The organism is Actinopolymorpha sp. B11F2 (genome assembly GCF_040195635.1).
Lineage (GTDB): Bacteria > Actinomycetota > Actinomycetes > Propionibacteriales > Actinopolymorphaceae > Thermasporomyces.
In genome coordinates, this window is the sequence record NZ_JBEFTX010000016.1 from 1 (window position 1) to 57,671 (window position 57,671).

Genomic DNA, 57,671 nt, shown 5'->3' on the forward strand with positions numbered 1-57,671 from the left:
CCTGGAGCGCGACCGGCGCTCCCACCAACCCCATCACCAACCACCGCTACCGCCTTCGCGCCGACCCGGACCGCGGTGGCGGACTGACCTCGCTCGTCGACGTCGACACCGGCCGGGAGCTGCTGCGTGGTGTCGGCAACGAGTTGCTGCTCTACGACGAGTACGCCACCCACCCCGACTTCGGCGAAGGCCCGCGCCACCTCATCCCGCGCGGTCCGGTGGTCGGGTCGGCGACCACGCCCGCCACGGTCCGCCGGGAGATCGGGCCGTTGGGTGAGCGCCTCGTGACGACCGGAACGCTGGACGTGCTGTCCTTCGAGCAGACCGTGACCCTGTGGCACGGGGTGGATCGCGTCGACTTCCGGACAAGGGTGCTCGACCATCGCGGTGCGGACAAGCTGTTGCGGGTGAGGTTCCCGGTCGACCTGCCGGGGGCGTTGCCGATGTCGGGAGTCGCGGCGGCGGTCGTGGGACGCGGTTTCGGCATGCCCGACGTCGACGCGGCCGAGGCGCCGTGGACGCTCGACAATCCCGCGCACACGTGGTTCGGACTGGGTTCGACCGCACGGGTCTCGCTGGTCGACCCCGACGGCAACCGGCTCGGCGACCGGGCGCTCGGCGTCGCCGAGGTGGTCGTCGGTCAGGTCGGTGCCGCCGCCAGCGCCCGCGACCTGGTCGTCGCTCTCGCCCGCGTCGGCGTCACCGCGACCACATCCGGTGCGCAGTGGGCGAGGTACGGATGGCTGTCGGTCGACTCCAACCTGCCTGACTTCCGGATCGTCCTCGGCGGCCCCGACGAGAACGCCATCGCACGGGAGCTGCTGGCCCGATGCGACGCGAAGTACACCGCCGAGTTCGACCGGCAGCTCGAGGCGACCGGACGGGTGCTGCTGTGGGTACCGCCCGAGCAACCGCTGCGGGCGGTGTGGCGGCCGAACGCCGACCTGCGCGACGTCCGGGCCCTGCCCGCACTGCTCGCCGTCGGCCCGGTCGACTGTCTCGTCGCCGACCTCGACGACGCGGCGATCGAGGCGGTCGGGCTCGACGTCCCCCTGGAACCGCTCACCGATGCCACCGTCGCCCTGATGACCTACGGGCTGCCCGGGTTCGCCGTCGACCCGGCGGGGGCGCTGCACCTGTCGTTGCTCCGGTCCTGCACCGGTTGGCCGTCCGGTGTCTGGGTCGATCCGCCGCGCCGGGCGGCACCGGACGGGTCGGCGTTCCAGCTGCAGCGGTGGACGCACGAGTTCTGCTACGCCCTCGTGGCCGGTGACGGCGACTGGCGCGCGTTGGCGCTGCCGTCGCGCGGCCAGGAGTACTGCACACCACTGCACGCCCGCGCCCTGCCCCGCGGGGCGCCGCGCACCGTTCCCCACTCGGTTCCTCGTGCTGAGCGGCTGCCGGGGCGGCATTCACTCGTCCGTATCGACCCGGCGCGGGAGGTCCTGTTGAGCGCGGTGAAGCCGACCGGCAACCCGATCGCGACCGGCAGCGCGGGCGGTTCGGATCCGGCGCGTGGGATCACCCTGCGGCTGGCCGAGAGCACCGGGCTCGGGCGCCGCGCCACGATCGGCGGTGCCCTCGGGCTCGCCGACGCGCGGCGGGCCAACCTGCTCGAACGCCCACTCGAGCCGACCGATCTCAGCCTCGACCTCGCCGGCTTCGAGGTGGCGACCATCGTGGCCACACCGGTGGACGCCGCCACACCGGACACACCTGACAGACCTGACACACCTGGCACACCCGACGCAGAGATGCTGGGGCCGTCGGCCGAACGACCACATCCCGAGTACGCCCGCTACTGGCTGCACAACCGCGGTCCGGCGCCGATGGGATACCTCCCGGTGACCGTTGCCGTGTCGCCACGCTCACTGCCCTGGACCGACGGTGGTCCGCTGGAGATCGAGGTCGTGCTCGCGAGCCAGCTGCGCGACGCGGCCCATGAGAGTGCCGTACGGATGCGAGTGCCCGCGGGATGGACGGTCGATCCGGCGGAACAGGCTTACGAGCTCCCCGCCGGTGGGCACCTGCGATTCGCGGCGACGGTGACGCCGGCTGCGGATGCGGAGGAGGGAACGTACTTCGTGGCCGCCCAGATCTCCTACGCCGGTACGCCTGTCGAGGACATCGCCACGGTCGTTGTCGCGGCCGAGCGGGGGCGTCGGCGCGACTCCGTCGTCCCCATCCCCGAACCGAGGTCGGAGTCCGCACCCGCTTCCCGCGTGCCGGCGTCGGCAGGCACGTCCGTAGCCGCGTCCGGCTCCTCAACCGGTGAGGCGGTGGACGCCATGCCGACCGACGAGACCGAGGTTCTGGCAGACCGGGTTGCGGCGCCGGTGGACGGGAGTGGATCGGCTTCCCAGCCAATGGCCGGCCGTGAGACCGGACTGGTCGTCGATGTCGTGGACCGTGAGGTCGTGGTCAGTCCCGGCGCCCGCGCAACGATCGCCGTGACGCTGACCAACCAGACGCGCGACGAGATCCGCGGTGAGGTCCAGCTCGTCTCGCCGTGGGGCACCTGGCACGCGATTCCCCAGTCGCTGACGGGTTTCAGCCTGCCGGCGCGGGCGCGGACGATCGTCGACTTCCCGGTCGTCGTACCCCCTGACGCAGAACTTGGTCATGCGTGGGCGATGGCGAAGGTGATGTGGTTCGGCCGGTGCCAGTACGCGCCGACGGTGCGGTTCGTGATCGCCTGACGCGCGGCTGTTCGCCGCTGAACTTCTGCCGACGCCGACGGATGCTCGGGTCGTCACAGTCCTCGTCGTCCACGCCCGCCAACCCGTGCGTGGGCGCCGCCACGCCGCCTCGGACTGGGCCGTCGGCGTTGGAGCATCCTGCTGGCGGGAATGCAGAGGAGCACCGCGGCGTACCACCAGAACGCGGTGTCCAGCCCCATCTTGACCACGTCGATCTGCTTGGCCAGCTGTTCAGGATTCGCCTGTATTTCTTCGACTTCGGCCCGGGTCGCGACGGTGACGCCGCTGTCCAACCAGCCCCACGGAAAGCCCAGCCCGCGATGGTAGGCGTACATGCAACAGACGTCCTCGCGGACGACCAACAGGCTCAGGAACAACCCTGTAACAGCGAGCACAACCGTTGCCAGCCACGCGATCCGGCCCACCCGGCGAGACGTGAGACCCACCCAGGTCAGCAGGACGCCGCCCGCGCACAGCATGAGGCCGAATGCGAGGTCGTGAGGTGGTGTCGGTGGAATCAGTGCGAGTGCGCCGAAGCTCGCCCCCGAGACGCCGACGAGGACGAGGACGACGGTTAGCAGGACGGCGGTCGGAGGCATGCGGGTCAGCCTGCCAGGTGGTCGCACCCGCGGCCACGGGTGAGTGCGCACGCCCACACCACCAGCTCGGACCGCGGGGCTGCGGGTGTCAGTGGTGCAGCACTCGAGGCGAACGGCTCAGAAGTGCGGCCTGAAGTGGTGGTGTCTCGGCCGCTGCTCCGGTGCCGGATCACGGAGCAGCAGGATGCAGATGAGGCCGCCGACCAGGGCGGCTGCGGTGAGGACGACGAAGGCCGTCTGGTACGGCGGAGCCGTCGGGACCCTTGCGGACTCGCTGCCCGTATGGATGATGACCCCGAGCACCATCGTCCCGGCGGCCGCCCCGATCCACCGCACGGTGAGGACGAGCGCGTTGGCGTCGCCGCGCTCCTCGGCCGCGACCGCGTTGCTGAGCCCGGTGAGCAGGGACGTGAACATCGGGGAGAACGACGTGCTGAGGAGCAGGAGCCCTGGCAGCAACAGGATGTAGCGCCTCTCGTCGAGGAAGGCCGCCAGCCATCCGAACGCGACCGCGGTCGCGAAGTACCCGAGGATCGCCGGCAGGCGGGCCCCAAATCGGTCCGTCGCCCGGCCGGCGATGACGTTGAACGCTGGGGCAGCGAGCATCGAGGGAGCGATCGCGAGGGCAGCAAGCAGCGGCCCATATCCCAGAACGTGCTGGAAGTAGGTGGCGACGTAGATGATGTAGCCGGTGATGACGAACTGGGCGGTGAACATCGCGAGCACGATCCCGCCCAGCACGCGGCGCCGCAGCAGACCGACGTCGAGCAGCGGATGCGGCGTACGCAACTCGAGAAGGCAGAACGCGCCGAGCACCACGACGCCGCACCCGGCGAGGGCGAGCGTCGCCGCCGAGTCCCAGCCCCAGGTGAGTGCCTGCATCAGAGCGACCAGCAGGGCGGTGAGCCCGGACATCACGACGACGAGCCCGCGGACGTCGAAGCGCTCCGGCTCCCCGACCGGCTCGTCCTCGACCTTCTGCCAACCCATCAGCACCAGACCGATGCCGACCGCGGCCTGGACGCCGAACAGGGCCCGCCAGCTGACCACCTCGGTCAATGCGCCGGCCAGCAGCGGCCCGACCACGAAGACCGACACGCCGATCGCCGAGTACTTCCCGAGGGCGTCGCCGCGGCTCTGGAGGGGGACCCGGTTGGCGATCATCGCCGCACTCGCCGGGTAGAGCGTCGAGGCGCCGATGCCGGCGACGGCAATGCTGGATACCAGCCAGAAGAAGCCCTGGGAGACCGCGGCGGAGAACGAGCCCAGGGCGAACACCGACAGGGCGACCAGCAGCACGCTCCGGTGCCCGTAGTAGTCACTGAGGCGCCCCCCAGCGGGCGCGAACAGCGCCAGGGTCAAGAAGAAGGAGTTGACGACCCACTGGGCTTCGGCCGACGACAGGCGTAGTTCCGCCGCGATCGTCGGCTGAACGACGCCGAGCACCGTCTGCCCGAGGTAGCAGCTGAAGAACGCGAGACCGCCGAACCAGAGGGTCCAGCGATTCAGCTGCACCCCTGCAGCGTCCCCCGTCACTCACAGACCGCCTGATGGTCCAGATGTGCCGGAGGGGCCCGGCGGCGGCACTGCCTGGCCCGGTCCGGCGTCATCACCGGGGTCGGTCGAGTGGTCGCTGCCCTGTGCCGATGCGGCCTTGACGACGGCTTCCAGTTTGGACCGGGCGTGGAGCTTTTCCAGCACCCTGCGGACGTGGCTGCGTACCGTCGGATAGGCGATGCTCAGCTGGGCCGCGATCTCGCGGTTGGTGAGGCCCTTCGACATCAGGTCGAGGATCTCGCGTTCGCGGGCGGTGAGACTTCCCAGCTGCTGCGCCCGGTCGGCTTCCCGTCGTACTGACTCCCGGCTGCGCGCCAGGAGTTCGGCGAGCCGGGGCGCAGGGATGAGCATCTCGCCGTCGGCGGCCCGCCGTACCGCCTGGACGATCTCCTGCCCGGTGGCGGTCTTGATGAGGTAGCCGGACGCGCCGGCCTCGACCGCCGCCATCATGGCCTGGTCGCTGTCGTCTGCGCTGACGAAGATCACGACCGCATCCGGGCGGGACGTACGAATGCCTGCCGCCGCGTCGACCCCGGTGCCGTCCGGAAGCCAGAAGTCGACGACCGCGACGTCGACAGGAGACTCGGCGGCGAGCCGGGTCGCCTCGGCGACAGTAGGTGCCCAGCCGAGGACCCGAAGGTCGGGATGCTCGGCCAAGAGCGCCACCAGGCCCTCGGCCACCACTGCGTGGTCCTCGACGATGAGGACCGAGATGGTGGCGTCTGGCGACCGGGCGTCAGGCGGCGACTCGGCGTCAGGCGGCGACTCGGCGTCAGGCGGCGGCCCAGGTGCGGGTGGCTGCCCAGGTTCGGGCGATGTGCTCACGTGGCGCCTCCGGCGAGCCCCGACTCGCGTGGGACCCAGAACTCCACCGTAGTACCGGCTCCGGGTGCGCTCTCGATCCGGCACCAGCCACCCACGATCTCGGCCCGGTCGCGCATCAGGGTGAGGCCGAGATGACCGGGCTCGGTCTCGGCCTCCAACGGGTCGTAGCCGACGCCGTCGTCGATGATCTCGACCAGGCAACCATCGTCCACGCCGCTCAGCCGCGCCAGAACATGGGACGCCTGGGCGTGCAGGCGGACGTTCATCAGGGCGTCCTGGGCGATCCGGTAGATCAGCACCCGGGTCTGGGTCGGCGGCTCCTCCTCGAGTCGGTTGTCCAGTTCGTACGCCACCCCGGTCTCGGCGCGGAGCTGCTCGAGATAGGCGCGGAGGGCCGCGACCAGCCCCTCGTGCTCCAGCGCTGGAGGGCGGAAGTCGAAGATCATCCGGCGGAGACGGTCGGCCGCGAGCCGGATCGTCTCCTCCAGCTTCGTGAGCACCCGCAGGTCGTCCGGGTCACTGAGCCGGCGGCGCAACTGCTGCAGCCGAAGGGCCGCCGCGGTGATGACCTGCAGGCTGTCGTCGTGGATGCCGGCGGCGATCCGGAGCCGCTCGCGTTCCTGCGCGCCCACCAGGTCGACGAGAACGTTGCGGTGGTCCTGCCCGGCCGCTCGCAACACCTCCACGCTGTGTTCGAGGACGGCCCGCGACCCCGCGGTCTCGGTCATGTCGCGGATCGACAGGACGACCTGGACGCCTTCCTCGGTACGGATCCGGCCGATGCTGACGTCGACCGGGACCTCGGTGCCGTCGCGCCGCCGGCCGACCAGCTCGAATCCCAGCGGGGCCGCCACGCCACCGTCCTCGGCCGGCACTTCGTCGCTCTCCTTCCGGTAGATCGTGACCGGATGGTCGGGGAGCAACGTGTCGACGGTGCGTTCGAGCAGGTCCTCGCGTGGATAGCCGAACAGCCGTTCCGCGGCGGCGCTGACCAGCTTGATGGTGCCGGAGTCGTCGACGATCACCGTGGCATCCGGCGAGGCCTCGAACAGCTGCTGGTACCTCGCCTCCGCAAGGCTCAGCTCGCTCAGGTCGCGGAGGATGACGGCGACGCCGCGCTGTCCGTGGGGCATCAGGCTCGCCGAGACCTCGACGGGGAACGTCCCGCCGTCCTTGCGACGCCCGGTGGCGGTGAAATGCGCCTCCGGTCCGTACTCCCCTGGAGGTTCACGGCTCAGCAGCCGGTAGATCAGCTCGTCGACGGGCTCGCCGCCCCGGGACAGCGGCACCAGGTTGGTGATCGGTTCGCCGATCAGCTCCGCCCGGCGGTAACCGAACAGCTGCTGGACCGGCGCGTTGATCATCTCGATCGCGCCGTTGGCTCCGACCAGGACGGACGCGGCGCGGATCCGGTCGAGGAGCTGGCGTAGGACGTTGGCGCTCTGCAGGGTCGCAGCGCTCGCCCGGCGCTCGGTCTCCAGGTCGCGGCGGAGCAGGTTCAGACACTCCTTCGCGAGCGGCAGGGAGATGCTGACCTGGCCCCGGGCGGCGCGGGCGATCCCCTCGATGATCTCCTCGTCTGCGATGCCCTTGACCAGGTAGCCGGTCGCTCCGGCAGCCAGTACCTCGACCGCAGCACTCGGATCTTCGTACGCGGAAAGCACGAGAACCGACGTGGTCGGCGTACGGTCCTGGATGGAACGGATCGTCGCGGGCGCATCGCCCCCTGGCATCCGCGCGTCGAGGACCACGACCCGCGGATGGTCCCTCGCCGACAGCCGGACGACATCCGGATGGCTCACCGCCTCGCCGACAAGCTCGAGGCCGGGCTGCCCGGTGATCAGGTCGGCGAGGGCGTCGCGGACGGCGCGGTCGTCGTCGGCGATCAGGACCCGCGTCGAAGGTTCAGTCATCGGGCCCCTCCGCTGTCTTCGGATCGGCCGACCTCGGCCGATCCGCCGACCTCACCGGATCCGCCCGAGCCCTGGGGGACGCCGTACCGCGTGATGGCTGCCTGCAGTCCGGAGACCTCCATGCGGTCCGGTTGCCGTGACGCAAGCCACGGCAGGCCGCTCGCGACGGGGCCGATCAGGGTCTGGTAGTGGTGCTCGTCTACCCGGTCGCTGGCGGCCACACCGGCCGCGGCATCCCAGACAGCCGCCCAGAAAGCCCAGTCGGTCGAGCCGTGCCGGCGGGCCACGTCCATCGCCTCCCTCCGGGCGAGCCCTGCCGCGTCGAGGATCGCCCGCCGTTCCGTGAGCGTCGTCGCGGCACCGATCGCCGCCCAGGCGGCCGCCCGATCCTCACGCGGCCGCCGCTTCCACAGATCGACCACACCGTCGATCTCCCGACTGCCGAGCTCGCCCAGGTGGGAGATCAGGTGGATCACCCCCCGCGTGTTGGGTCCGAAGACATCGGTCATCGCCGCGCTCCCTCCGGCCGTGCCAGTCAGCTTGCGTACGCAGGTGCGGCGAGGTCACCGCCGGAGGTCCTTCGGCAGCTTGTACTTCGGCTGCTTCGGGATCTGCACCATGCCTTCGGACTTGTCGACCTTGACCGAAAGCTTCCCGACGCCGCCGCTGCGGGCGCCGATCATCTGGAACTCGACCGACTTCTCGACGTCGGACGGGATCATGTACTTGCCGGCCGCGACCGCCTTGCCCTTCGAGTCCACGCGGAACGCGGAGACCAGCTCGTCACCGACGTAGACGTGGACCGCCTCGTTGGGCGCGAACCCCTTGGCATAGAAGTTCATGACGGTGCCCGGCAGGCCACCCCACGTGCTGCCCCGGACGACCGGCATGTACTGCTGGGCCAGGAAGCCCGCCTTCGCCGAGGCCCGGCTCTGTTCACCGGTGAAGATCAGCGTCTGCCGGCCCTTCAGGTCGAACGGCACCTTGAAGGCGATGTTGCCGATCGACCCGTCCTCGTCGGCCCGGACCGTCATGACCGGCATGCCACCGGCTTGACCGAGGTAGCCGAGGACCCGCTCATTCGGGGCGAAGCCCTTGCCGGTCACGTGGATCGTCTCCGTCGCGCGGGCGCTGAACGGCTTGGTCAGCACCATGGGGTACTGCCTGAGCAGCTGGAACGGCGCCATCGCCGTGGTCTTGCTCTTCGCACCCATCAGGATGACGGTGTTGTCGCCGACGGCACCGACGCCGACGCGGAGCGACTCGTGTTGCAGCTTGCCGTCCGGGTCGGCGCGCAGAACCTGCGACGGCGTGCCGGTGAGGCGTCCCCAGAAGACGTTGATCTTCTCGTTGGGCAGGAAGCCGTCCGCGTCGACCGTGAGCGGTGTGCCGGGCTTGCCCACCTGGTCGCTGAGCTCCACCAGGCCGACGCCGGCCTGTGCCACCAGTTCGGCCTTGGCGACCTTCTTGGTGCTGCCGACCTGGGCCAACGTGACCGACTGCTTCTTGCCGGAGTTGCCGGCTCCGACGGGGTAGGTGAACTCGGCGTCGATGACGCCGTACTTGTTCGCCTTCTTGGTCGCCATGATGGTCGCCCGGCCCTTACCGCTGGACAGCATCACGTTGACGCGGGCACCCGGGTCGAACCCGGAGCCGTTCACCCCGACCTTTCCGCCGGGCCGTGCAAGTCCGGGATTGAGGACCGCGACCGGCCCTTCCCCGATCGGCACCTTCTTGCCGTTGAACTGGACGATCTTGGTCGGCTGTTGGGCCGGAGGCTCCTTCGTGGTCGTCCCCTCGCGGCCACCCCCAGTGATGTTCAGCGGGCTGGGACCAGAACCGCCGAGCGGGATCAGCGATCGCCCGAGAGAGATGACGACCAGCGCTGCGACCACCACGATCAAGGCGCGCTTCCAGGACCGTTGCGGGCCTTTGGATTTCTGCGGCCTCTTCGACGTCGTCGTTTTCATGTCGTTTACTCCCTACCAGGTTTGGTCGCCCGTGAAGACGCACCCGGTTGTTTCCTACTGAATCTCGTAAACCTCTAGGTGGATGTCGCCGCGATGCAACTCCCAAACCACCCGGCCGTGGTTGTCGATCGCGTCGAGCATGTATTCTTCGACTCCGCCGGCGTTGTTACGTTCCATCGCCGCACGCATCTTGTTGGACATCACCACGTAGTCGATGTTCTGCCACTTGCCGCCGAACACCTCGCCCCGCACATCAGGGTCGGTCGCCGCCTTGAAGTGCGAGTGTGCGTACTTGTAGTAGGGCTTGCGGTCGTGCAGCGCCGTCCACATCTCGTCGTCGATGATGATGCGGGAGTTCGGCGGGATGTTCGCCCGCACCCATTCGTACTGCGCCTGCTGGAGAGGCGTCACCGAGAGCTCGTAGAGGTCGTGTGGTTTCAGGTTGCCCTCGGTGTTCCGGACGACGAAGTACCCACCTGGCACAACCAGTGCGAACGCGATGATGATGCTCGTCAGGCCGATCCGGAAACCACGTGGTACGGAGCGCATGAACGTGCCGTACAGCACCCCCGCATTCATGGCGAAGGCCATGACCAGCGGCACCACGTAGAAGTCCAGGATCACGCTGCCGCGTGCCATGTAGAAGCCGTAGCCCAGCGTCATCAGGGCGCTGACCAGATATCCGGGACGGCGATCGCGGTCGCGCGACCACAGCCACAGCACGATGAACGTCGAGATCAGCCCGACGAGGGGGAGGATCGGATCGCGGGGGAGCCAGGTGTTCTCGAGCAGCTCGTAGAACAGGCTCCGGCCGCTCGGGCCCACCCGGTTGACCTGCCACCACATCGTGTAGAGGAGCGAGACGTGGTCGGTCGGCTGGCTTTCGAGATCGAAGTTGAAACCGGTCGGCAGAAGCTCGTTCTTGAGTTGGGCGAACAGGAAGTACCACGTCACCGGAATCACCGAGGCGAACCACCAGAACGACATGAGGAAGCGCCGGTTTCGCCGCCCGCTGGCGCGCCGGTAGACGAGATAACCGATCGCCGGTGCGAAGAAGATCGCGTTCTCCTTGGTGATCATCGCGATCCCGAACGCCAGACCCGCCGCCATGGCCGGCACCAGCCGGTCGCTCGCGCGAACCAGGAGGAACGTCGCCAGCAGCAGCCAGAAGACCATCAGGTTGTCCAGCAGCACCTGCCGCTGGTAGTAGACAGCGAGCGGAGAGACGTTGAACAGGAAGCACGCCATGAAGGCGCCCGAAGCACTGCCGGAGAATCGCCGGACGATCTCGAACAGGAAACCCACGCTGGCGACGTGCGCGACGAGCATGAGGACCCGGATCGTGTCGATCTCGTTTCCGAACGCCTGGAACTGTCCGGGCAGGACGTTCGCCCACGCCGCCATCGTCAACCAGCCCGCGGGCGCGTGGTCGTAGAAGTAGGTGTACGGCGAGAGCGCGCCCTGGCGCAACACCGACCAGGCCTGTTGGACATAGATGCCTTCGTCGGTGATGTGCAACGGATACTCGAAGAGGTGGTATCCGTGCGAGATTGCCCCCATGACCAGCGACATGACGAGCAGGAGCGTGCTCGGCCGCCGCAGGTCGAAGGCCCGCTTAGGCGCCACTGCTCACCTCCTTCTCGACCACGTCGTCGATGGGCGTGCGGTGCGCGCCGATGTGCTGGGTCTTCTCCCAGTCGCGACGTCCGGCAAGGTGTCGGCGAAGTGCACGGATGGAGGCGTAGGCGAGTACCAGCTGATAGGGAAGCCAGGTGAAAGCCATCTTCACGACCGTCCACGGCGTCGCCTTCAGGCCGTGCGCCTCGGTGAACTCATAGAGTCCCACCACGGCGGTGATGAAGTGTGCCGTGAGCAGGAGAACCGGGACGAAGGTCAGCAACGCCACCGGAACCGGGGTGTGCACGATGAAGATCGTAAGAAACGCCAGCGGCATGTAGAGACCGAGAAAGGCCTGCACGTACGGAAAGGACAATGTGTAGAACGCGAGTGCTCGCTGGTGGAAGGTCGGCATCTCCCGCCAGGAGCCCTGGCTCAACGTCTGCATGAAGCCCTGGTTCCACCGGGTCCGTTGCTTGATGAACTGTTGCAGCGTCGGCGGCGTTTCCTCCTTGGTGACGTACTCGTCGTCGTAGATCACCCGGATCCGCTCACCGAGGCTGCTCATCCGCAACCCGATCTCGGCGTCCTCGGTGAGGTTCGACTCGTCCCAGCCGCCGATGCGTTCGAGGAGTGCGCGCTTGAAGAAGACGGTGTTGCCGCCAAGGGGTATCGATCCATGCCGCGCGTGGTAGTGCAGCCTGGACTTGAACCAGAAGAAGTACTCGAGGACGTTGAACGTCGAGTACCAGTTGGACTCGTAGTTCATCAGCTGAACGCCGGACTGCACGACGTTCACCTCTTCGGTCACCATCAGGGTGTTGACGACGGCGAAGATGTCGGGGTGCATCTCGTCCTCGGCGTCGAAGATCGTGATGACGTCGCCGGTCGCCTCGCGCAGCGCGCAGTTCAGCCCGTGCGGTTTGTTGATGGGCTCGTCCTCGAAGACGACCATGGCCGCGTTCACGATGCCGTCGTACCGCAGCTCATCGATTTTCTGACTCGCCTGCTCGATGGTCCCTGTGTCGTCGGCGGAACAGACGACCAGAACCTGCAGCAGGGTTGCGGGGTAGTTGCAGTGGACGACGCGATCGATCGTCCGGGCGATGACCGCCTCCTCGTGGCGGGCCGGCAGGATCGCTGTGAACGAAAGGTGCGGTTCGACCAGCTCTTCTGGTCCCTTCGCCAGCCGCTCGGCCTCCGGCTGATCCCAGGTGTAGATCATCATGTAGAGAATGTGCCCTGCCTGGAGGGAAAGAAGGATCGAGACCACTACCAGGCCGGCGAACACCAGCGATTCCATCGGACTTGCGCCCCCATATCCATGTCGTACTGACGGTGAGATTGATGGCCATCGCCGCACCGATGCCGAACAGATTCCCCACCAGGTAGAGCACTCCCATGCTCGCCATCACCCACACGACCGCGACGTTGACCAGGAGCGCGACCAATGCGGTGAGGTTGAACTTCGCGAAGCGGCCGAGTGACGGGCGTCGAGAACTGAATGTCCATATCTCGTTGAGCATGTAGTTGTTGACGATGGCGAACTCGACCGCCAACGCCGAGGCGAGCACCAGCGGCACCCCGAAGCGGCCGTGCAGGACGTACAGCGCCAGGCTGTTGATCGCGACGCCGGTGACCCCCACAACGGAGAAACGCCACACGCGCCCGTCCCGCAGCAGTCCGAGCGGACGGCTGTACCAGTGCGGATACAACCGAGTTACCTTGTGTATCTGGGCGCACATGAGGCGCCGCCCCCCAATGACCCACCCCGCGTGGTCGTGTCGACCAGCTCCACGATGTCGGCGGACCGGACCGGTTCGATTTCCCTCCCTGCACTCCCCATCCTCTGTTCCGGCGGGGTAGCGCAGACTCCCTCACTCATCACGGATGAATGCGTGCGTTCGGGGGGGCCGCGCCCCCCTACCGGCGGGGGAGCCGCTCCACACCCAGGCGGTGGCGGACAAGCCGTACTTGTCCGGGCCGAGGCTCTGCGGACATGACGATTCGGACCCGTGAAGTGCCGCGGCCGCTGCGGTTTCTGGTTCTGCTGCCGAACTCGCCGAATGTGTCGGACACTGCGAAGTAGGCTGTCGAGCGAGTGGACCACCCCACGGGAAGTTGTATCCGAATTGGGCCGTGGCTGGGGATTTGTCGAGACGGCAGCGCGGGGGGAGGGGTCCGACATGACTGTCCGCCTGTTGATTGCCGAAGATCACGCGGTGGTTCGGCAGGGTTTGATGATGTTTCTCAAGCTCGACAACGATGTCGAGGTCGTCGGCGAGGCCCGCAACGGCCGCGAGGCTGTCGAGCTCGCACATGAGCTGCGGCCCGCGGTCATCCTGATGGATCTGTTGATGCCCGTCATGGACGGCATCAGCGCCACCGCGGCGATTCGCCGGGAACTTCCGGATGTGGAGGTCGTGGCGCTCACCAGCTTCCTCGAGGACCACCTGGTGACCGACGCGCTGCGGGCCGGCGCGATCGGCTATCTGCTCAAGGACACCGACGCCGAAGGCCTGCGTCGTGCCATCCGATCTGCCGCTGCCGGTCAGGTGCACCTGTCGCCGGCTGCCGCGGCCCGACTGGTCCGGGAGATGCGGGTGCCGAGCACACCCGATCCGCTGACCCGGCGGGAGGTGGAGGTGCTGATCCTGCTGGCCCGTGGGCGTTCGAACAAGGAGGTCGCCCGCGAGCTGTCGATCGGCCAGCAGACCGTCAAGACCTACGTCAGCAGCATTCTCAAGAAGCTCAACGTGTCCAGCCGGACTCAGGCGGCGTTGTATGCCGTGCAGAGCGGCCTGGTCTCGACGTACGAGCTCGCACAGCCATGACCGACACCAGTCCACACGTGTCGGCGCGGCGCGTCCCCACCCAGCGTGGTGGCGACGCCCGCCTGCCGAGGGATCCGCTGCGCGCGGTCGCCGACGTCAACGACGCCGTACGCGGCGGCCTCGACCGCGACGCCGTGCTGGGTCTGGTCGCCCGTAAGGTCCGCAACCTTCTCGGTGCCGCGGCCTGCACCATCATGACGCTGGAGGACGGCGACGTCCTGCTGATCCGCTCGACCGATGGTGAGGCGGTACGGGACCTGGCCGGCACGTGGATCCGGACCGCAGACACGGTGGAAGGGCAGGTCGTCCGACGGCAGCAGTCGGTGATCGTCCCGGACGCGACGGACAGCACGCACGGCAGGGTCGGATTGCCCGCCGTACTCGCCGTCCCCGTACCTGGATACGAGCGGCCGGGTGGTCTCATCGAGGTCGCCGACGGTCCAGGCCGCCGGTTCACCCCGGAGGATGCGCGGACGGTCGGTCTGTTCGCGGCGAGTGTCGGCATGGAGATCGAGCATGACCGTGCCCGTACCGACCTCGAACGGTTGGCGATCACGACCACCCCGGGCACGATGTCGCTGCAACAGACACTTGACACCTTGACCAGCGGTGTCGTCGCGGCGACCGGTGCGCTCGCGTGTGCTGTGCACGTCATCGACGACGACTTGTCGCTGCGGCGGGCATCATCCTTCGACCCCGATCATGTCGTGGACGCCGGCATGGGTGCCGCGGGCCCGAGCGTGGCGCAGGCCGCGATCGCGGCGCGTACCGCGATCGTGCACGAACGCGTGTTGGCGGACGAACCCGATGGACCGCGCCAGCGGAATGGCCCCGCCGCCAGCGACCCGCCGCGAGCGACCGCGCTGGTCTGCGTACCGCTGTTGTCCCGGGGGCTGGTGCTCGGCGTCCTGTGCTGCCACTGTCCGGCGGGTTCGCCTCCGAGCAAGCTCGAGCTCGCCTACCTCACGGTGGTGGCGGGCAAGGCGGCAACGGCGGTCGACAGTTCCCAGCTGGTGGCGGCGGCGCAGGAGAAGGCCGCGCTCGAGGAGCGGCAGCGCCTCGCGAGGGAGCTGCACGACTCGGTGTCGCAGGCGTTGTACGGCATCGCCCTTGGCGCGCGCACAGCTTTGCGGACGCTCGACGGCGACCCTCGCCAGGTCGAAGCGCCGATCGGCTACATCCTGGCGCTGGCCGAGGCCGGGCTGGCCGACATGCGGGCACTGATCTTCGAGCTGCGGCCGCAGGCGCTGGCCGAGGAGGGACTGGTGGCCGCCCTCCGCAAGCAGCTCGCCGCCCTCCAGGCGCGGCACGGCGTCGCGACACACGCCGAGCTCGGCGCAGAACCGTCAGGTGCCCTGAAGGTCAAGCAGACCTTGTACCGCATCGCCCAGGAAGCCATGCAGAACATCGCCCGCCATGCGCAGGCCAACCGGGTCACCATCCGGCTGACCGAGACGCCGGCGGCGCTGGCCCTGGAGATCGGTGACGACGGGATCGGCTTCGACCCGAACGCGTCGTTCCCCGGGCACCTGGGCCTGCGATCGATGCGGGAACGGATCACGGAGATCGGTGGCGTCCTCGACCTCACGAGTTCTCCTGGGCAGGGGACTCAGGTGCGGGCGCGCGCGCCCACGGGCATCTGGCGCTGACGTCGCACGCATGAGGGATCGCGTGCACCAGGCCGATGGACTTGACTCGGTCCGCGTGAGGGGACCCCTGCTCCAGAAGGTACGCATGAGGGGACCCCTCATCCAACAGGCCTTTGGATGAGGGGTCCCCTCTCGCAACGGAACAGCCGCTCCGTCGCCGACCTGCGGCGGTCCTAGCTCTTGTCGGCCAGGTCCTCCGGATCTTCGGGCGCCTGGACCTGCGGCGCCTGGTAGGTCTTCAACAGGTCCAGCTTGTCCTTGTGGACGGACTTCCAGTTGTCCTTCAGAACACCACCTGTGTCACCGGAGTTCGGGTTCCAGGTCCAGTAGGTGTAGCTGATCCCGTTCTCCTTCATGAAGGCGACCAGGTTGCGCTGCCAGACACCTTCTGTCGTCTTCGGGCTCACGGACCGGCCACCGAACTCACCGATCAGGACCGGCGCCTTGCCCTCCATCGGGAGGTATGCCCACTGCTTCTTCCAGATCGCCGGCAGGTTGTCGGGGAAGTTCGGCGCGTCGAACCACTTCTGCTTCCACACGCCCGGACCGTAGTCATGCGCGGAGTAGACGAGCTTGCTCTGGTCCTTCAGGCGTACCGGGTGGTCCTTGGCGCCCTGCAGGTTGCCGCCCCACCAGTAGTAGTCCTTGTTGTAGGACTCGATGCCCTCGACCACGATCAGCCAGTTGGGGTTGGCGTCCAGCACGGCGTTTCCGGCCCGCTCGGCGGCCTGCTGCCAGTCGGTCTTGGCGTCGCCGCTTCCCCAGGTCGCGGTGATCTTCGGCTCGTTGTGCAGGTCGGCACCGATGACCAGCGGGTTGTCGGCGAAGTGGCGGGCCAGCATGGTCCAGTCCTCGATCCACTTCTGCTCGCTGACCTGCTCGGTGTACCACAGGTCGCTCTGCGCCTGCGCCGTCGGACGGTGCCGGTCGAGCAGAACCATCAGGCCACGGTCGGTCGCGGCGTCGACGATGCGGTCCATCAACTCCAGGCCGTGGAGCCCCTTGAGGTCGGGGTTCTTGCGGTAGTTGATCTCGGTCGCCTTGCTGTCCGCGAGGAACATCTCGTTGGTGTACGGAAGGCGCAGCGTGTTGAATCCGCTGTCCCTCATCTGGTCGAGCATGTCCTCATAGTTGCGTGACCACAGGCCGTGGGGAGAGAAGGTCTCGGTTTCGAAACCGAACCAGTTCACGCCTGTCAGGGCGACGGTGTTGCCGTTGGCGTCGACGATCTTCCCGCCGTCAGCCTTCAACGGAACGGTCGGCGTGACCGCGGCCGCGGCATCCGGTTGGCTCTGCGAGTTCGGGCCGAAGACACCGGTGGACAGCAAAGCGATGATGGTGATGGCGACAGGCGCCAGGATGACAGCGGCGCGAACGGACTTCGTGGAGTTTCGGTATCGAGAACTAAGCCAGTTAAACATGCTCCTCCAGCACAATCTTTGCCAGATCCTCATCGCCAGAGATCTTGCTGACGTGGCGATGGAAACCGGCACCGAGAATCCGGCGTACGGCAGCGTCGTCGTCGTAGCTTGACAACGCGATGAGGCGTATCCGGGGCTCGTGATGGCTAAGGTGATAGATGACCGACGCCAATTCGGCGCCCGCCGTGGTTGCTTCCAGGTCGAAAAGAACGACATCCAGCTCGGCGGTGCGAGCTAACGCAATTGCCTCCGCGCCATTGCGGGCGACCCCGACCAGTTCGATGTCGGCTTCTTCAGAAATCAGATCCACAAGTGCGTCGACTAGTTGTGGATGGTCGCCAACGACGACAACGCGACTCTTTCGAATAGCTCCTCCAGGTACTAGCGATCTGGATTCCGAACAACCTAGTAAGCCGAGGAGGGTGAGTTCGCCGTACGAGCGGCTGAAATTTCGCTATGTCAACTGCGTCAGGCCGAGGTAGTGCAATTGGATGACGGCCAATCGGATGAGTCGTGGTTCGTGCGCTCGACCCGGCGGGCACAGGGCACGGTGGCCCGGATGCCACCGGTTCCGGCGGGAGGCGTTGACCGACCCCGTCGTCGTAGGTAGGTTCCGGACACGGGGGCAGAACGTGTAGGAAGTTTACGGTCGATCGCGCCTCTCGGCCGTCGACCGACTCCGCTCCGAGTGGGAGGACCCCAGATGGTGACCATCCCTACGCCGCCGTCGCGTGCCCCGCGGCGTCGTACCGTCGTCGCCGCCGCGGCTGCAGGAGCGGTCGCCGGCTTCGGGGTCACAGGCCCGGCGGCCGCGGCCGCCGGGACGACGAGCGTCGGCCCGCCACGCCGATTGGGACCGGCCGCGGAGGCGCGGATCGCCAGTGTGGTTCGCCGGATGTCGCTGGAGGAGAAGGTCGGCCAGCTCCTCGTGACGCACGTCTACGGCGCCACGCCCGATACACCCGACGCGCGCAACACGAGCACGTACGGCGTCGCCACACCGGCCGAAATCGTGGCGAAGTACCACCTCGGGGGCATCTGTTACTTCACCTGGTCGGGCAACATCAGCGAGCCGCGCCAGGTCGCCGGACTTTCCAACGGCCTCCAGCGGGCCGCCGTCGAGAGCGGTGCGGGCGTACCGTTGCTCATCTCCACCGATCAGGAGCAGGGCACGATCGTGCGGGTCGGTCCGCCGGCGACGCAGTTCCCCGGCAACATGGCTCTGGGCGCGAGCAGGGATGCCGCCGCCGCACGCGAAGCGGCCGCCATCACCGGCAAGGAGCTCGCCGCGCTCGGCATCAACCAGGACTACGCGCCCGTCGCCGACGTCAACGTCGACCCCGCCAACCCGGTGATCGGCGTACGGTCGTTCGGCGCCGACCCCACGCTCGCCCGCACCCTCACCGCCGCCCAGGTGAAGGGGTACGAACGCGACGCCGGCATCATCGCCACCGCCAAGCACTTCCCCGGCCACGGCGACACCGAGCTGGACAGTCACACCGAGATCCCGGTGATCAGGCATACGAAGGAGCAGTGGGAGCAGATCGACGCGCCCCCGTTCGAGGCGGCGATCGAGGCCGGCATCGGGTCGATCATGACGGGCCACCTGGTGTTTCCCGAGCTGGACCCGAGCGAGGACCCGGCCACGCTGTCGTACCCGATCATGACCGGCATCCTGCGCGAGCAGCTCGGCTACGACGGAGTGGTCTGCACGGACTCGCTCGGCATGCAGGGCGTCCGCGACAAGTACGGCGATGACCGGGTGGTCGTCCTCGCGGTCAACGCCGGCGTCGACATGCTCCTGCGCCCGCCCGCGTTCGACCTCGCGCACCAGGCGCTGCTCGAGGCGGTCCGCGCGCAGGAGATCAGCCGGCGCCGGCTCGACGAGGCCGTGACCCGCATCCTCCGGCTGAAGCTTGCCAAGGGCATCGTGCACGAGCCATACGTCGACGTCGACGAGGTGGACGAGATCGTCGGTACGCCCGACCACCTCGTGCGCGCCGACCGGATCACGGAGAGGACAACGACGTTCGTCAAGAACGACGCCGACCTGCTTCCGCTGGCACCTGGCGCGCGTAGCGTCCTCGTCACGGGTAGCGGCGTCGCGGCGACCGCCACCCTGGCCGAGGCGATGACCGACCGCGGTGCGACGGCGGAGTCCTACGCCACCGGCACCCGGCCGACCGACACCGCGATCGCGACCGCGGTGGAGCGGGCGGCCGCGTGCGACCTCACGATCGTGTTGACCCAGAAGGCGTGGGACACCAAGGAGACCGACCCGCAGGCCCGGCAGCAGCGGCTCGTGCACGCCCTCGTCGCGACCGGACGGCCCGTCGTCGTGGTGGCCGTCAACGATCCGTACGACATCGCCCACTTCACCGAGGCGCAGACCTACCTGGTGACCTACGCCGGCAACGCCGTGGCCCTGCGCGCCTGCGCCCGGGTGCTGTTCGGCGAGGTCAGCCCGCGAGGGAAACTGCCCGTCGCCATCCCCAGCGTCACCGACCCCGCGACCCCGCTTTATCCGTACGGCCACGGCCTGACGTGGTGACCCCGGACACAGACGAGAAGGAGGGACGGCCCCATGGCGTCCAGCTCGCACCCCCACCCCACCCGCCGGACCCTTCTCGGTGGCGTCGCCGCGTCGGGGGCGGCGGTGGCCGCCGGCTTGACCCTCAGCGGTGATGCCGCACCCGCCTGGGCGGCGACCGGGGCGTCCGGGTCGACCCAGGGCGGCGGCCGGTTGCGTACCGGCGCCGAGGTCGCCGCCGCGGACGACTGGTCGATGCTGCGCGGCACCAAGCTCGGCATCTTCAGCAACCCGACCGGCATCCTCCGGGACACGCGCCACATCGTGGACGACCTGGCGACCCATGACGACCTCGACATCGTGGGGGTGTTCGGCCCCGAACACGGATTCCGCGGCAGTGCCCAGGCCGGCGGGTCCGAAGGCGACACGATGGATCCGCGGACCGGCCTACCGGTCTACGACGCGTACGGCGCCAACCAGGACAAGCTCGCCCAGCTGTTCACCAAGGCCGGCGTCGAGACGATGGTCTTCGACATCCAGGACGTGGGTGCGCGGTTCTACACCTACATCTGGACCCTCTACAACTCGATGGTCGTGGCCGCCAGGCTGGGCCTTTCCTACGTCGTCCTCGACCGCCCCAACCCGATCGGGGGACGGGCCGACGGTGCGCTGATGACCGCCGGCTACACGTCCGGCGTCGGGCTCAAGGAGATCGTGCAGCAGCACGGCATGACGGTCGGCGAGCTGGCGCGGTTCTACAACGGCGAGTTCCTGCCGGAGGCGGCGGGCAGCCAGCTCGACCTCGAGGTCGTGAAGGTCCAGGGCTGGCAGCCCGACTCCCGCGCCCAGGAGCACGGCCTGCCCTGGCCGCCGCCCTCGCCTAACATGCCGACGGCCGACACGGCGCTTGCCTACGTCGGCACCTGCTTCTTCGAGGGCACCAACATCTCCGAGGGCCGCGGGACCACCCGGCCGTTCGAGCTGATCGGCGCTCCGTACCTCGACTACCAGTGGGGCGACCGGCTCAATGCGCGGAACCTGCCGGGCGTGGAGTTCCGCGAGGCGTACTTCGTCCCGACGTTCTCGAAGTACGTCGACGAGACATGTGCGGGGGTGCAGGTCCACGTCACCGACCAGCGGGCGTACCACCCGATCCGGACCGCGGTCGCGATGCTGGTCGAGGCGACGCGGTACGACGAGTTCGCCTGGCGGCAGGACTCGTGGGACCTCGAGCGGCCGTTCTGGATCGACAAGCTGTCCGGCTCACCCAGGCTGCGGACGATGATCGACGCCGGAGCAGACGCCGACGAGGTGGTGGGCGCCTGGGCGGACGAGGTGGCCGCGTTCGAGGCACAGCGCGAGCCCTATCTGCTCTATCCCGGGCGGCGAGGCTGACATGCGGGCGCGTCGGGCGGGTCGAGCGGGTCGAGCGGGTCGAGGCTGGCTCGTGGCGCGTATGGTGCCCGTCGTTCTCGCGACGGCGTTCCTCGCGTCGTCGGCGCAGCCGGCGCTGGCGCACGGACACCAGGCGGATCGAGGCTTCGACGAGCCGTACTCCGGGTTCGCGCCCCCGTCGACCCGGCTGCGGACCACCACACCGAAGGAGGCTGGCCTGAACACCGCCGAGATCGACGCGATGCTCGCCGAGCTGGCGGGCTACCTGTTGCCGCAGCCGTCGGGCCGACCGCTGTTTTCGGGCGCGGTCGTGCTCGCCTCCCACGACGGGAAGGTTGCCGTGCACGAGGCGATGGGCCATGCGGTGAAGTACGCCGACGCCGAAGGCACCGAGCTTCCGCCGCACCAGCAGGTGCCGGTGGCCCCCGACACGATCTTCGACATGGCGAGCATCTCCAAGCTGTTCACCTCGATCGTGGTGATGCAGCAGGTGGAACGAGCCCGGATCGACCTGGACGCCACGGTGGCGTCGTACCTCCCGGCGTTCGCGGCGAACGGCAAGGAGGCCGTCACCGTCCGGCAGCTGCTCACTCACACCTCGGGCCTGCCGTCGTGGATGCGGCTCTGGCGCCCCTATCCGGACAGGGAGTCGCGGATCCAGGCGGTGCTGGCCGTCGCCCCCAAGGCGCCGCCGGAGACGCTGTACGAATACTCCGACCTCAACCTCATCACCCTCGGCGTCCTCGTCGAACGGGTCGGCGGCGAGCCGCTCGACGTGCTCGTCCGTGAGGGCATCACCGAGCCGTTGCGGATGGTCGACACCGGCTACAACCCGCCGGCGTCGAAGCTGGACCGGATCGCCGCGACCGAGTTCCAGACCGACCCGGCGCGGGGCATGGTGCGGGGGAGTGTCCACGACGAGAACGCCTGGTCGCTCGGCGGCGTCGCGGGCCACGCCGGCATCTTCTCCACCGCGCACGACATGTCGGTGCTCGCGCAGGCGATGCTGAACGGCGGGACGTACGACGGACGCACGATCCTGTCCAGGCATACGACCGAACAGATGCTCACCGACTACAACGCCGGCTTCCCCGGGCACGCGCACGGGTTGGGATTCGAGCTCAACCAGCGCTTCTACATGGGCGCCCTGGCATCGCCGTCGACCGCCGGGCACACCGGGTTCACCGGCACGTCGCTGGTGATCGACCCGCTGTCCCGATCGTTCGTGATCCTGCTGAGCAACCGCGTGCATCCGCGGCGGGAGTGGAGCAATGTCAACGCCGCCCGGCGGGCGGTGGTGGGGCGGGTCGCGCACGCGCTCGCGGTGACGCCGCGTCAGGGTGGCACGGCGTGGTTCGCCGGCCGCCAGGACGGCACCACGGCGACGCTCACCCTGCCCGTGACCCTGCGGGCGGACTCGACCCGGCTCGGGTTCCACCTCTTCGTCGACTCCGAGGAGACCGACCTGCTGACGCTCGAGGTGTCGCGGGACGGTGAAGCGAGTTGGGAGCCGCAGCCGTTCGTCGTCTCGAGCCGGGGACGGATCAGCCCGCACGACGGCACGATCTCGGGGTTCACCGGACGGCACTGGCAACAGGCCGCGGCCGAGATCGAGGGACCGGCCGGGGAGGTCCAGATCCGCTGGCGATACGTCACCGACGCGCTCTACCAGGGCCGTGGCGTCTACGTCGACGGGATCAGGCTGGGCGATGCCGACGGCCTGCTGCTGGACGGCGAGCGTTCTCCGGAGAGGTTCGTCACCGACGGCTGGACCGAAGCTTCGCGCTGATCTCCCTGGTCAACGATGTATAACGCGTCGCTGAGTGGGCAGATACGAGGCGAAACCGTACGTTCTCGCCGAATTCGGGCATCGGCGAGGGGTACATGATGCGCAGGCGAGGGTAAGTTACTTTCCACTATGGCCAAGAGTTCGAAGGTTCCTGAAGCCGATCCGGTCGCCGAGGGTGTGGTGATCCGGATCCGCGCGCTGGCGCCCTCCCTGTCCCCAGCCGAGCAACGGGTCGCCGGCCTGGTCCTCGAGGATCCCTCGCGAGCGTCGTCGCGCACGATCACGGAGCTCGCGCGGGCTGCCGGAACCTCCGAGACGACCGTCATCCGCTTCTGCAAGGTCCTCGGGCTCCCCGGCTATCCGGAGCTGCGCCTGCGGCTCGCGGCGGAGTCGGCCCGCGAGTCCGCGCGCGAAGGCGATCGCGGCCGTGCGGTCGGCAGCGACATCGGGCCCGGCGACACCATGGAGCAGATCGTGGAGAAGGTCGCGTTCGCCGACGCGAGAGCGGTCGAGGAGACCGCGAGTCAACTCGATGTCGGCGTCCTCGACACCGTGAGCGAGGCGCTGGCGAAGGCGGGCCGGGTGGAGATCTTCGGCGTCGGCGCCAGCGCGTTCGTCGCCCAGGACTTCCAGGCCAAGCTGCACCGGATCGGGCGGCTGGCGTTCGCGTGGATGGACACCCACGCCGCCCTCGCGAGCGCCGCCCTGCTCGGCAAGGGCGACGTCGCCGTCGGCATCTCCCACACCGGCGCCACGGGCGACACCATCGAAGTCCTCACCCAGGCCCGCGACCACGGCGCCACCACCGTCGCGCTCACCAACTTCCCGCGCTCGCCCATCGCCGCCGTCGCCGACCATGTGCTCACCACTGCCGCCCGCGAGACGACGTTCAGATCGGGTGCGACCGCGAGCCGGATCGCCCAGCTCACGGTCGTCGACTGCCTGTTCGTGGGCATCGCCCGGCGGCACTACCGGGAGACCCTGGGTGCGCTCGAGGCCACCTTCGACGCGATCAGCAGCCGGCGGGTGCCGCCGTCGCGGGGGCGCCGGTGATGACCGGCCCGGGCCCCGACGCGGCAGGCGCGGAGTCCGGCCAGCCGGCCCTCAAGCCGGTCGTTCACGTCACCTCGCCGACAGAGGCCCGCAACCCCCGCACCACCGACATCGACCGGGTGTCGACACTCGATGTGCTCCGCCTCATCAACGACGAGGACCGGCAGGTGGCAGAGGCGGTCCGCGCCGCGCTTCCCCAGGTGGCGAGTGCCGTCGATCTGGCAGTCGAGGCCCTCCGGCGCGGCCGGCGGGTCCACTACGTAGGCGCCGGCACGTCCGGGCGGCTCGGGGTGCTGGACGCGGCAGAGCTGCCGCCGACGTTCGCCGTACCTCCCGAGTGGTTCGTCACCCACGCCGCCGGCGGCCCGGCGGCGTTGTTACGTGCGATCGAGGGTGCCGAGGACGACGAGGAAGCTGGCCACCAGGAGATCGCCGACTCCGTGACCGCAGGCGACGTCGTCGTCGGCCTCGCCGCGAGTGGCCGTACGCCCTATGTCGCCGGTGCCCTGCGCTCGGCGCGCGAACGCGGTGCCGCGACGGTCCTCGTCACCGCCAACCCCGACGCTCCGCTCTCGGCGGAGGTGGACGTGTTCGTCGCCGTCGACACCGGGCCCGAGGTGGTGGCGGGGTCGACTCGGATGAAGGCCGGTACGGGGCAGAAGCTGGTCCTCAACGCCTTCTCGACCGCGGTGATGATCCGCCTCGGTCGTACTTACTCCAATCTCATGGTCGACCTGGTGGCCACCAACGCGAAGCTGCGCGGGCGGATGCTCGACATCCTCGGCGAAGCGACCGGTCTGGACGAACCGACCTGCGCCGCGGCGCTGACCGAGGCCGGCGGCGAACTCAAGACCGCGCTGGTGGCCGTCCTCGGCGACGTGGAACCCGGACGCGCACGTGCCGCGCTCGCCGACTCCGGTGGGCACGTCCACGCCGCGCTCGCCCAACTCGGGAGACCGTAGAAACCGTCGGGGACTTCGCGGCCCGGCCGCCGGGAAAGGCCGTTTGCACACTCATCGACGAGATTGCCCCGGATCGGCCGAGTTTGGAGAGAGGCTGGAGGCCGCCCGTCCTCATCAGCCCAAGGTTCGTGCGACGGGTACTCTCACCCCATCCCACCGAGGCTAGGGCGCTGATGGGGGGCACTCCCTCGAACGCATGACCGGTTGTGGGCTTGCACGCAGGGTAGGAACGGCTCAGGGTGGAGGTGCGAGGTGCGCCTCTCCGGAGTCGGCGCGCCCACGAACCGTGGCGGAGGTCCGCATGCCGCAGGCAATCTGGAAGGGCTCAGTCTCCTTCGGGTTGGTGACGATCCCGGTGAAGGTCTATGCCGCCACCCAGGAGAAGGACATCGCGTTCCGGCAGGTCCATGCCGCCGACGGCGGGCGGATCCGTTACCGGCGGGTCTGTGAGGTCGACGGGCAGGAGGTGCCGTACGCCGACATCGCCAAGGGGTACGAACTTCCCGACGGCAACATGGTCGTTCTCGACGCCGACGAGCTGAGCGACCTTCCGCTGCCGACCCGCAAGGTCGTCGAAGTGCTGGAGTTCGTGCCTGCGGAGGACATCGACCCGATCTATGTCTCCCGCAGCTACTACCTCCAGGCGGAGGGCCCGGCGGCCAAGCCTTATGTCCTGTTGCGTGACGCACTCCGGCGCACCGGCCAGACGGCGGTTGTCAAGGTCGCCTTGCGCAACCGGGAGGCTCTGGCGCTGCTCCGGCCCAAGGACGACATCCTGATCCTGCAGACGATGCTGTGGCCCGACGAGGTGCGTGATGCGTCCTTCGCCGCACCGGACGAGGACGTCGAGGTGCGGTCCCAGGAGATCGCCATGGCCGAGTCCTACATCCAGACCTTGGAGACCAGCTTCGATCCCGCGCGCTACCACGACGACTACCGCGAGGCGCTCGAGCAGCTGATCGAGGCGAAGACGGCCGGGCTCGAGGTCGAGGCACCGGCCGAGGCCGCACCCGCCGCGGGCGATGTCGTGGACCTGATGGCCGCACTCCAGGCCAGCGTCGACGAGGCCCGCAAGCAGCGCGGCGCGTCGGCTGAGAAGCCGTCCGGCAAGCGAGCGGCAGCGGGGCAGCCGGGCGACAAGAAGGCCACCGGCAAGCAGGCGGCGAGCAAGCAACCGGCGAAGACCGACAAGCAGGCCGCGAAGAAGACCGCCAAGAAGGCGTCCTCGCGTACGACGAAGAAGGCTGCGAAGGCACCCGCCCGCAAGTCGGCCTGACCGGCTCCGCCCTCGGGAGGCCGGCCGCCCGGGCGCCCTCTCGACACACCGGGACGGAGATCGCGGAAGCTGTTTCACCGGCGGCCGGCGCGGTGGCACGATGGCGGTAGGGGCGTTCCCCGACCGGGATGCGTCCTGCACAACGGTCCGCAGCCACCACCAATGCGGGAGCGACCTCATGGATGCCGTCACCCAGGTACCCCCACCGCGGAACGAACCGGTGAAGACGTACGCACCAGGCAACCCTGAACGGGCGAGCCTCGAGCGCAGGCTGGCGGAGCTCGCGGCCGAGCAGACCGACCTCACGCTCACGATCGGCGGTGTCCAGCGACCAGGCGGTGGCGACGCCATACCGGTCGTCATGCCGCACGATCACCGGCACGTCCTGGGGGTCATGCACAACGCGACCGAGCAGGACGCCGAGGACGCGATCAAGGCGGCGCACGACGCGGCCGCCGACTGGCGTGAGATGTCCCTCGACGACCGGGCGGCGATCTTCTGCAAGGCCGCCGACCTCGCGGCCGGTCCGTGGCGCGAGACCCTCAACGCCGCCACGATGCTCGGCCAGAGCAAGACGATCCAGCAGGCCGAGATCGACGCCGCCTGCGAGTTGATCGACTTCCTGCGGTTCAACGTCGCCTATGCCCGGCAGATCTACGCAGAACAGCCGGTCTCCTCACCCGGCGTGTGGAACCGGGTGGAGTACCGGCCGCTGGAGGGTTTCGTCTACGCGGTCACCCCGTTCAACTTCACCGCCATCGCGACCAACCTGCCGACCGCTCCCGCACTGATGGGCAACGTCGTGCTGTGGAAGCCGTCTCCCACGCAGACCCTCGCGGCCCACCACACGATGCGGATGCTGGAGGCGGCGGGACTCCCGCCCGGCGTCATCAACCTGCTCACCGGTGACGGCTTCGCCGTCTCCCGCGTCGCCCTGCGGCACCCGGAACTCGCCGGCATCCACTTCACCGGGTCCACCACGACGTTCCGGCGGTTGTGGCGCGGGGTCGCCGAGGGCCTGGACGGGTTCCACAACTACCCGCGGATCGTGGGGGAGACCGGTGGCAAGGACTTCATCGTGGCCCATGCGTCGGCCGACCCGGCGGTGCTGAGGACGGCCCTTGTGAGAGGTGCGTTCGAGTACCAGGGGCAGAAGTGCTCGGCGGCGTCCCGGGCGTACATTCCGCGGTCGATCTGGGACCGCCACGGCGACGAGATCATCGCCGAGACCGAAAGGCTCGAGGTCGGTGACGTCGCCGACCTGTCCAACTTCATGGGCGGTGTCATCGACGCCCGTGCCTACGCCAAGCACGCCGCGGCCCTCGAACGCGCCCGGACAAGTTCGTCGGTCACCGTCGTGGCGGGCGGCACCTGCGACGACACCACCGGCTACTTCGTCCGGCCGACCATCCTGAGAAGCGACGACCCGACCGACGAGATCTTCACGACCGAGTACTTCGGCCCGATTCTCGGGATCTACGTGTACGACGACAACGCCTATGCGGAGGTCCTGCGCCAGATCGACTCCGCCGCGGCGTACGGCCTCACCGGCGCGGTCATCGCGCAGGACCGGGCGGCCGTCACAACGGCTGCCGAGAAGTTGCGCTACGCCGCCGGCAACTTCTATGTCAACGACAAGCCGACGGGCGCGGTCGTCGGGCAGCAGCCGTTCGGCGGCGCGCGGGCGAGCGGGACGAACGACAAGGCCGGTTCGGTGTGGAACCTCATCCGCTGGGTGAGCCCACGCACTCTCAAGGAGACGTTCGTCCCACCGACCGACTACCGCTACCCCCACATGGCGTAGGAAAGCCCGCCCTCTTGGGTAGGCCTCGACGGTGACAAGCTTCAGGCGAACAAAGCCGGGCCAGAAGGTCGTACGGCGGCGACGGGTGGTTCAGGCGACCTGGGTCAGGTGAGGTCGAACTCCGACCGCATCGGCGGACAGATCCACCCACAGGGCGATTCCGCAGACGACGCAGGTCCACTCCGGGCAGCCCTCGCCGTGTCCGTCGTTGCAGGGTGGTTGCTCGAACGCCTGGCGACGGCGGCAGCTGGGGCAGTCGTAGGTGGCTTCCGTCACGGTCGGGACCTCCCCTTGTCCGGATCACCACTACCTCACCGATCACCGTCCCAGGAACCGCCGACAATCGCGGTCCGACACGCCGAGACACGCACGACCGACACATGCCGGCCTCACTGGCGTTCGGAGGCGTACCAGCGGAGAGTGATGCCCAGCGTGTCGAGCCAGGCGTCGAGGTGGAACCCGTGGGCGGCGAGGCCGGTGAGCGTGCGGTAGCTGACCTCCAGGGCACGCTGCGCGTCGGCGGCGCCGAGGTGGCCGGCCAGCACGGCGGCGACGAACTCGTCCGCGTCTTCCACCCGCGCCTCCCGCCCCGTCCGCACGATGATGTCGAGGTAGTGGTCGACCGACTTCCACCGTGTGCCGTCGACGGTCACGTCGCAGACGTCGATGTAGTAGTCGTAGTCGCGTTCCAGCTGTGGGCGCCACGCGAAGGCCGTGATGCGCAGCCCCCGGTCCGGAAGCAGCCACGACTGCAGGCTCTGGACCCGCGGATGCTCGGGCACAGTCACGGCGACGTAGAGGCCGACCTCGGTGACCCTCCAGTCGTCCAACCGACGCTCGACACCCTGGCGGTCGACATTCCTGCCGTCCGCGACGTCCCAGCACGTGACGTGCGGAGGATGGATCACGTGTTCTCGGCCAACCAGCTGCGGCCGAGCTCCTCCATGCCGTCGAGGCCGGCGAGAACGGCGGGCGCGGCGGCCTCCTCGATCTTGCGGCCGATGAGGGGTACGGAGGCCTTCAGCTCGGCGTCGACGACCTGACGGGTCGCCATACCTCCGGACTCGGGAACCAGCCGGATGGTGCCGCGCAACGTGACCGGCGCGCCCTGGATGTCGACGTGCAGCGCCCCGCTGCGTGAACCGTCCGGGCTCGCCTCGCCCCAGGTGATCGTCTCGTCGAGCTCGATGTGCTGGCCGACGAGCTTGCGGACGAAGTCAGGCACGTCTGCCGGCAGCGTCTGATGGGTCCGCGTCCTCCGTCCGGAACCGGCGGATTCGATCGCCACGTCGTGGCGGACGGCATGCGCAGCCCGTGCCCGCATCTGGATGAAGCTCTCGCTGGTCAGCATCGTGTACACGGTCGTGGGGTCGGCCGCGTACTTGGTTTCCCGGTGAAGGTCCATGGGGAGATCCAACACGATGATCGCGGCGATTGCCCGGATCTCGCCCCGGGCGCACCGCACCCGCCGCTGGGCCACCGACCACCGATGCCCGCACGGGGGGTGTCCACCACCCCGTCGGTGCTGGCTCGCACAATTCACCGGATGCCGGTACGCACCTCCCACCGGAACGGCGAACGGGGGATCCCAGTGCCGGGGTGAAGGACTAAGGTCGGAAAGGTCCGTACAACGTCGTACGACCTCGACGCCTGGACGGCGGCGAGAGATCTGGGCAGGGACGTGCAGATGACCGAACGTAGTGAGGTCATAGGCCAGCAGAGCACCGTGGTCATGGGTCCGACGAAGGAGGTCCCATGACCGAACGTAGTGAGGTCATAGGCCAGCACGGCACCGTCGCCGGCGGTACCCGGACCGACGAGAAGGACGCCATTCTCGCCGACGCCGCGAAGGTCGCCGAGTACAGCCGGTCAGCGGGAGCGCTGTCGATGTCCCAGGTCGAGGCCCTGCTGGCCGCCTATTACCGGCACGTGGCGACCGAGGATCTGGTGCACCGCGATCCGGTCGACGTCTACGGTGCCGCCCGCAGCCATTACCGGCTGGCGGGAAACCGGCCGCAGGGTTCGGTGGCGGTCAACGTCTTCACGCCCACCGTCGAGGAGCACGGCTGGTCGTGTACGCACACGGTGGTCGAGGTGGTCACCGACGACATGCCCTTCCTGGTGGACTCGGTGACGATGGAGTTGTCGCGCCAGGACCGCGGAATCCACCTGGTGGTGCACCCGCAGCTGAGGGTCCGCCGCGACCTGACCGGGCGGTTGTTGGAGATCGTCGGTGCGCACGACGGTCGGCCGACGGCGAGGGCTGACGGCCGGGAGTCCCGCCCCGAGGGGTTGCTGGAGTCGTGGATCCACGTCGAGATCGACCGGGAGACCGACTCGGGCGATCTTGCCCAGATCGAGGCCGACCTCCGTCGGGTCCTGAGTGATGTACGGGAGTCGGTCGAGGACTGGCCGAAGCTTCGGGCCCGGGCGCTGGAGGTGGTGGACGAGCTGGCGAGCTCGCCGCCGAAGGACCTGCCGGCGCAGGAGATCGCCGACACCAGGGAGCTCTTGAGCTGGCTCGCCGATGATCATTTCACGTTCCTCGGCTACCGCGAGTACACGCTGGTCGAGGAGGATGACGACACGATCCTGCGGGCGGTGCCGGGGACCGGCCTGGGCATCCTGCGGTCGGATCCGCGCACGGCGACGGCGTTCTCCCAGATGCCGCCGGAGGTGCGGGCGAAGGCCCGGGAGAAGAAGTTGCTCATCCTCACCAAGGCCAACTCCCGATCGACTGTGCACCGACCGGCCTATCTCGACTACATCGGGGTCAAGACCTTCGACGAGGCGGGCGAGGTCACGGGCGAGCGCAGGTTCCTGGGGCTGTTCACGTCGGCGGCCTACACCCAGAGCGTGACGCGGATCCCAGTACTCCGTGGCAAGGCCGCCGAGGTGGTCAGGCGGTCGGGGTTCTCGCCGGACGCGCACTCGGGCAAGGTGCTGCTCGACATTTTCGAGACCTATCCCCGGGACGAGCTGTTCCAGGTCTCGGTCGACGAGCTGTTGCCGACCCTGCTGGGCGTTCTCTACCTGCAGGAACGCCGGCAGCTGCGGCTGTTCGTCCGGCGCGACGACTACGGCCGCTACCTCTCGTGCCTCGTCTACCTCCCGCGGGACCGGTTCTCCACCCAGATCCGGCTGAAGATCCAGGACATCCTGCTCGAGGCCTACCGCGGCGAGAGCATCGACTTCGCGCTGCGGTTGTCGGAGTCGGTGCTCGCCCGGCTGCATTTCGTCGTACGCGTCGGGCCGGGAGAGACCATCCCGGATGTCGATGTGGGGGAGTTGGAGCAGCGGCTGGCCAACGCCACCCGGAGCTGGACCGACGAGTTCGCCGAGGCACTGTATGACCGGGTCGGCGAGGCGGAGGCGGCCCGGCTCTACCGCAAGTACGCCCACGCGTTCCCCGCGGCCTACCGTGACGACTTTCCGGCCCGGACGGCGGTGGCCGACCTGCGACGGATCGAGGAGCTCCCGGCCGAAGGCGGGCTGGCGATGTCGCTCTACGAACCCGTCGACGCGGCCCCTGACGAGCGGCGGTTCAAGCTCTACCGCACCGGATCGCCGCTGTCGCTGTCCGACGTCCTGCCGAGGTTGTCGTGGATGGGCGTCGAGGTGGTGGACGAACGCCCGTACGCCATCGAGAACTCCGACGGCACGAAAGCCTGGATCTACGACTTCGGCCTGGTCTATTCCGGTGCGGTCAGCGCGCCGGCGGGGCAGCTGCGGGAGCTGTTCCAGGACGCGTTCGCCGCGGTGTGGTCCGGCCGGGCCGAAAGCGACGGGCTCAACGCTCTCGTCCTGCGCGCGGGTCTCACCTGGCGGCAGGTCAGCATCCTGCGCGCCTACGTGAAGTACCTCCGGCAGGCGGGCTCGACGTTCAGCCAGTACTACGTCGAGGACTCGCTGACGGTGAACGACGACCTCGCCCGGCTGCTGGTGGAGCTGTTCGAGACCCGGCTCGACCCGGCGTCAGGCCTCGACACGGCGCAGCGCGAGTCCCGTACCCGCGACGTCGTGACCCGGATCGAGGACGCCCTCGACGAGGTGGCGAGCCTGGACCAGGATCGCATCATCCGTTCGTTCCTCACGCTCGTCCGCTCCACGTTGCGGACGAACTACTTCCAGCGCGACGCCGAGGGGCGGCCCAAGCCCTACCTGTCGTTCAAGCTCGACCCGCAGGCCAACCCGGATCTTCCGCAGCCGCGGCCGACGTTCGAGGTGTGGGTCTACTCGCCGCGGGTCGAGGGCGTGCACCTGCGGTTCGGCCCGGTCGCCCGCGGCGGGTTGCGCTGGTCGGACCGCCGGGAGGACTTCCGTACCGAGGTCCTGGGCCTGGCGAAGGCCCAGATGGTGAAGAACACCGTGATCGTTCCGGTCGGCGCCAAGGGCGGCTTCTACTGCAAGCAGCTGCCCGACCCCGCCGACCGCGACGCGTGGCTGGGTGAGGGCATCGCCTGCTACCGGACGTTCATCTGCGGGCTGCTCGACGTCACCGACAACCTGCAGCGCGGCGAGGTGATCCCCCCGGTCGACGTCGTACGCCACGACGGTGACGACGCCTACCTCGTCGTCGCCGCCGACAAGGGCACCGCGACCTTCTCCGACATCGCCAACGAGGTGGCCCACTCCTACGGTTTCTGGCTCGGGGACGCGTTCGCCTCCGGCGGCTCCGACGGCTACGACCACAAGGCGATGGGCATCACCGCCAAGGGCGCATGGGAGTCGGTGAAGCGGCACTTCCGGGAGATGGGCCGCGACTGCCAGACCCAGGAGTTCACCTGTGTCGGGATCGGCGACATGTCCGGCGACGTGTTCGGCAACGGCATGCTGGCCTCGCCGCACACGAAGCTGGTCGCGGCGTTCGACCACCGGCACATCTTCGTCGATCCTGACCCGGACCCCGCGACGTCCTACGCCGAACGCCAGCGGCTGTTCGGTTTGCCGCGGTCGAGCTGGAGCGACTACCACCGCGACCTGATCTCCGCCGGCGGTGGGGTGTTCCGCCGGTCGGCGAAGTCGGTCCGGCTGACCGACCAGATGCGCACAGCGCTCGGTATCGCCGAGGGCATCAGGGCCCTGACCCCCAACGAGCTCATCCGCGCGATCCTCACCGCACCGGTCGACCTGTTGTGGAACGGCGGGATCGGTACGTACGTCAAGGCCACCGACGAGACCCACGCCAGCGTCGGAGACAAGACCAACGACGGCGTCCGCGTCGACGGCGCCGACCTACGCTGCGCCTGCGTCGGTGAGGGCGGCAACCTCGGCCTGACCCAGCTGGGCCGGATCGAGTACGCCACCCGCGGCGGCCAGTCCGACGGTGGCCGCGAAGGTGGGCGGATCAACACCGACTTCATCGACAACTCCGCCGGCGTCGACACCTCCGACCACGAGGTCAACATCAAGATCCTGCTCGACCGTTTCGTCGCCGACGGTGACCTGACCCGCAAGCAGCGCAACCAGACCCTCGTGGCGATGACCGACGAGGTGGCCGCGCTCGTCCTCGACGACAACTACCAGCAGAACGTCGCCCTGCAGAACGCCGCCGCGAGCGCACCTGCCCTGCTGCACGTCCACGCCGACTGGGTACGCCGGCTGGAGGCGCTGAAGGTGCTCGACCGGGAGCTGGAGTTCCTGCCGAGCCCGAAGCAGTTCCGTGACCGGGAGGCCCAGGGCGCCGGGCTCACCACACCCGAGTTGGCTGTGCTGCTCGCGTACACCAAGATCGTGCTGGCCGACGAGTTGCTGGGTTCCACGCTGCCCGACGATGCGTACCTCCGGGACGCGCTCGCGGCGTACTTCCCCTCGGCGATCCGCGAGCGGTTCCCCGCCGGGATGGACACCCATCCGCTGCGCCGGGAGATCATCACGACGCAGGTCGTGAACCAGATGGTCAACATCGCGGGTATCACCTACTACCCGCGGCTGTCGCTCGAGACCGGTGCACCGCCGGACGAGCTGGCCCGCGCTCACCTCGTCGCGCGCGAGATCTTCGATGTCGACAGGATCTTCGCGGCTGTGCGCGCGCTCGACAACCAGATCGACGCGGACGTACAGACCAAGATGCGCCTGGAGGTGCGGACCATCGCCGAACGGGCCAGCCGGTGGCTCGTCCAGAACCGCCGGTCGCCGATCGACATCGCCGAGGCGGTCGAGTTCTTCGCCGACGGCATGGTGCGGCTCACCGCAGCTCTGCCCGAGGTGTTGAGCGGGCGCGAGCACACGCTCTTCGAGGCGCGCCGCAACCTGCTGCTCGCCGCCGGCGTACCCAAGGAACTCGCCACCACGGTCGGGGTGCTGCCACCCGCCTACGCCGGTCTGGGCATTGCCGAGACCGCGGCCCGCACCGGTGCCGACGTCGTGGACGTCGCCCGGGTCCACTTCACCCTCGGTGAACGCCTCGAGCTCGGCCGGCTCCTCGAACGCATCCTCGCCCTCCCCCGCCACGACCGCTGGCAGACCACGGCCCGGGCGACTCTCCGCGACGACCTGCACAGCGTCCACGCCCAACTCACCCGCAACGTCCTCGCGGTCAGCCCGACAGGAGCCGACGCGAGCGAGCGGGTCGCCGCCTGGGAGCAGCGCGACGCCAAGCTCGTCAGCCGAACCCGCGCCACCCTCGCCGAGATCGTCGAAGGCGACGTCGCCGATCTCGCCCGGCTCTCCGTCGGGCTCCGTGTCGTACGCCGCCTCCTCCCCACGTCTGGCTAGCCGACGCCAGGCGCGAATGACCACGCTGGGTATGCGAGTGGTGCCCGGGCAAGGCATCGACGCCTGTTCCACGTCGACAGGACTGGTCAGCCAGGCGAGCAGCTGGGCCTGGGCAGCCGGGCGAGCAGCTGGGCTTGGCCAGCCGGGCGAGCAGCTGGGCTTGGCCAGCCGGGCGAGCAGCTGGGCTTGGCCAGCCGGGCGAGCAGCTGGGCTTGGCCAGCCGGGCGAGCAGCTGGGCCTGCCAGTCAGGCGAACAACTCGGCGCGGTACGCCCATCGGTGCTGCCGAGACAGTGCGCGAGCGGTCGTGAGCACCCGGCGTGGTCACCGGGGACCCGAACCGACCATGCCCTGAGATCAGTTCGGCGGGTCGCAGTCGGAAGGGACCGGGGTCTGTGGACGGTCAGTCGCCAGTACCGGGTTCGCATGACAGAATCCTCGGGCGACTTGTGAACCACGGACGGGTGCAGGGCTCGAACAGCGGTGCAGGGGGCGGCAGACGTGAGAGCTTCGCGAGGTGTATCGACCTCATGACAGCGGTCGACATCATCGACGCCGAGGTGCGCGAGGCCGTCCGCCGGGAGGGCCTCGATCCGCTCAAGGAGCCGGCGGCGATCCGCCGGCTCATCGAGCAGGCCGTGCTGCGGTACGACGAGCGCACCCTGGTCGCCACCCTGCCGCCGTTGGGTGATCCGCGGGAGGTGGCCCGCGAGGTCTTCAACGCCGTCGCCGGCTTCGGCCCGCTGCAGAAGTTCCTCGACGACCCCACCGTCGAGGAGATCTGGATCAACGAGCCCTCCCGCGTCTTCATCGCCCGCAACGGCCGCAGCGAGCTCACCACCACGGTGCTCACCAACGACGAAGTGCGCGACCTCGTCGAACGGATGCTCAAGACCACCGGGCGCCGGATCGACTTCTCGACGCCGTTCGTCGACGCGATGCTGCCCGACGGCAGTCGCCTGCACGTGGTGATCCCCGACATCACGCGGACGCACTGGGCGGTCAACATCCGGAAGTTCGTCGTCCGGGCGACCCACCTGGAAGACCTCGTGGCGCTGGGCACGATCAGCACGCAGGGCGCGCAGTTCCTCGAGGCCTGCGTGGTGGCCGGCCTCAACATTCTGGTCGCGGGCGGTACGCAGGCCGGCAAGACGACGCTGCTCAACTGCCTCGGCGCCGCGGTGCCTCCTCGGGAGCGGATCATCAGCTGCGAGGAGGTCTTCGAGCTGAAGATCCCGCTGCCCGACTGGGTCCCGATGCAGACCCGACAGTCCAACCTCGAGGGCACCGGCGAGATCCGCCTCCGCAACCTGGTCAAGGAGGCCCTGCGGATGCGGCCGAGTCGGATCATCGTCGGCGAGGTCCGCGCCGAGGAGTGCCTCGACCTGCTGATCGCGCTCAACTCCGGCCTGCCCGGCATGTGCACGATCCACGCCAACTCCGCGCGCGAGGCGATCACCAAGATGTGCACGCTGCCGCTGCTCGCCGGCGAGAACATCGGCTCGCGGTTCGTCGTTCCCACGGTGGCGGGTGCCGTCGACATCGTGGTGCACACGCAGCTGATCGACAGCGGCCGGCGCCGCGTCCGCGAGATCTGCGCCGTCCCCGGCCGGGTCGAGGGTGAGATCATCGAGCTGGAGTCGATCTTCGCACTGCGAGGCGACCGCCTCGTGCGCGGCGAGGGCTACCCCCCGCACCCGGACCGCTTCGAACGCATCGGCTACGACCTCGCCAGGCTCCTCGCCCCCCGCTTCGAAGGGGTCGCCTGATGGGAATTCTGCTCGGCCTCATGCTGGGCCTCGGCCTCGTCCTGATCATCAGGACCTTCGTCGCACCGACCCCGAGAGCCGCCGGCAAGGGGTCCGGTCGTTCGCTGCGGGACCGGGCCGACGAGCTGCTCGTCCAGGCGGGCATCGAGTCGGTGACGCCCGGCCAGCTTCTCGGAGCCTGCATCGGCGTCGGGTTCTTCATCTTCCTGGTGATGTTCGTCGTGTCCCGTGCGGTGCCGGTGGCGTTGGCGTTCGGCGTCATGGCGGCGTACGCGCCGTTCGCGCTGGTGCGCTACCGCGCCCGGGCGCGGCGCCAGGAGCTGCGCGAGCTCTGGCCGGACGTCGTGGACAACCTCGCCTCCAGCGTCCGGGCGGGACTGTCGCTGTCCGAGGCGCTCACCCAGATCAGCGTCCGCGGACCGCAACCGCTCCGGCGCCCGTTCCAGCGGTTCGCCGAGGACTACCGCGCCACGGGACGCTTCAACGACTGCCTCGACCGGCTCAAGCGCAACCTCGCCGACCCGGTGGGTGACCGGATCGTCGAGTCCCTGCGGATCGCCCGCGAGGTCGGCGGGAGCGATCTGGGCCGGTTGCTGCGTACCCTCTCGTCGTTCCTGCGGGAGGACGCCCGCACGCGGTCGGAGTTGGAAGCCCGCCAGTCGTGGACGGTCAACGGCGCCCGGTTGGCGGTGGCGGCGCCCTGGATGGTCCTTGCCTTCATGTCCTTCCAGCGCGACGTGATCGCCCGCTACAACTCCCCGGTCGGCTTCCTCGTTCTCCTCATCGGTGCGGTTGTCTGCGCCGTCGCCTATCGGTTGATGCTGCGGATCGGACGGCTGCCGGAAGAAGAGCGGGTGCTGCGATGAACCTCAGCTGGTACGGCGCACTACTCGGGCTCATCGCCGGCTTCGGTCTGGCGCTGGCGATCTTCCGGCTGCCGATGCTGCGCCGGCCGTCGCTGGAGAGCCGGCTCGGACCCTACGTGCGGGACGCTGCCGGTCCCGGCGCCTACGACCTGTCCGACCGTACGTTCACGCCGTTCCCGACGCTCGAACGCATCCTCCGTCCGTACCTCGCGAGCGGCGCGCGGGGGCTCGAACGCACCTTGGGCGGCACCAGCCTCATCCGTCGTCGGCTCCAGCAGGCGGGGCTCGACATCGGAGTGGAGGAGTTCCGGGTCGAACAGCTGCTCTGGGGCGCCGGCGGTTTCGCCGGTGCGCTCGCGCTTTCGGTCATGGTGCTGATCAGCCGGGGTACCAACGCGATCCCGCTGCTGGTCCTGTGTGTCACGGCGTTCGTCGCGGGAGTGCTGTTGCGCGACCGGCGGCTCGTCGACCAGGTCAAGAAGCGCGAGGCGAAGATGCTCGCGGAGTTCCCGACGGTCGCGGACATGCTCGCTCTGTCGGTGACCGCGGGCGAGGGACCGGTGGCCGCGCTCGAGCGGGTCGCCAACGTCAGCAGGGGAGAGCTGGCACGCGAGTTCAAGTACGCACTGGCGCAGGCACGCACCGGCGCCAACCTCGTGCAGGCGTTGGAGAGCGTCGGCGACCGGACCAACGTGTCGATCCTGGCCCGGTTCGTCGACGGCATCGCGATCGCCGTCGAACGCGGCACGCCGCTCGCCGACGTCCTGCGCGCCCAGGCGGCCGATGTCCGCGAGGCCGGCAAGCGGCAGCTCATCGAGGCGGGCGGGCGCAAGGAGATCGGGATGATGGTGCCGATCGTCTTCCTCGTCCTACCCGTCACCGTGCTCTTCGCGTTCTTCCCGGGTGTCATCGGACTACAGATGATCTCCCCCTGACGTGTTGTCCGACAAGCCAGAGATCTCCCGTGAAAGTCACTGAGAGAGGACCGACGATGAACGCCGTAACACCTACGCTCCGGACCCTGGCGGCGCGGCTCCATGCGCGGGTCGCCACCCGGGGACGCGAGCGCGGCGACCTGGTGGGTTGGATCCTGATCACTGTGATGACCGCCGGACTGATCGCCGTCCTGTGGGCCTTCCTGGGTCCTGAGCTCGAGCAGCTGCTCCGGCAGGCGATCATGAGGGCGAGGGGCAGCATGCCCTGATGAGGCATGGAGCTGGCCTCGAACGTCGGCCGGGGCACGGCCCTGGACGGCGTGTCGTGAGAAGCGGTGGGCGACGGGCGGAGGAGGGATCGGCAGCCGTCGAGTTCGTCCTGGTCATGATCATCTTGCTGCCGCTGTTCCTCGGCATTCTGCAGCTGGGATTGTTTCTCCATGTCCGCAACACCCTCGTGGCGTGTGCGCACGAGGGGGCCCGGCAGGCGGCGAACTACGACGCCTCCCTCGGTGACGGGCGGGCCGTGACCTTCGACTGCATCAGCGGGGTGTTGTCGGCCGGCATGGCCCGCGACATCGACCCTGTCCCGGACTCCGCGGCCGGCCAGGATCTTGTCGTCATGCGGGTCACCGCGACGATGCCGGCGATGGGGCTGTGGGGTCCGACGTTCGACTTCACGGTGGAAGGCCATGCGGTCAAGGAGCCGACGCCGTGAGGGTCGGTCGATGGTGGGCCCGTCAGGTCCGCGCGCACGTCGGCGGCGCCGGACGCGGCACGCGTGGCGAACGCGGCAACGCCATCGTTGAGTTCTGCTATCTGGGGATCCTGTTCCTCGTCCCGCTGGTCTACATCATGCTGGCGGTCTTCGACGTGCAGCGAGCGATGTACGGCGTCTCGGCGGCGACCCGCGACGCCGGCCGTGCGTACGTCCTGTCGGCAAACGTCGGCCAGGCGGAGGCGCGTGCCCGGGAGGCGGCGCGTATCGCCATGGCGGACCAGGGACTGGGTCAGGGCTACACCTTCCAGTCCGCCTGCCAGGGTGGTTGCCTCCAGTCCGGGTCGAGTGTCGAGATCACCGTCCGCTACGTCGTAAGGTTCCCGTTCATCCCGGACGCGATCGGGGGACCGCTGGTGTCGTTCCCGGTGACGAGCGTCCACCGCACTCCCTACGGCGACTACCGGCAGTCGAGGTGATGGCGACGATGCGGAGACGAGCGGTCCGGCAGCGGCCTCCTCACCCGGCGCAGCGGCTGTCGTGGCGGCGGTCATCGCAGGGAGTGTGGCGGGGAGCCACGCGGCGGTCATGGCGGCAGTCACCTGACGAGCGCGGGCAGCTCATCCCGCTCATCATCGGTTTCGGCATCATCGTCGTCCTGCTGTGTTCGGTGGTGGTGGATGCCGCGCAGGCATTCACGTACCGGCGCGCCCTCAACGCCATCGCCGACGGCGCGGTCCTCGCCGCGAGCAACGGCATCGACAAGGAAGCCATCTACCAAGGTGGGGTTCAGGATCGCGTGCTCCTCAGCGAGGGGCTGGCCCAAGCGGAGGTCGACCAGTACGTCGCGGCCGGCAACTACAACGGCCCGGTGAGCTGCGACGCCGACGTCAACGCCACGCTCACCGAGACCACGGTGACCTGCAACGGAACGATGACGCTGCCCATCGTCAACACGATCTCCGGACAGGGAACGATCACCATCGAGGTCCAGTCCTCCGCGGAGACGTTCGCGACACCGTGAGCCTGCGCGCAGGCAGTGCCGCGCACCTTCGCCTGGCCGGAGGCGCCTTGCGCGTAGGCTTGGTCATTGTGGCTGGACCCGACTTCGACGCAGAGCTCAAGGCCCTCGATTCGACGCTTCGCAGCATCGAGGCCGTGCTCGACCTCGACAAACTGCGCAAAGAGATCGCCGAGCTCAGTGAGCAGGCCAGCGCACCTGACCTCTGGGACGACCAGGCCAACGCGCAGCGGGTGACGAGCCGGCTGTCGGTCAAGCAGGCCGACATCGACCGCGTGACCAGCCAGCGCCAGCGCCTCGACGACCTCGCCGTCCTGATCGAGCTGGCCGAGGCCGAGGACGACGCCGACACCCGCGCCGAAGCGGAGAAGGAGCTCGCCGACCTGCGCCGTGCGATCGAGGCGCTGGAGGTCCGCACCCTGCTGGCGGGGGAGTACGACTCCCGCGAGGCACTGGTCACGATCCGGGCCGGTGCGGGTGGCGTCGACGCGGCCGACTTCGCCGACATGCTGCTGCGGATGTATCTCCGGTGGGCCGAGCGGCACAAGTACCCCGCCGAGGTCTACGACACGTCCTACGCCGAGGAGGCCGGCATCAAGTCGGCGACCTTCGCGGTGAAGGCACCCTACGCCTACGGCACGCTCTCGGTCGAGCAGGGCACGCACCGGCTCGTCCGGATCTCGCCGTTCGACAACCAGGGCCGCCGGCAGACGTCGTTCGCCGGCGTCGAGGTGGTGCCGGTCGTCGAGCAGTCCGATGACATCGACATCCCTGAGGACGAGATCCGGATCGACGTCTACCGTTCGTCCGGGCCGGGCGGACAGAGCGTCAACACCACCGACTCGGCCGTCCGCGTCACTCACCTGCCGACCGGACTCGTGGTCTCCTGCCAGAACGAGAAGAGCCAGATCCAGAACCGCGCCACTGCCATGACCATCCTCAAGGCCAAGCTGCTCGCGCTGAAGAAGGCGGAAGAGCGGGCCAAGATCGACGCACTCCGGGGTGATGTCGCCGGTTCGTGGGGCGACCAGATGCGCTCCTACGTCCTGCACCCGTACCAGATGGTGAAGGATCTGCGTACCGAAGAGGAGACCGGGAACCCGCAGGCGGTCTTCGACGGTGAGATCGACGACTTCATCGAGGCCGGAATCCGCTGGCGGCGGACCAGCGACGCCGCGTAGGAGCTGCCAACCGCGCATCCAGTCGTCGTCGGGCCCGCCGCAACGCCGACCGCGCTCTCTCCCGTGATCATGATCGTGATCATGAAGGCTTCCGGGGTCTATCACCCGGTTTCGCTTCACGACCCGCTTTGGCTTCATGATTCGTGCGATCGTCTCTCGAGGGAGACGGTGCCCGGCCGGCGCCGAAGCTTCCGTCGCAGGTGCAGGTGCAGGTGCGCACCCGAGCGTCCGGCGGGGACCGGTCGAGCCCGTGGCCTGCTCCCTCGATGCGTCGGGGTTCTGACCATGGACGACGGAAAGTCGGTGCTCTCCGACGCCGACGTTCTGGTCGTCGGCGAACGCATCGAGGCCGTCGGTCGACAGCTCGACGTGCCCGAGGGGGTCGGTCCGTGTGGGTGCCGATGCGGGTGGCCGTGGGCGTTCGGCCGAATCCGTGGCCCCCCTCCGTCGAACCTCTGCTCCGTCGAACCTCTGCTCCGTCGAACCTCTGCTCCGTCGAACCTCTGCTCCGTCGAACCTCTGCTCCGTCGAACCTCTGCTCCGTCGAACCTCTGCTCCGTCGAACCTCCGGTCCGCCGAACCTCTGCTCCGTCGAACCTCCGGTCCGCCGAACCTCTGCTCCGCCGAACCTCCGGTCCGCCCTGTGCCGAATGCCACCGCCCCGCGCCTCGCTGCCCGCGCCCTCGCCGCCCCCGCGCCCTCGCCGCTCCGCGGGTCCACCCTCGCCGCCCCGCACCCTCGCCCGCCCGTCCCGCCCGCATCCCCGCGCAGGCCCCTGAGTCCGTCCGCCCGGGCGTCCAATCGCCTGATCATGAAGCGAAACCGGACTATGAAGGCAGACGGGGCAATACGTCCCGAAAGTCTTCATGATCACGATCATGATCACGGGGGGAGGGCGCGGGCGGCGGAGGGGGTAGGCCGTCCGGGTGGGGTCAGGAAATCCGGCACAAAGCGGGGACATGGGCGCTTGCGGCCGGTTCGCGTCGTACACTCGGGCGTTGGCCGCACATGCCCACGCCTTTCGTGGTGGCGCCGTCCCCTCGGCCCAACCTCGGGGATGTCGCTCGGCGGTGGGCAACCCCCCGACCCGGCCAGGAAGCATGCCGTGATCCGCTTCGAGAACGTCAGCAAGGTCTATGACGGACAGACCCGCCCCGCGCTCGCCGAGGTGTCCCTCGATGTCGACAAGGGCGAGTTCGTGTTCCTGGTCGGCACGTCCGGCTCAGGCAAGTCCACCTTCCTCAAGCTCGCCCTCCGCGAGCTGCGCCCGTCACGGGGGCGGGTCTTCGTCGCCGGCAAGGAGCTCAACCGGCTGGCCAGCTGGAAGGTGCCCCGGCTGCGACGCCAGATCGGCACCGTGTTCCAGGACTTCCGCCTGCTCCCCAACAAGACCGTCTTCGAGAACGTCGCGTTCGCCCTCCAGGTGATCGGCAAGCCGCGTGGTCAGATCCGCCGCGTCGTGCCGGACGTCCTCGCGCTCGTCGGTCTCGACGGCAAGGAGGACCGGATGCCGGACGAGTTGTCCGGCGGCGAGCAGCAGCGGGTGGCGATCGCGCGGGCGTTCGTCAACCGGCCGAGGATCCTCATCGCCGACGAGCCGACCGGAAACCTCGACCCGTCGACGTCGGTCGGCATCATGAAGCTGCTCGACCGGATCAACCGCACCGGCACCACGGTGATCATGGCCACGCACGACGCCAACATCGTCGACCAGATGCGCAAGCGGGTCATCGAGCTCGAAGGGGGCCGGCTTGTCCGCGACCAGTCCCGCGGCGTCTACGGCTACCAGACCTAGCGCGCACGCCGCGGCCTCGCCCGCCATGAAGATGCCCCCGACCCGACTTTAGGACGTCATGCAGATCAGGTACGCCTTCTCCGAACTCGGCACCGGCCTCCGCCGCAACGTCACCATGACGGTGGCCGTCATCGTCACCGTGTGGATCTCACTCGTGCTGTTCGGGCTCGGCCTTCTCGTCCGTTCCGAAGTGGATCTCGTCAAGGGCTTTTGGTACGACAAAGTCCAAATTGCCGTATTCATGTGCAATGACGTGTCTTCGGCACCGCAGTGCGCGAGCGGCGCGGTTAATGCCGGACAGAAGAGCGACATCAAGCAGGCGTTGACCAGCAATCCTGAGGTCAAGCGGGTCTTTCACGAGTCGCAGCAGCAGGCATTTAAGCGCTACCAGGAGATCTACAAGGATTCGGCGACGGCCGGCATCGTCGAGCCAAAGCATCTGCAGGAGTCGTTCCGGGTCAGCCTGAAGGACCCGCAGGAATATCAGGGTGTTCAGTCGGCCGTGCAGGGACTCCCGGGCGTGTTCAGCGTGCAGGACTCCCGGGAGGTGCTCGAGCCGCTCTTCAAGGGCCTCAACGGCCTCCAGTGGATCTCGATCGGATTGGCGGGGGGCCTGCTGATAGCAGGTGTTCTGCAGATCAGCAACACGATCCGGTTGACGGTCTTCAGCCGCCGACGTGAGATCGGCATCATGCGGCTGGTCGGTGCGTCGAACTTCTATATCCAACTGCCCTTCATTGTCGAAAGCGTTGTGGCGGCACTCGTTGGTGCGCTACTCGCCTGCGGGACGCTCGCGTTTACCCCCTATGTCACATCCCGGCTACGGACCGATATCAGAGTGGTTCCGTGGATCGGGTGGGAAGAGACATTTACGGCAATGCCTGTGCTTATCGGAGTCGGCGGTTTACTCGCGGTTGTGGCATCTTTCGTCACTCTCCGGAAATACCTCTCCGTCTGAGCGTTATCCCCTATTGTCGTCCCCGGACATCCGGAACAAATGAGGGGCGGGTCGTGGTCGGACAATTCCCCGATATCGGCGGGAACGGTGCGTCGTGGAACACCAACCGGAGCGGGCGTCGGCGCCGACTGATCGGAGTCGCGGTCGCGTTGGCGGTGCTGACCGTCTGCGCGGGGCTGCCGCAGGCACTCGCCGATCCGGAGGATGACAAGCGCCGGGTCGAACGCCAGATCGACGGTGCGAAGTCCGACCTCGACGATTCCTCGGCACACCTGGTCGCGGCGATCCGTGCCGCGTCGTCGGCCCAGAAGGCGCTGGCGGCGGCCAGAACCAGACTGGCGGCGGCCAGGGGAAAGCTCGCCGCGGCGCGGGCGAAGGACGCCGCGATGGCGGCCCAACTCGCCGATGCGCGTCGCGCGGTCAGCGCCGCCGTCGCAGCGGAGACTCGTGCCGAGGAACGGCTCGAGGCCCAGGTTGGCGAGATCGCCGCGTTCGCGAACGCGAGCTACCAGGGATCGCGGGCCGCGGAGATCTCGGCCGTGCTCAATAGCAAGAACATCGCCGACCTTCTCTCGGCGGCGCAGATCGTTGCGAGTGTCAGTGACTCGCAGCGCACAGCCATGAACCGGCTCGACGCCGCCCGGGTCGCTCTCGCCGGCCGGCGGGACGCGCGGGTCACGGCGGAACAGACGGTGCAGGCCCACCGGCAGCTGGCGGCGGAGAACCTCGACCGGATGCGGCAGCTCGAGCGTCAGGCTCGCTCAGCGGAGGCCGCCGTACGCCAGCTCGTCGACGAGCGGCAAGCGGCCAAGGCGGCCGCCGAGCGGGCCAAGCGGGAGGACACACGCAGGTACCAGGCGCTGGTCGCCGAGCGAGAGCGGATCGAACGCATCCTCCGGGAGCAGGCCGAGCGCGATCGGGCGGGCGGCGGCGGTGGCTCAGTCGGGGACCTGATCCGACCCGTCGACGCGCCGATCACCTCGCAGTACGGCATGCGGTTCCATCCGGTCCTGCGGGTGTGGAAGCTGCATGACGGTACGGACTTCGGCGCGAGTTGCGGGACGCCGATCCGGGCCGCCGCGTCGGGCACGGTCATGTCCCGCTACTACAACGAGGGCTACGGCAACCGGGTGCTGGTCTCCCACGGACTGATCGACGGCGACTCGATCGTCACGGCGTACAACCACCTGTCCAGCTACGCCGTCAGCAGCGGCGAGCGGGTGAGTCAGGGGGAGATCGTCGGCTACGTCGGTTCGACCGGCTACTCGACCGGCTGTCACCTGCACTTCATGGTCTACCGCGACGGGGACACGGTGGACCCCATGGACTACCTCTGATCCGAAAATCGACGGTCAGTGGGCAGCCGGCAGCGTCCGGCTGCCCACTGACCGTCGATTTTCGGATGAGCGTCACGTCGCGAGGGATCCTCCCGAAAGGCGCTTGCGGCCGTCCGGGAAGATGGAGGGATGGCCAAGGAGCGCGGACGCCGGCTGATTGCGCAGAACCGCAAGGCGCGGCACGACTACCACATCGACGAGACGTTCGAGGCTGGTCTCGTCCTCACCGGTACGGAGGTGAAGTCCCTCCGCGCCGGACGTGCGACCCTCGCCGACGGCTATGCCGTGGTCATGGACGGTGAGATCTGGCTCCAAGGCGTCCATATCGCCGAATACACCCAAGGCACCTGGACCAACCATCCACCGCGGCGGACCCGGAAGTTACTGCTGCACCGCAAGGAGATCGAACGGATCGGCGCGGCCACCCGGGAGAGCGGGATCACGATCGTCCCGCTCGCGATGTACTTCAAGGACGGCCGGGTGAAGATCGAGATCGGTCTGGCCCGCGGAAAGCGCAACTACGACAAGCGGCAGGCCATCGCCAAGCGAGAGGCCGACCGGGAGACCGCCCGCGCGATGGCGCACAAGAACAGCGGTCGCGACCGCTGACGGGCAGTCGTCCGCGCTCAGCGCGGCCATGACGAGGTGTGACGAGCCGGAGGGGCGACGCCGCTTGTGACGCCGCGCTTTGAGTAGTTCACCCACCGCGATCTGGGTCGGCGTACTCATGTGACGACATCCTGCGGGCCAGCAAGCTTGTCGATGTGCGGAGCCTCCATCACACGGGCGGTGACACCGTCTCGTCGAACAGTCTCGGAGGACGCCGATGCGGGACACGATTCTTGCGGCGCTCGGATGTAGTGGTGCGGTCCTCGGTGTGTCACGGTTGTGGCTCGTCGGGGAGCGGGTGGCGCGCGTGCGGTGGCTGGCCACGGGATACGACCTCGACCTTGCGCGGCTGGTCGTGGCCCTGCCGCTCATGTGGCTCATCTCGTCGGCGCTCCTGTGGTACCTCGACGTGCCAAGACCGGGGCTCGTGCCGGTGCTCGCGGCGGGCAGCGCGGTCATCGTGTCCGCGTGCCTCGGCCGGCTCCTCTTCCTGGGCGCGACTGTCGTACGCCTGACGGTCGCCGGTGCGGCCCTGCTGGTCGTCATGCTGGCGGCCGGCTGGTGGGCGTGGGCCGCCGCGCCCGGCCGGTCGTGGTCGATGCGTTTCGGGCTGCTCGCCGCGCTCGGCGCCCTCGCGGTGTGCGAATGGTGGTGTGCCGGCTCGCTGGACGTCGCGGTCAAACGGCGGGAGATCCTCTCGACCGGCGTACGGCCGATCGTCGTCGAGGACCCGGCCTGGGAGTTGGACTACGTCTACGTCTCGCCGGATCGGCGGTATGTCAGCGTGGGCTATGAGAATCCGGGCGCGGACAACTCACTCTCCGTCGACCTGCTGGGGCCGGTGGGCGGCCCGGTCGAGGGTGGCCCGGTCGAGGGCGACACGACGGGCGCGGCGGGCGCGCGGCACGGCACGCCTGCCTGGACCGGCTTCGAGCGGAACACCGCGCAACGCTTCCTCGTGACGGTCGGGGACCAGTTGGTGCGGCTCGAGTTCGACCACGGCGACGTGCACGAGGACGAGGTGGCCCGCCTCAGCAACCGAATGCGCCAGGTGGACGCCGGCGAACTCGCTCTCCGGGACGCGGCCCGCGCCCGGTGAGCAGCGCAACGGACTGGACCGGCGTGCATGGCAGGATGCGGGGCGTGGAACCGGCGGAAGGTGCGGAGGACTGGCGTGCGTCGCCCTTGTGGCGTGCCGCCGAGCGGTTGGCGAGGTACCTCCTCGCCCCTCACGCGGCCGAGGTCGACGCCTCGACGGTCCCGCGTACGCACCTGGACGCGTTCGGGCAGGCGGGTCTGCTGGGCATCGCGGCACCGGGGGAGGACGGCGGAAGCGACGCGCCGCCCGCTCTCGCCCGGCGGATCCAGCAGGTGCTGGCCGGTGCCGACTGCGCGACCTGGTTCGTGTCCGCCCAACACCACGGGACCGTACGCATGGTCGCCGACAGCAATGCTGAGTGTCGCCCGGAGTTGCTGCGCCGGCTGGTCACCGGCGAGCAGATCGCGGGCACGGCGTTCGCCCACCTGCGCCGTTGGCCGGACCGCCCGGTCGAGGCGGAGCGGGTGTCCGGCGGCTGGCGGTTCACCGGCGACGCGCCGTGGTTCACCGGCTGGGGCCTGAACGACGTCTGCGCCCTGGGCGGGGCGACGACCGACGGGGAAGTCGTCTTCGGCATCATCGACGCCCGGCCTCAACCAGGGCTCATGGCGTCGGACCCGATCCGGATGGCCGCGATGACGGCGACGCGGACCGTGCGGCTGCGCTTCGACGAGTTGGTCGTACCCGACTCCCACATCGTCTCGCGGACGCCGATCGAGCCGTGGCTGCGCTCCGACCGCCGGCAGACCGTCAATCCGAACCCCGCCGTGTTCGGTGTGACCGAGGCGGCGATCCGTCACCTGGCCACCCGGAGCGAGGACGCCGACCTGGCGGTGGGCGTCGCTGCTGCCCATCGGTTGGGTGAGCGCCTCGCCGCGGCGCAGGCCGAGGCCGACCGCCTGCTCGACCACGTACCCCCCGACGAGGCACACGACGAACGGCTCGCCTTCCGTGCCGAGGTCCAGCGACTGATGGTCGACGCGACGACCGCACTCGTGGTCGCCGGGGCTGGACGCTCGTTGACGTTGACGGATCCGGCCCAGCGGCTCGCCCGGGAGGCGGCGTTCCTCCTCGTCCAGGCTCAGACCCGACCCGCCCGTGAGGTGCTGTTACGGCAGTGGGTGAGCTGAGGGTCCGACTCCCGTCCGGCAGTGGCCTGAAATGTCGGGTCGGCGCCCTAAGCTGGGCCAACCGTGCGTTCTGAGTCCGGAACGGAGTACGCATGCAGCCGATCGGGTTCCCGTCGTCCGAGCCCGCCGAGAAACCGCCCTCGTGGTGGGGTGGCTGGCTGCGCCACCTTCGCCTGCGCGCCCGGGAGAGCGTCTTCGACCGCATCCATGCCTTGTGGAAGTCGTTCCAGCTGATCGGGTGGCGCAACAGCATGCTGGCGGTCTCCTACAGCCTGCGCCGCGACCGGCTCGACCGCGCGGCGGCCTTGGACACCGGTCCCGCGCCGGCGCGCGAACCAGGCGTACTCCAGGGGGCCGAGACGGTCCCCGGCGGGGCGCGGTTCTCCTTCACGACCGGGCCCGGCGGCGGCGCGGAGGCGGCCTCGGCGACGGCTCTCATCCTCGAGGTCCGATTCCTCGCAGGTGGCGGCGTCTTCGTCGGCTGGGATGGTGTCGCGCCCACGCCGTCGTACTCCCTGGGTACCTTCGAAGGCGCCGACGCCACGCAGATCGACTACGCCACCGACAGCCAGCTGACGCGGGTCGGGACCGGCTGGTCGGTGCATACGCCCGCTCTCGGTGTGGAGGTCGGCGCCGCCGGCGCGTTGACGTTCCGGACGGGGGACCGGGCGGGCGAGGACGTTCCCGACGTACCGCTCCGGCATGATGCCGCGCCACACTGGGACGGCGCCGCGTGGACCCATCGCAGCGTGCTCGACAGCGATGCCGCCGTGCTCGGCCTCGGGGGTCGAAGCGCGCGGCTGGACCGCAAGGGGCGAACGTATCGGCTGTGGAACTCCGACCCGGGCGGCACCTATGCACTCGGCGACGACCCGCTCTGTCTGTCGATCCCGGTCTACACGGTCGTCGCGGACGCGGGCTGCCACCTCGCCTTCTACGACAACACCTGTGACGGCACCGTCGAGGTCGGCGAGGAGATCGTCGCGCGGTTGAACGGTGGGCCGCTGCGCTACTACGTGTTCGCGGGGGAGCCGGCGGCGACACTGGAGCGCTACACCGCGCTGACCGGGCGCCCGGCGCTGCCACCGCGGTGGGCGCTGGGTTACCACCAGTGCCGCTGGGGGTACGCCAGCCAGGAGGTCGTGACCGAGGTGGCGGAGCAGTTCGCCGGCCACGACCTGCCGGTGTCGGCCCTCTGGCTCGACATCGACCATTCGGTCGACAACCGGCCGTTCACGGTCGACGAGACCCGCTACCCCGATCTGCGCGCCCTCACCGCGACCTTGGCCGAGCGGGACACCCACGTCGTGGTCATCGCCGATCCGGGGATCGCCAAGCAGCCAGGCGAACCGACCTACGAGGACGGCCTCGCCGCCGACGTCTTCTGCCGCGACGCCAAGGGCCACGTGATCACTGGCGTGGTGTGGCCGGGTTCCACGGTGTTCCCCGACTTCACCGCGCCCACCGCCCGGCAGTGGTGGAGCGAGCGCTACGACACCTATGTCCGACTCGGTGTCGACGGCTTCTGGCACGACATGAACGAACCATCCGTGTTCGCCGCATGGGGTGACGGGACCCTGCCGTTGTCGACTCGGCATGACCTCGACGGCAAGTCCGGCGACCACCGGGAGGCGCACAACGTCTACGCCCTGCTGCTCAACCATGCCGGCTTCTCCGGTGTGCGCAGGCTGCGGCCGGAGCGCCGGCCGTTCCTGCTGTCGCGGTCGGGGTTTGCCGGCATCCAGCGCTACGCCGGCACCTGGTCCGGCGACATCGGCACGTCCTGGGAGGGCCTGCGGATCAGCCTGACGTTCACGCTCGGACTCGGCTGCTCCGGGATGCCGTTCTCCGGCCCGGACATCGGCGGCTTCGACGGGCATCCGTCCGATGAGCTGTACGTCCGGTGGTTCCAGCTCGGCGCCTACCTGCCGTTCTTCCGGGTGCACTGCGCCGCCGCCCTGCCCGCCCGCGAGCCGTGGGCACTGGGGCCTGAGGTGCTCGCCCAGGTCCGTCCGGCGCTGCGGGAGCGGTACGAACTCCTGCCGTACTGGTACACCCTTGCGTGGGAGGCGCACCGGACGGGGGCACCGTACGTCCGGCCGCTGCTCTGGGCCGATCCGTCCGACACGGGCCTGCGCTGGGAGGACGACCAGTTCCTCCTGGGTGAGGCGATGCTGGTGGCGCCGGTGCTGGCAGAGGGAGCCCGCGAACGCACGATCCGGCTGCCGCGCGGACGCTGGTACGACCGGCGGACCGGCGTCGCCCATGACGGACCTGGGCACGTGACCGTCGAGGCACCGCTCGACGAGACGCCTGTCCTGGTGCGGGCGGGTGCCGTCGTCCCGGTGGACAAGGACGGCACGGTGGTTCTGGAGGCGTACCTCCCCGCCGACAACGATCCGGGGCCGGGCGGGACGCTCGTGAGCGACGCCGGGGACGGCTACGAGCCGCCGGTCGAGGAGCGGTTCACGATCGCCGTGGGAGCCGATGGCGAACCTGTGGTGGCCTATGACGGTCCCGCCGACTCACTTCCGTACGACGTCCGCTGGTTCCGCGGCGACAGCTGAGCCGCCCGATCACCCGGCAAATGACCACGCTGAGCCGCCCGGTCACCCGGCAAATGACCACGCTGAGCATGCCTGTGGGCGCTGGACATGGGTCGCTGCCCCCACCGGGTGCTACAGGCATGCTCAGCGTGGTCATTTCCGGGCCTCCTGACTCATTTGGTCAAAGTCCAGGCCGCCGGCCGGTCCGCCGAGGGCGCCCGATCTGGCTATCTTCGGGACGATTCGGCGCAAACCTTCCCGCGGAACGCCGATTCGACCATGGATGAGGTCGTCGGGTTCTCGACCCTGGAGCAACTGGTTCGAGTCCTCGCCCGTCCGCTCCCTCTACCATCGCAGGCATAGACCGTAGAGGAGGAGGATCTGGTGGAGACCGTTCTCGTCATCAACGCCGATCTCGGACCGCTCCACCGGGTCAGTCTGCGGCACGCGGTCGGCATGCTGGTCCGTCGAGTCGCCGAGGTGCATGAGGCGGTGCCCGACCGGCTGATCGGCGCCTGGCCCCGTCCGACTGTGGTACGCCTCGTGCGGTACGTCGTCACGCGATGGCGCTACAACTCTGGTCCGTCCTGGTCTCGGCGCGGCGTACTCGCGCGGGACCGAAAGCGGTGCGGCTACTGCGGTGGTGTCGCGGACACCGTCGATCATGTCCTACCCCGCTGTCGGGGCGGGAGGAACACGTGGACCAACACCGTGGCAGCGTGCGGCAGCTGCAACGGCGCCAAGGGAGACCGCACGCCCGTCGAGGCGGGTATGAGGTTGCGGTGGGTGCTGGTAGCCCCGTCGTGGGCGGCCCTGGCTCGGCGCTGATCGGGTGGCGCCTCGGCGCCCCGGCGCCCCGGCACTCAGCCAGCGGTCTGTAGTCAGGTTCTTTCCGACCGGCCGTCGTGTGAGTAGTGCTGCCTGCCTCGGGGAATCGAGGCGACATTGGGTGAATCTCGCCGCGACACTGGCTGCATGCCCCGGCGAGAGTACAGCGACGACTACACCGACCCTCGCCTCGCGGTCTTCTACGACCAGCTCAACCCGTGGGGGCCGGATCTCGACTTCTACCTCAACCTCGTCATGGCGGCAGAGTCCGTGCTGGACGTCGGTTGCGGCACCGGCAGTGTGCTCCGGAGGGCACGCACGGCCGGCCACACCGGGCGGCTGGTCGGTCTGGAACCCGCAGCGGCGATGCTGGACCAGGCCAAGGCATGTACCGATGTCGACTGGATCCTGGGCGACCTCCGGACCGCTTCCTACGGTCAGGAGTACGAGCTCGTCATCATGACCCGTCACGTCTTCCAGGCGTATCTCACCGACGACGAGATCGCGGCGGCACTCACGGCGGTCCGGGCAGCGCTGACCGACGGTGGCCGGTTCGCCTTCGAGACGTTGAACCCCGGGCTGCGCCCTTGGGAGAAGTGGACGAACCAGGCGGAGGTCGTCGCCTCCGATGGCACCGTGGTCAGCGCCGCGAACACCAACCCGCGGCGGGTGGAGCGCGGGATCGTCGAGGTGGTCGGCCGATTCTCCAGCCCACACTGGGAGTACGAGGTGCTGTGCCCCAGCCGCTTCCGTTTCGTCGAGGTCGACGAGCTCGACGAATTCCTGTCAGAGGCGGGGTTGACGGTCATGGAGCGCTACGGCCTCTGGGATCGGCGTCCATTCACCGAGCAACTGCCTGAGATCATCACCATCGCCACGGGCGTCTGATCGACGAGCACGGTTACCCGGTGAGCGAGGACGGCGCTGTAGTCGGGTGCGGACTGGGTTGGCGGTCGGCCGCATGGGCGGTCGGTGTGGTCAGGAGAGGTGGCGTAGACGGATCGTCTCGGGCATGTCCTGGAGGGTACGCACGACATCGGCCTCGGCCGGCGCGCCGATGTCGGTGATCACGTACCCCACGTCGCCGCGGGTGCCGAGGAACTGGCCCTCGATGTTGACGCCGTGCTCGGCGAGAACCCCGTTGATCGTCGCGAGTACGCCGGGTGTGTTGACGTGGACGTGTGCCAGCCGGTGCGTACCTGCCCGTTCCGGCAGCGCGAGCTCCGGCAGATTGACCGAGAGCGACGTGGTGCCGTCCACCGCGTAGTGCCGCAGCTTCGAGGCTACGAATCGGCCGATGTCCTGCTGCGCCTCCTCGGTTGATCCGGCGACGTGTGGGGTGAGGATGACGTTGGGCAGGCCGCGCAGCTCGGACTCGAACGCCTCTCCACGCCGCTTCGGCTCGCGTGGGAACACGTCGATCGCGGCACCCGCGAGATGGCCGGACTCGATCCGCTGCCGCAGCGCGGCGTGGTCGACGACGAACCCGCGGGAGAGGTTGAGGAAGAGCGAGCCCGGCAGCATCCGCGCGAACTCCGCGTCGCCGAAGATTCCCCGGTTGCCCGGCCGTCCGTCGACGTGCAGCGTCACCACGTCGACCGACTCGAGCAGCTCCTCGAGGGACGCGCAGCGCGTCGCGTTGCCCAGCGCCAGCTTGTCGGCGATGTCGAAGAAGGAGACCGACATTCCGAGGGTCTCGGCGAGGACGGAGAGTTGGCTGCCGATGTTGCCGTAACCCACGATGCCGAGCCGCCGGCCGCGAATCTCGTGGCTGCCGGTCGCCGACTTGTCCCAGATGCCCGCGTGCATGTCGCGGCTCTTGTCGGTGAGCCGCCGGGTGAGCGCGATGATCTCCGCGATCGCCAGCTCGACGACGCTGCGGGTGTTGGAGAACGGGGCGTTGAAGACCGCGATCCCGCGCTTGGTCGCCGCCGGCAGGTCGATCTGGTTCGTACCGATGCAGAACGCACCCACCGCCACGAGATCGCTGGCCTTGTCGAGGACCGCGTCGGTCAGCTGCGTCGTCGACCTGATCCCCAGCAGGTGGACGCCGCTGATCCGGTCCGCGAGCTCATCCGCGCTCAGTGCTCCTTCGTACGTCTCGACCTTGCATCCGGCCGAGGACAGGAGTGTGGTCGCGTCGGGGTGGATGTTCTCCAGCAGGAGGGCGCTGAGTTCGTTCGTGGCGATCGGGCTCATGGCTCCATCGTGCCGCGCCGGGAGTGACCCGGCAGCGCGGGGGCGGGCAGCGCGGCAGGCCGGGCTGCTGGTCGAGTCGGGCGTCAGGCAAGTTGTATTGACAACTCGGGTGAGTCCGGGAGGATGGGGACGTGGATGCCGACATCGCCTCCGCAGCAGGGTGAGCGCCGTCCGGTTGACTCCCACCCGAGTGTCGTACGGCTGGTGGATCGTCGCCGCTCTGGCGCTGACGACGACCGCCGGTTACGGCGTACTCGCCTACGCGTTCGCGGTCTTCCTCGTCCCCATGCAGGCCGACCTGCACGCAAGCCGGACTGCGCTGACGGTGGCCCCGGCCCTCAGCCTGCTCACCTCCGCGGCCGTCGCCGTTCCCGTCGGGCGATGGCTGGACCGGAGTGGAGGGCGACGGCTCATGGTCCTCAGCTCGGTGCTCGCCACCGGCTGCCTGCTCGCCTGGTCGCGGGTCGAGAACGTCGTCGCGCTGTACGCCGTCTTCGTCGGGCTCGGCGTCGCGGCGGCGGGTGTGCTCTACGAGGCGGCGTTCGCTGTGGTGGTCACGTGGTTTCACGGCCAGCGTCGGGGGACGGCGATCCTCGCGATCACGATCGTCGGAGGGTTCGCCTCGACGATCTTCCTGCCGTTGTCCGGTCTGCTGGTGGAGTTCTACGGCTGGCGGCAGGCGCTTGTCGTTCTTGCGGTCATCTACGGCGCCGTGACTGTCCCGCTGCACCTTGTCGTACGCCGGCCGCTCGCCCTTGTCGGTGCCGACGAGCCCGGATCCGGCGGTACGCCGAGCATCGCCAGCCCATCCGTCACCGGTTCGGATGCCCGGACGGATCGGGCCAGTACGGATCGGGCCAGTACGGATCGGGCCAGTACGGATCGGGCCAGCGCCGACCTGGACCCGGCGGACCGGCGTTCGGCCGCCCTGCGCACGGCGTTCGGTGATCCGGCGTACTGGCTGATCGCCGTGTCGTTCGTCGCCCAGGGCATCGGCACCTTCGTCATCAGCGTTCATGTCGTCGCGTACCTCACCGAACTCGGTCACGCGCCGACCACCGCCGCCACGGTCGCCGGCCTGCTAGGAGTCCTGTCGGTGACCGGGCGGGTGGTGACGACGGCAGTGAGCCGGCGCGTGCGACTGACGGCCGTCGTCGCGGCGATCTTCGTCCTACAGGCGATGGGGACGCTTCTCCTGCCCTGGTTCGGTGACCGGCTGGTCGGCGCGATCGCCTGCGTCCTGGCGGTCGGGATCGGCTTCGGCGTCGGGACCATCGCCCGCCCCGCGCTCGTGGCCGATCGCTACGGTGTCGCTGCGTACGCGACGTTGAGCGGTCTGCTGGCCGCGTTTCTCATGGTGACGAAGGCGGCCGCACCGCTCGGAGCCGCGTGGCTGCACGCGCAAAGCGGGACCTACACGGGGGTGATGATGATCTGTACGGCGACCAGTGTGCTCGGGGCGGTCGGGCTGGTCGCGGTCGGGCGACGCCCCGCATGACGGTTGATCCGCGACCGTTGCGGGTGCGCCGAGCCGCGGGCCTGGATCGTTCGTTCCCAGGGACGACGTGCCGGACCGTCAGTGTGCGCTCCCGACGGATGGCCGGCGCGTCGGCGGTTGAGCGCCCACCCGCGCCGAGAGCGCGGCGGCGACGAAGCAGAGCAATCCCGCTCCGGTGAACGCCAGGACGTAGTTCCCCGTCGTGTCGCGCAGGACCCCGGCTGACGTGGCGGCGATCGCGGCGCCGATCTGGTGGGAGGCGAAGACCCACCCGAACACAACGGGACCGGCACTGCCGAAGTGCTGGCGGCACAAGGCGATGGTCGGCGGGACCGTTGCCACCCAGTCCAGCCCATAGAACACGATGAAGACGAGCAGGCTCGGGTGTGCGGTGTCGTCCAACAGGAAGGGGAGAAGGAGCAGGGACGCGCCGCGAAGGGCGTAGTACATGGCGAGCAGGAAGGGCGCGGGGAGGCGGTCGGTGAGCCACCCGGACAGGACCGTACCCACGATGTCGAGGATCCCGATGGCGGCGAGCAGTGACGCCGCGACCGGCTCGGCCATCCCGTGGTCGTGCGCCGCCGGAATGAAATGGATCTGGATCAGGCCGTTGGTCGACATGCCGCAGATCGCGAAGCCGCCGGCGAGCAGCCAGAACGCGCGCGTGCGGACGGCACCGGCGAGGACTCCGAGCGCCGTCCCGGCTGCCGGATGCGGGGTCGGCACCGCGTCGGCGGGGGCGACCGGAGCGTCGTCGGGTACGCCGTAGGGCCGTAGTCCTACGTCCTCCGGCCGGTTCCGGATGACGAGCAGAACGAGGGGTACGACCGCCAGGGCGGCGAGCGTGACCACCAGAGCCGCCGCCCGCCAGCCCGACCACACGACCAGGCTCGCGAGCAGCGGAAGGAAGATCAGCCGGCCGGTGGCGCCGCCGGCGGTGAGGATGCCCGTCACGAGGCCGCGGTGGCGGACGAACCACCGTCCGGTGATGGTGGCGACGAACGCGAGGGCCATGGCGCCGGTGCCGAGCCCGACGAGGACGCCCCAGCACAGCACCAGCTGCCAGCTCTCCGTCATGAACAGGGTGAGCCCACTGCCGACGGCGATGAGGACGAGGGCGCCCGCGAGGATCCGGCGGATGCCGAAGCGTTCCATCAGGGCGGCCGCGAAAGGTGCGGTCACGCCGTACAGCACGAGGTTGATCGACACGGCGAGCGAGATCGTGCCTCGCGACCACCCGAACTCCTCCTGCAGCGGGGTGACCAGGACGCCGGGGACAGCGCCGAAACCGGCGGCGCCGACGAGCGCGAGCAGCGCGACGCCCGCGACGATCCACGCCCGGTGGATGTTCGGGCGCTTCCTCCAGCCTCGGCTGCGGGCGAACCGGGGAGCGGCGGGATGCGGGACGGACAGAGCGGGACCGGCGAGGCCTTGTCCTGAAGAATCGGGTGTGGCGGGATCGCGAGGTTCGGTCGGCGTCACGATGACAGCTTGTCCGTAACGCCCGCTCATCGGCGAGTGGCCCGAAAGCCATCATGTGAAAGAATCCGGCCATGCCCGCTACGCCAGGTTTGCCCGGACGAGCAGACCCGCCAGGCCCACCAGATCTGCCAGGCCCACCAGACCTGCCAAACCCGGCCGCCCCGACAGACCCGACGGCCCCGACAGACCCGACGGCCCCGACAGACCCGACGGCCCCGACAGACCGGACGCCGGTCCGGCCGCATCGGGTCGCCGTCCTCGCGATCGACGACGTGGTGCCGTTCGACGTCGGCACGGCCACGCAGGTCCTGGGTTCGGCCCGCGACTCCTCCGGCCAGCGGCTGTACGCGGTCCAGGTGTGTACGGCAGACGGCGGCCCGGTGCGTACGACCGCGGGGTTCCACCTGCAGCCTGAGTACTCCCTCGACGTGGTGGGTGACGCCGACACGGTGCTCGTACCAGGAATCCACCACGGTCCAGCGGTGGAGGACGCAACCATCGACCCCAAGGTCGCCGAGGCACTGCGCGCGTCGGCCCAGGCGGGAAGGCGGCTGGTGTCGATCTGCACGGGGGCGTTCATCCTCGCCGCGGCAGGCCTGCTCGACGGTCGCCGGGCGACGACCCACTGGAAGTACGCACGGCGGTTCCGTCAGCTCCATCCTCGTGTGCGGCTCGACCCTGACGTGCTGTTCGTGGACGACGGTGACGTGCTGACCTCGGCCGGGGTGGGGGCCGGCATCGACCTGTGCCTGCACCTGATCCGCGGCGACTACGGAGTAGAGGTCGCGAATGGTGCGGCACGCACGTGCGTCGTACCTCCCTGGCGCGACGGTGGGCAGTCGCAGTTCATCGAACGCCCGCTTCCACCGGTGGCGGGCTCGACGACCGAGCCCACGAGGGCCTGGATGTTGGGCCGGCTCGGCGAACCGCTCGACCTCGCGACCATGGCCAGGAACGCGCGGATGAGCGTGCGGACCTTCACCCGGCGCTTCCGCGAGGAGACCGGGCTGAGTCCGGGCATCTGGCTCGTCCGACAGCGGATCGAACGCGCGCGGCACCTGCTCGAGGAGACCGATCTGCCCGTCGACCAG

The 57,671-nt window shown here is 69.0% G+C and carries 45 protein-coding genes and 1 pseudogene (1 of these 46 running past the window's edge); 30 read left to right on the forward strand and 16 right to left on the reverse strand.

Annotation, left to right across the window (positions count from 1 at the left end):
* Positions 1-2,699 (forward strand): NEW3 domain-containing protein (locus ABN034_RS25130; RefSeq protein ID WP_349693446.1); only part of this gene is annotated, 2,699 nt, incomplete at its 5' end.
* A 53-nt stretch (positions 2,700-2,752) separates the two neighbouring features.
* On the opposite strand, the gene ABN034_RS25135 is transcribed toward ABN034_RS25130, so the two are convergent.
* The 9 genes and pseudogenes from ABN034_RS25135 to ABN034_RS34580 form a co-directional block, all read right to left on the reverse strand.
* Positions 2,753-3,298 (reverse strand): hypothetical protein, encoded by a 546-nt coding sequence (locus ABN034_RS25135; protein ID WP_349693447.1) that lies wholly within the window; start codon positions 3,296-3,298, stop codon positions 2,753-2,755.
* A gap of 117 nt (positions 3,299-3,415) precedes the next feature.
* Positions 3,416-4,813 carry an MFS transporter gene (locus ABN034_RS25140; protein ID WP_349693448.1) on the reverse strand — a complete coding sequence of 466 codons (1,398 nt, stop codon included), beginning with the start codon at positions 4,811-4,813 and terminating at the stop codon, positions 3,416-3,418.
* A gap of 21 nt (positions 4,814-4,834) precedes the next feature.
* Positions 4,835-5,680 (reverse strand): response regulator, encoded by an 846-nt coding sequence (locus ABN034_RS25145; RefSeq protein ID WP_349693449.1) that lies wholly within the window; start codon positions 5,678-5,680, stop codon positions 4,835-4,837.
* On the reverse strand, positions 5,677-7,593 hold the full coding sequence (locus ABN034_RS25150) for a PAS domain S-box protein (protein ID WP_349327094.1): 1,917 nt from the start codon (positions 7,591-7,593) through the stop codon (positions 5,677-5,679). Before ABN034_RS25150 ends, ABN034_RS25145 begins: the two co-directional genes overlap by 4 nt.
* A complete protein-coding gene (locus tag ABN034_RS25155) occupies positions 7,590-8,102 on the reverse strand; it encodes a hypothetical protein (RefSeq protein WP_349693450.1) in 513 nt (170 codons plus the stop codon). The genes ABN034_RS25150 and ABN034_RS25155 overlap by 4 nt, the downstream gene beginning before the upstream one ends.
* 54 nt (positions 8,103-8,156) lie before the next feature.
* A complete protein-coding gene (locus tag ABN034_RS25160; RefSeq protein ID WP_349693451.1) occupies positions 8,157-9,563 on the reverse strand; it encodes a hypothetical protein in 1,407 nt (468 codons plus the stop codon).
* 54 nt (positions 9,564-9,617) lie between these two features.
* Positions 9,618-11,189 carry an ArnT family glycosyltransferase gene (locus tag ABN034_RS25165; protein ID WP_349693452.1) on the reverse strand — a complete coding sequence of 524 codons (1,572 nt, stop codon included), beginning with the start codon at positions 11,187-11,189 and terminating at the stop codon, positions 9,618-9,620.
* Entirely contained in the window at positions 11,179-12,483 is a 1,305-nt protein-coding gene (locus ABN034_RS25170; protein WP_349693453.1) for a glycosyltransferase, read from the reverse strand. Before ABN034_RS25170 ends, ABN034_RS25165 begins: the two co-directional genes overlap by 11 nt.
* Positions 12,484-12,508: 25 nt before the next feature.
* Positions 12,509-12,925, reverse strand: a pseudogene (locus ABN034_RS34580) (GtrA family protein); the annotation flags it as partial.
* A 441-nt stretch (positions 12,926-13,366) separates the two neighbouring features.
* Between ABN034_RS34580 and ABN034_RS25175 the strand changes: the two are divergent.
* Positions 13,367-14,014, forward strand: a complete 648-nt coding sequence (locus tag ABN034_RS25175; protein WP_349327101.1) for a response regulator — start codon at positions 13,367-13,369, stop codon at positions 14,012-14,014.
* The gene (locus ABN034_RS25180; RefSeq protein ID WP_349693454.1) at positions 14,011-15,663 is read left to right on the forward strand and encodes a GAF domain-containing sensor histidine kinase; all 1,653 of its coding nucleotides are present in this window, start codon (positions 14,011-14,013) and stop codon (positions 15,661-15,663) included. Before ABN034_RS25175 ends, ABN034_RS25180 begins: the two co-directional genes overlap by 4 nt.
* Before the next feature lie 173 nt (positions 15,664-15,836).
* On the opposite strand, the gene ABN034_RS25185 is transcribed toward ABN034_RS25180, so the two are convergent.
* Positions 15,837-17,084, reverse strand: coding sequence for a glycoside hydrolase family 5 protein (locus tag ABN034_RS25185; RefSeq protein ID WP_349693455.1), 1,248 nt, complete (start codon positions 17,082-17,084; stop codon positions 15,837-15,839).
* Positions 17,077-17,451 carry a response regulator gene (locus ABN034_RS25190; RefSeq protein WP_349327331.1) on the reverse strand — a complete coding sequence of 125 codons (375 nt, stop codon included), beginning with the start codon at positions 17,449-17,451 and terminating at the stop codon, positions 17,077-17,079. Before ABN034_RS25190 ends, ABN034_RS25185 begins: the two co-directional genes overlap by 8 nt.
* 336 nt (positions 17,452-17,787) lie before the next feature.
* On the opposite strand from ABN034_RS25190, the gene ABN034_RS25195 reads away from it, so the two are divergent.
* The 7 genes from ABN034_RS25195 (at position 17,788) to pruA (ending at position 27,893) form a co-directional block, all read left to right on the forward strand.
* Positions 17,788-19,635, forward strand: coding sequence for a glycoside hydrolase family 3 protein (locus ABN034_RS25195; RefSeq protein ID WP_349693456.1), 1,848 nt, complete (start codon positions 17,788-17,790; stop codon positions 19,633-19,635).
* 33 nt (positions 19,636-19,668) lie between these two features.
* On the forward strand, positions 19,669-21,009 hold the full coding sequence (locus ABN034_RS25200; RefSeq protein WP_349693457.1) for an exo-beta-N-acetylmuramidase NamZ family protein: 1,341 nt from the start codon (positions 19,669-19,671) through the stop codon (positions 21,007-21,009).
* Between the two features lie 61 nt (positions 21,010-21,070).
* Entirely contained in the window at positions 21,071-22,798 is a 1,728-nt protein-coding gene (locus tag ABN034_RS25205; RefSeq protein ID WP_349693581.1) for a serine hydrolase domain-containing protein, read from the forward strand.
* Positions 22,799-22,927: 129 nt separating this feature from the next.
* Positions 22,928-23,851 carry a MurR/RpiR family transcriptional regulator gene (locus ABN034_RS25210; protein WP_349693458.1) on the forward strand — a complete coding sequence of 308 codons (924 nt, stop codon included), beginning with the start codon at positions 22,928-22,930 and terminating at the stop codon, positions 23,849-23,851.
* Positions 23,851-24,813: an N-acetylmuramic acid 6-phosphate etherase gene (murQ, locus tag ABN034_RS25215; protein WP_349693459.1), complete on the forward strand. Its 963-nt coding sequence runs from the start codon at positions 23,851-23,853 to the stop codon at positions 24,811-24,813. Before ABN034_RS25210 ends, murQ begins: the two co-directional genes overlap by 1 nt.
* Before the next feature lie 301 nt (positions 24,814-25,114).
* Positions 25,115-26,089: a non-homologous end joining protein Ku gene (gene ku, locus ABN034_RS25220; RefSeq protein WP_349693460.1), complete on the forward strand. Its 975-nt coding sequence runs from the start codon at positions 25,115-25,117 to the stop codon at positions 26,087-26,089.
* A 178-nt stretch (positions 26,090-26,267) separates the two neighbouring features.
* Positions 26,268-27,893 (forward strand): L-glutamate gamma-semialdehyde dehydrogenase, encoded by a 1,626-nt coding sequence (gene pruA, locus ABN034_RS25225; protein WP_349693461.1) that lies wholly within the window; start codon positions 26,268-26,270, stop codon positions 27,891-27,893.
* Positions 27,894-27,983: 90 nt separating this feature from the next.
* Here pruA and ABN034_RS25230 read toward each other — a convergent pair whose 3' ends face one another.
* The 3 genes from ABN034_RS25230 to ABN034_RS25240 all read right to left on the reverse strand — a co-directional run bounded on the left by ABN034_RS25230 (position 27,984) and on the right by ABN034_RS25240 (position 29,298).
* The gene (locus ABN034_RS25230; protein WP_349327114.1) at positions 27,984-28,169 is read right to left on the reverse strand and encodes a hypothetical protein; all 186 of its coding nucleotides are present in this window, start codon (positions 28,167-28,169) and stop codon (positions 27,984-27,986) included.
* Between the two features lie 113 nt (positions 28,170-28,282).
* The gene (locus tag ABN034_RS25235) at positions 28,283-28,801 is read right to left on the reverse strand and encodes a ribonuclease FAU-1 family protein (RefSeq protein ID WP_349693462.1); all 519 of its coding nucleotides are present in this window, start codon (positions 28,799-28,801) and stop codon (positions 28,283-28,285) included.
* Positions 28,798-29,298: a DUF2505 domain-containing protein gene (locus ABN034_RS25240; protein WP_349693463.1), complete on the reverse strand. Its 501-nt coding sequence runs from the start codon at positions 29,296-29,298 to the stop codon at positions 28,798-28,800. Before ABN034_RS25240 ends, ABN034_RS25235 begins: the two co-directional genes overlap by 4 nt.
* A 350-nt stretch (positions 29,299-29,648) precedes the next feature.
* On the opposite strand from ABN034_RS25240, the gene ABN034_RS25245 reads away from it, so the two are divergent.
* From ABN034_RS25245 to ABN034_RS25330, 18 genes are all read left to right on the forward strand, one after another.
* The gene (locus tag ABN034_RS25245; protein WP_349693464.1) at positions 29,649-34,610 is read left to right on the forward strand and encodes an NAD-glutamate dehydrogenase; all 4,962 of its coding nucleotides are present in this window, start codon (positions 29,649-29,651) and stop codon (positions 34,608-34,610) included.
* 529 nt (positions 34,611-35,139) lie between these two features.
* Complete coding sequence (locus tag ABN034_RS25250) at positions 35,140-36,378, forward strand: TadA family conjugal transfer-associated ATPase (protein ID WP_349327121.1); 1,239 nt, start codon at positions 35,140-35,142, stop codon at positions 36,376-36,378.
* Positions 36,378-37,244, forward strand: coding sequence for a type II secretion system F family protein (locus ABN034_RS25255; protein ID WP_349693465.1), 867 nt, complete (start codon positions 36,378-36,380; stop codon positions 37,242-37,244). The genes ABN034_RS25250 and ABN034_RS25255 overlap by 1 nt, the downstream gene beginning before the upstream one ends.
* Entirely contained in the window at positions 37,241-38,179 is a 939-nt protein-coding gene (locus tag ABN034_RS25260; protein WP_349693466.1) for a type II secretion system F family protein, read from the forward strand. Before ABN034_RS25255 ends, ABN034_RS25260 begins: the two co-directional genes overlap by 4 nt.
* A gap of 56 nt (positions 38,180-38,235) precedes the next feature.
* Positions 38,236-38,448, forward strand: a complete 213-nt coding sequence (locus ABN034_RS25265; RefSeq protein ID WP_349693467.1) for a hypothetical protein — start codon at positions 38,236-38,238, stop codon at positions 38,446-38,448.
* The gene (locus ABN034_RS25270; protein WP_349693468.1) at positions 38,448-38,897 is read left to right on the forward strand and encodes a TadE family protein; all 450 of its coding nucleotides are present in this window, start codon (positions 38,448-38,450) and stop codon (positions 38,895-38,897) included. Before ABN034_RS25265 ends, ABN034_RS25270 begins: the two co-directional genes overlap by 1 nt.
* Complete coding sequence (locus tag ABN034_RS25275; protein ID WP_349693469.1) at positions 38,894-39,376, forward strand: hypothetical protein; 483 nt, start codon at positions 38,894-38,896, stop codon at positions 39,374-39,376. The genes ABN034_RS25270 and ABN034_RS25275 overlap by 4 nt, the downstream gene beginning before the upstream one ends.
* Positions 39,377-39,384: 8 nt before the next feature.
* Positions 39,385-39,921 carry a pilus assembly protein TadG-related protein gene (locus tag ABN034_RS25280; RefSeq protein ID WP_349693470.1) on the forward strand — a complete coding sequence of 179 codons (537 nt, stop codon included), beginning with the start codon at positions 39,385-39,387 and terminating at the stop codon, positions 39,919-39,921.
* Between the two features lie 68 nt (positions 39,922-39,989).
* Positions 39,990-41,099, forward strand: coding sequence for a peptide chain release factor 2 (gene prfB / locus ABN034_RS25285; RefSeq protein ID WP_349327129.1), 1,110 nt, complete (start codon positions 39,990-39,992; stop codon positions 41,097-41,099).
* Positions 41,100-42,204: 1,105 nt separating this feature from the next.
* On the forward strand, positions 42,205-42,894 hold the full coding sequence (gene ftsE / locus ABN034_RS25290; RefSeq protein WP_349327130.1) for a cell division ATP-binding protein FtsE: 690 nt from the start codon (positions 42,205-42,207) through the stop codon (positions 42,892-42,894).
* Between the two features lie 58 nt (positions 42,895-42,952).
* Entirely contained in the window at positions 42,953-43,852 is a 900-nt protein-coding gene (gene ftsX, locus ABN034_RS25295) for a permease-like cell division protein FtsX (protein ID WP_349693471.1), read from the forward strand.
* Positions 43,853-43,905: 53 nt separating this feature from the next.
* Positions 43,906-45,189: a peptidoglycan DD-metalloendopeptidase family protein gene (locus tag ABN034_RS25300; RefSeq protein WP_349693472.1), complete on the forward strand. Its 1,284-nt coding sequence runs from the start codon at positions 43,906-43,908 to the stop codon at positions 45,187-45,189.
* 129 nt (positions 45,190-45,318) lie between these two features.
* Positions 45,319-45,798, forward strand: a complete 480-nt coding sequence (gene smpB, locus ABN034_RS25305; protein ID WP_349327133.1) for an SsrA-binding protein SmpB — start codon at positions 45,319-45,321, stop codon at positions 45,796-45,798.
* A 217-nt stretch (positions 45,799-46,015) separates the two neighbouring features.
* On the forward strand, positions 46,016-46,897 hold the full coding sequence (locus ABN034_RS25310) for a hypothetical protein (RefSeq protein ID WP_349693473.1): 882 nt from the start codon (positions 46,016-46,018) through the stop codon (positions 46,895-46,897).
* Positions 46,898-46,941: 44 nt separating this feature from the next.
* Positions 46,942-48,027, forward strand: a complete 1,086-nt coding sequence (locus ABN034_RS25315) for an acyl-CoA dehydrogenase family protein (protein WP_349693474.1) — start codon at positions 46,942-46,944, stop codon at positions 48,025-48,027.
* Positions 48,028-48,119: 92 nt separating this feature from the next.
* The gene (locus ABN034_RS25320) at positions 48,120-50,594 is read left to right on the forward strand and encodes a glycoside hydrolase family 31 protein (RefSeq protein ID WP_349693475.1); all 2,475 of its coding nucleotides are present in this window, start codon (positions 48,120-48,122) and stop codon (positions 50,592-50,594) included.
* Between the two features lie 363 nt (positions 50,595-50,957).
* Complete coding sequence (locus ABN034_RS25325; protein ID WP_349693476.1) at positions 50,958-51,401, forward strand: HNH endonuclease; 444 nt, start codon at positions 50,958-50,960, stop codon at positions 51,399-51,401.
* Between the two features lie 147 nt (positions 51,402-51,548).
* On the forward strand, positions 51,549-52,289 hold the full coding sequence (locus tag ABN034_RS25330; RefSeq protein WP_349693477.1) for a class I SAM-dependent methyltransferase: 741 nt from the start codon (positions 51,549-51,551) through the stop codon (positions 52,287-52,289).
* Positions 52,290-52,379: 90 nt separating this feature from the next.
* On the opposite strand, the gene serA is transcribed toward ABN034_RS25330, so the two are convergent.
* Positions 52,380-53,600 carry a phosphoglycerate dehydrogenase gene (serA, locus tag ABN034_RS25335; RefSeq protein WP_349693478.1) on the reverse strand — a complete coding sequence of 407 codons (1,221 nt, stop codon included), beginning with the start codon at positions 53,598-53,600 and terminating at the stop codon, positions 52,380-52,382.
* Positions 53,601-53,775: 175 nt separating this feature from the next.
* On the opposite strand from serA, the gene ABN034_RS25340 reads away from it, so the two are divergent.
* The gene (locus ABN034_RS25340; RefSeq protein ID WP_349693479.1) at positions 53,776-55,098 is read left to right on the forward strand and encodes an MFS transporter; all 1,323 of its coding nucleotides are present in this window, start codon (positions 53,776-53,778) and stop codon (positions 55,096-55,098) included.
* Positions 55,099-55,176: 78 nt separating this feature from the next.
* Here the strand turns inward: ABN034_RS25340 and ABN034_RS25345 are convergent, their stop codons facing one another.
* Positions 55,177-56,580, reverse strand: coding sequence for an MFS transporter (locus ABN034_RS25345; RefSeq protein ID WP_349693480.1), 1,404 nt, complete (start codon positions 56,578-56,580; stop codon positions 55,177-55,179).
* Between the two features lie 71 nt (positions 56,581-56,651).
* Between ABN034_RS25345 and ABN034_RS25350 the strand changes: the two genes are divergently transcribed.
* Positions 56,652-57,671, forward strand: partial view of a GlxA family transcriptional regulator gene (locus ABN034_RS25350; protein WP_349693481.1) — the 5' portion only. The gene runs 111 nt beyond the window's last position; the window shows 1,020 of its 1,131 coding nt (coding positions 1-1,020); it begins with the start codon at positions 56,652-56,654; the stop codon falls past the right edge of the window.

What these genes read in the sequence shown, in the direction of transcription:
- murQ (WP_349693459.1), top strand. Translation starts at nt 23,851, where the DNA reads ATGACCGGCCCGGGCCCCGACGCGGCAGGCGCGGAGTCCGGCCAGCCG.
- ABN034_RS25205 (WP_349693581.1), top strand. Translation starts at nt 21,071, where the DNA reads ATGGTGCCCGTCGTTCTCGCGACGGCGTTCCTCGCGTCGTCGGCGCAG.
- ABN034_RS25310 (WP_349693473.1), top strand. Translation starts at nt 46,016, where the DNA reads ATGCGGGACACGATTCTTGCGGCGCTCGGATGTAGTGGTGCGGTCCTC.
- ABN034_RS25175 (WP_349327101.1), top strand. Translation starts at nt 13,367, where the DNA reads ATGACTGTCCGCCTGTTGATTGCCGAAGATCACGCGGTGGTTCGGCAG.
- smpB (WP_349327133.1), top strand. Translation starts at nt 45,319, where the DNA reads ATGGCCAAGGAGCGCGGACGCCGGCTGATTGCGCAGAACCGCAAGGCG.
- ABN034_RS25265 (WP_349693467.1), top strand. Translation starts at nt 38,236, where the DNA reads ATGAACGCCGTAACACCTACGCTCCGGACCCTGGCGGCGCGGCTCCAT.
- ABN034_RS25240 (WP_349693463.1), bottom strand. Translation starts at nt 29,298, where the DNA reads ATGGACCTTCACCGGGAAACCAAGTACGCGGCCGACCCCACGACCGTG.
- ABN034_RS25260 (WP_349693466.1), top strand. Translation starts at nt 37,241, where the DNA reads ATGAACCTCAGCTGGTACGGCGCACTACTCGGGCTCATCGCCGGCTTC.
- ABN034_RS25250 (WP_349327121.1), top strand. Translation starts at nt 35,140, where the DNA reads ATGACAGCGGTCGACATCATCGACGCCGAGGTGCGCGAGGCCGTCCGC.
- ABN034_RS25270 (WP_349693468.1), top strand. Translation starts at nt 38,448, where the DNA reads ATGAGGCATGGAGCTGGCCTCGAACGTCGGCCGGGGCACGGCCCTGGA.
- ABN034_RS25160 (WP_349693451.1), bottom strand. Translation starts at nt 9,563, where the DNA reads ATGAAAACGACGACGTCGAAGAGGCCGCAGAAATCCAAAGGCCCGCAA.
- ABN034_RS25255 (WP_349693465.1), top strand. Translation starts at nt 36,378, where the DNA reads ATGGGAATTCTGCTCGGCCTCATGCTGGGCCTCGGCCTCGTCCTGATC.
- serA (WP_349693478.1), bottom strand. Translation starts at nt 53,600, where the DNA reads ATGAGCCCGATCGCCACGAACGAACTCAGCGCCCTCCTGCTGGAGAAC.
- ABN034_RS25185 (WP_349693455.1), bottom strand. Translation starts at nt 17,084, where the DNA reads ATGTTTAACTGGCTTAGTTCTCGATACCGAAACTCCACGAAGTCCGTT.
- ABN034_RS25330 (WP_349693477.1), top strand. Translation starts at nt 51,549, where the DNA reads ATGCCCCGGCGAGAGTACAGCGACGACTACACCGACCCTCGCCTCGCG.
- ABN034_RS25200 (WP_349693457.1), top strand. Translation starts at nt 19,669, where the DNA reads ATGGCGTCCAGCTCGCACCCCCACCCCACCCGCCGGACCCTTCTCGGT.
- ABN034_RS25195 (WP_349693456.1), top strand. Translation starts at nt 17,788, where the DNA reads ATGGTGACCATCCCTACGCCGCCGTCGCGTGCCCCGCGGCGTCGTACC.
- ftsX (WP_349693471.1), top strand. Translation starts at nt 42,953, where the DNA reads ATGCAGATCAGGTACGCCTTCTCCGAACTCGGCACCGGCCTCCGCCGC.
- ABN034_RS25170 (WP_349693453.1), bottom strand. Translation starts at nt 12,483, where the DNA reads ATGGAATCGCTGGTGTTCGCCGGCCTGGTAGTGGTCTCGATCCTTCTT.
- ABN034_RS25135 (WP_349693447.1), bottom strand. Translation starts at nt 3,298, where the DNA reads ATGCCTCCGACCGCCGTCCTGCTAACCGTCGTCCTCGTCCTCGTCGGC.
- ABN034_RS25280 (WP_349693470.1), top strand. Translation starts at nt 39,385, where the DNA reads ATGCGGAGACGAGCGGTCCGGCAGCGGCCTCCTCACCCGGCGCAGCGG.
- pruA (WP_349693461.1), top strand. Translation starts at nt 26,268, where the DNA reads ATGGATGCCGTCACCCAGGTACCCCCACCGCGGAACGAACCGGTGAAG.
- ABN034_RS25155 (WP_349693450.1), bottom strand. Translation starts at nt 8,102, where the DNA reads ATGACCGATGTCTTCGGACCCAACACGCGGGGGGTGATCCACCTGATC.
- ku (WP_349693460.1), top strand. Translation starts at nt 25,115, where the DNA reads ATGCCGCAGGCAATCTGGAAGGGCTCAGTCTCCTTCGGGTTGGTGACG.
- ABN034_RS25150 (WP_349327094.1), bottom strand. Translation starts at nt 7,593, where the DNA reads ATGACTGAACCTTCGACGCGGGTCCTGATCGCCGACGACGACCGCGCC.
- ABN034_RS25210 (WP_349693458.1), top strand. Translation starts at nt 22,928, where the DNA reads ATGGCCAAGAGTTCGAAGGTTCCTGAAGCCGATCCGGTCGCCGAGGGT.
- ABN034_RS25180 (WP_349693454.1), top strand. Translation starts at nt 14,011, where the DNA reads ATGACCGACACCAGTCCACACGTGTCGGCGCGGCGCGTCCCCACCCAG.
- ABN034_RS25245 (WP_349693464.1), top strand. Translation starts at nt 29,649, where the DNA reads ATGACCGAACGTAGTGAGGTCATAGGCCAGCACGGCACCGTCGCCGGC.
- ABN034_RS25320 (WP_349693475.1), top strand. Translation starts at nt 48,120, where the DNA reads ATGCAGCCGATCGGGTTCCCGTCGTCCGAGCCCGCCGAGAAACCGCCC.